This is a genomic window from Acinetobacter sp. S4400-12 (genome assembly GCF_024129495.1).
GTDB classification, from domain to species: Bacteria; Pseudomonadota; Gammaproteobacteria; order Pseudomonadales; family Moraxellaceae; genus Acinetobacter; species Acinetobacter lwoffii_C.
The window spans coordinates 114379-172049 of sequence record NZ_JAMXYB010000002.1; the positions used below are offsets into that span (position 1 = coordinate 114379).

Genomic DNA, 57671 nt, shown 5'->3' on the forward strand with positions numbered 1-57671 from the left:
TTAATAATTTTTTCATAGAGCGCTCACTCGATAAATTGCGACTTCACCAAACAGATTAGGAAGGTGCTTGCTGAGCAAGCTGTCCTGTTGATTCCCATTTACAGCGAGTCGATTAATAATATTAATATTATTTTCCGCACAAAGAGCTTCAAAGTCACGGAAGGTGCATAGGTGAATGTTCGGCGTGTCATACCACATATAAGGTAAAGCCTCCGAAACCGGCATTTTCCCTTTTAAAGCCAGAAAAGAACGGGTTCTCCAGTGGGCAAAGTTCGGGAAAGTAATAATCGCCTGTTTACCTACGCGCACCATGTCACGCAGTAATACGTCTGGTGCATCTACGGCCTGTAAGGCCTGTGCCATTACCACATAGTCAAAAGACTGATCGGCAAAACGGCTTAAACCAAGATTTAAGTCCTGCTGGATGATATTTAACCCGCGACTGATTGCAATTGCAATCTTTTCCTGATCAATTTCCAATCCATACGCACGAATATTGTGTTTTTTGCTCATGTGCGCGAGCAATTCACCATCGCCACAGCCCAGATCCAGAACACGTGAGCCTGGCTTGATCCAGCGTTCAGCAAGTTGTTGATCAATACGCATTACACAGCCTCCTGCGGGGTTGTTTTCAGATGTTCTTCACCACCCAGGAATGCACGCAGGGATTTAACGTACAGTGGAATTGGAAATAAGAAGGAGTCATGACCCTGTTCAGCATTAATATCTAAATAGCTGACCGGTTTATGATTGGTAATTAAAGCATCCACGATTTCTTGTGAACGCTCAGGCGCAAAACGCCAGTCCGTAGAGAAAGACACCACCAGAAATTGACACTGGGTATGCGCCATCGCCTTGACCAGAGACTGTTCATATTCACGTGAAGGATCAAAGTAATCCAGCGCTTTGGTCATAATCAGATAAGTATTGGCATCGAAGTTGCGGCTGAACTGTTCACCTTGATAACGCAAATAACTTTCTACCTGGAACTCGACATCAAAACCATACATAAATTTGCCTGATTTTAAATCACGGCCAAACTTCTGTTTCATGGCTTCTTCGGACAGATAGGTGATATGACCCACCATCCGTGCCAGAATCAACCCGCGTTTTGGATAGCTGTCATGTTCCAGATAACGGCCATTGTGAAAATCCGGATCAGATAGAATCGACTGGCGCGCTACTTCATTAAACGCAATATTTTGTGCCGAAAGCTTTGGAGCACTGGCAATAATGACACATTTCTTTAAACGGTCTGGATAATCCACCGACCATTGCAGGGCCTGCATGCCACCGAGCGATCCTCCAATGATCGCATACCAGACCTTAATACCAAGACGGTCAGACAGGATGGCTTGAGTCTTGACCCAGTCCCGTACCGTTACCAGTGGAAAGTCTGGACCGTACGGGCGATTGTCATTTTCTGGATTGGGAGAGATAGGACCGGTCGAACCACTACAGCCGCCAATATTGTTGAGCGCCACCACAAAAAACTTGTTGGTATCGATGGCTTTGCCTGGACCAATACAGGCATCCCACCATCCGGGTTTCCTGTCATCTTCATGATGATAGCCCGCTGCATGATGATGGCCTGACAAGGCATGACAAATCAGAATGGCATTGGACTTATCGGCATTGAGTTCGCCGTAAGTTTCAACCATCAGTTCAAAACGTGGGAGGATGCGACCGCATTCAAGCTCTAACGGCTCTTCAAATTGGAACTTTTGTGGGACTACAATGCCCACTGAGTCTGCTGGAAAAGACACGGGAATGATTCGCCTTAAAACTTTAATATGAATAATAAAAGGATACCATTTGCAGGTATCCTTCAAAAGTCATTTTAATGCTATGAATGATAGTTAATTCTTATACTGTAGCTTAGACCGCTGCAGCAATCACCTGATCAGTGCTTAATACTCCCTGTTCGATCAGGCGGTTGGTACAGGCAATAATGGCTTCAATTGAAGAGGTCACAATGTTGTCGTGGACTCCGGCACCGAATGCAGACTTGCCTGTACCTTTGACTTGAAGCTCAATCAAGGCCAAAGCTTTGGCATGGGCACCTGAACTGATGCTGCGCTCTTCATAGCTTACAACATCAATTGGCAGTTGCAGCGCATCCAAGATCGCAGAAATCGGACCATTGCCTTGGCCACGTACATGACGTGACTGACCTTCAATCTCAAGATCAAGTTCAATCACCTGACTGCCATTTTCATCAGACAAACGATAGTTCTTGGCAGAATAATGGGCATCTTTAGCAGCCACATAGGTTTCTTTAAACAATTTCCAGATTTCAGTAGCAGAAATCTCTGTACCGTCTTCATCGGTTTTTTGCTGGACGATTTGCGAGAATTCAATCTGTAAACGACGTGGCAAGGTCACGTTGTAGTTAGATTCTAACAAATAGGCAATCCCGCCTTTCCCTGATTGTGAGTTAACCCGGATCACTGCATCATAGTCACGGCCCAAGTCTTTCGGGTCGATTGGCAAATATGGCATATCCCAGATTTCTTCGTTTTTCTGGAACTCAAAACCTTTTTTGATCGCATCCTGATGCGAACCGGAAAAAGCAGTAAAGACCAAATCACCAGCATAAGGATGGCGTGGGTGTACAGGCAAACCGGTACATTCTTCAACAGTGGCAATAATTTCGTTGATGTTGGAGAAATCCAAGTTCGGTGCAACACCTTGGGTATACATGTTCAAAGCAATCGCAGCCACATCGACGTTACCGGTACGTTCGCCATTTCCAAAGACACAGCCTTCCACACGATCAGCACCGGCCATAATGGCCAATTCAGAAGCTGCAATACCGCAACCACGGTCATTGTGGCAGTGCACAGAAATGATCACACCGTCACGACGCTGGATATTGCGATGCATCCATTCTACCTGGTCGGCATAGACGTTAGGACCTGAAACTTCAACTGTTGCCGGCAAGTTCAAGATCACTTTATTGGTCGGAGAAGCTTCCCAGATTTCAGTCACTGCATCACAAACATCTTTAGCCACTTCCAATTCAGTCGCCGTAAAACATTCAGGGCTGTACTGGAAAACAAACTCGGTTTCAGGCTGTTTAGCGGCGTATTCTTTAACTTTGGTTGCGGCATTAATGGCAAGCTGCTTGGCCCCAGCAACATCAACATTTAAGACTTTTTGACGGAAGGTCGGCGAGTTCGAGTTATAGATATGCACGATCGCACGTTTTGCACCTTGCAAAGATTCAAAAGTACGCTGAATCAAATGATCACGTGCCTGTACCAACACCTCAATGTAGACATCGTCCGGAATATGATTTTCTTCAATTAGCTTGCGGGTAAAATCGAAATCAATTTGCGATGCAGATGGGAAGCCGATTTCAATATGTTTGAAACCGATTTTTACCAGCATCTGGAACATTTTGAACTTCTGCTCGATGTTCATTGGCTCAAAGATCGCCTGGTTACCATCACGCAGGTCGGTACTCATCCAGATTGGGGCCTTGGTGATTTCATTATTCGGCCATTGACGGTCTGGAAGATCGACACGTTGATACATGCGACGATATTTTTTACTTGGATCTGCCAACATCATGAAAGAGCTCCTTTGTAGTCTGGCGTACCGTGCTCTTGGATGAAGCGGTCGCGGGAACTACGGCATAGATTTTGTCTATAATCGTGCTCATGCAGAAGGTCAACGTCAGGAAAAAAGCCCAGAATATTTTTGGAATATCGTCATCTGGATTTGCGGGACTGCTGCATGATTACCCTATACTCCAGAGTTTAATCCAGTTAGGGCGAAAATTTTTTGCTTTTTTTATAGATTTTAGTTGTATCTTAATAAAAATTTTCTTGTAAACCATTCAAGGTGAAAAAATATTTTATTATTGGCTTTTATTATTGTGGGTTTTTCTTTGATTCTATCAGTCTGGCTAATATTTTACTGAATCAGTTTGAAAAATAAAAGACTAGGGTACTTTATAACTCGCTGGACTCGCCTTAGGTGGGCCTAAAGCTCAGCCCATTTGCGTATCAGGTTATGATACAGATTGGTCAGTTTCATGACCTCGGCATGCTGATCACCCAACTCGATTCTTAAATTCTGAATTGTCTGATCCAGATTAAACAGCATATGGCGCTCTGCATCATCCCGAATCATGCTTTGTACCCAAAAGAATGAAGCAACCCGGCAGCCAGAAGTGACCGGCGTCACTTTATGCAAGCTGGTCGACGGATACAGAATCATATCGCCAGCGGGAAGTTTGACTTCATGATAGCCATAGGTGTCTTCGACCACCAGTTCACCACCTTGATATTCTTCCGGCTCACTTAAAAAAACCGTACAGGATAAATCGGTTCTAAGCCGCTCGTTGCTGCCACGAATACGGCGGATCGAATTATCCACATGGAAACCGAAAGCTTCATTATTTTCATAGCGGTTAAACAGAGGAGGAATAATATCCAGCGGGATCGCAGCGGATAGAAATAAAGGATGCTGGCCCAAGGCTTCCAGAATAATCGTACTTAAGTGCTGAGTCAGGGGATGATCTTCAGGCAATTGCTGATTCTGTTTGACGCTAGCAGACAGTGTGCCAGCAGTCACTTTGCCATTGACCCATTCAACTTGAGCCATTTCTTTGCGGAAATACTGTACCTGCTCTTTGCTCAATACATTTTGAATATGATGCAGCACGAAAAATACCTGAATAATTTTGTTTGAGTGAGCATAGCCCCAATGCTAGAGCTATGCGAGTCCGATTTAATTAGTATTTGAAGTTCAGAGAAAGCACGGCACTACGGCCTTCTGCTTCGGTTGCATAATGAGAGGCATAAGCTTTAGTGAAATAACGCTCGTCGGTCAGGTTGTTGACATTCAATTGTAAGTTAACATTCTGGTTCACATGATAACGTGCCATGGCATCGTAACGCACATAACCTGGAACCCACTTGGTATTGGCGGCATTCCCATAGACCTTATCCATCGCAACTGCGCCAGCACCCAAGCTTAGCTGGGGTAATATTTGGTAGGTAGTCCACAAGGTGGCTGAATTTTTTGCCACGTTTTGAACTTGATTCCCCTCATTGGTTGCGGTGCCATCATCGACAATTTCACTGTCTAAATAGGTGTAGCCTGCCGAAACAGCCCATTTGTCAGTAATGTTGCCATTTAAGCCAAGCTCAATACCATCTACCCGGGTATCACCAATGTTGCGTGTGGTGCCATCTTCTACTGGGGCGCGAGTATTGGTTTTCTCGGTACGGAAAATGGCTGCGGTCAAATTAAGCTTGTCATTCAAGACATCCCATTTGCTCCCTAACTCCATGGTGCGGACTTCTTCTGGGTTTAAGTTTTGAATTGCTGATGTAATGCCTTCAGAACCATCACCACCATCGACACCCACCGGGTTGGTAGAAGTTGCATAACTGGCATAAATTGAACCATTTTCTACAGGCTTGAACGTTAAACCAGCCTGATAATTGATAAAGTCTTTATCATTTTTCAGTTTAACTATGGTTCCTTCCGGATTATTGGCATTAAAACGACCCGCAAGCATGGTTTGCTTAGTCGCGTAGTCATCCCAGCGTAAACCCAAATCTAGCAGCCATTGTGGATTCAATTCAATACTGTCCAAGAAGTACACAGAAGTCGACTTGGTTTGCGTATTGTATCGGTCTGCACCATCTGTACTTATTGAGCCGGTCCAAGGACCGCGATCAGGATTTTGAACTGAAGTACACCAGCCTGAACTGAGATCGTCAGGCGTACACGCATTATGTACGCTACCTGTCGTATTTAGACCGTCAATAATATATTGCGTACGGTCAGTTTCCTGATCTGAATATTCGGCACCCAAGTTAAAACTATGTTTAAACATGCCAGTATTAAATTTACCGATTAAAGCCAATTGATCGGTAAAAGTCTCAGTATTGGCGACACGTGAGTTTACACGTGCCCAGACGTCGCCAGTTAATGCGCCTGTTGTTGTGTCATAAATATTACCTTTAGAATCATCTGGATTTGTCCATAGATAATCATTTGTTGACTTATTAAAAACAGTCGTATTGGAAATGGTCAGATTATCCGTTAGATCGTGTTCTAATTTAAGCGTGCCAATCTGATTTTCCTGTTTCTGGAAGTCACGATCTTTCCAACCGTAGTATTGACCTTGTTGAACATCAATAGGCTTACCGTTGCCATTTAATCCTGCATTTGCACTCGTTGCAGCAAATGGATTGTTATAAGGCACACCTGAATCCGGCATGTCATCCGATTTTAAATAGTAATAACTTAAAGTTGCACGGGTAGGGGTGTCCAGACCAAATACAATACTCGGTGCAATACCTGCACGTTTGTATTCAGCACCGTCTTTTTGACCGGCTTTTTCATTCTGATGACCCATCACGGCAACACGTGCCGCAATACCATTACCAAAGTCTTTGTTACCATCTAAAGTAATACGTTGATAATTATCTGTACCGCCAGCAACTGAGCCTTCTAGAAAATCGCCCGCTTTAGCGACTTTAGAAATCATGTTAATGCTGCCGCCAGTGGTGCCTGCACCGCCCATGGCAGAAGCAGAACCTTTGGTCACTTCAACTTGTTCTACCGCAAACATTTCACGGTTTTGAGAAGTCGCATTACGCACGCCGTCTACATACATCGAACTTTCAGAGTTATAACCCCGGATAAACGGACGGTCACCATTCGGATTGCCCCCTTCACCTGCACCCAAGGTAATCCCCGGAACTGTACGCAAGGCATCGCTTAAGGTAGTGACTTGTGTATCTTCGATTAACTGTTTTGAAATGACCGAAACTGACTTAGGGGTATCGAGTAAAGGCGCAACAAATTTGCTATTGGCAGATTGATCTACTTTAAGGCTGGGCGCTTGTTCAGCTTTCACTTCCTGGTGAATCGTCTCAAGCTTGATGATATTTTCATCCGCCATTGCCTGCGCGGCTACAATTGACAAAGAAGAGGCAATCGCGGAGGAAACGATCTTTTTGCGTGTTGTTATGTAAGTCATGGTAAAAGAATTTATCTTGATTTGGGTTTGAAGATGATAGTAATTATTATTATCATTTCTATCTTTGTAAGATTGGTATTAACGATAATAAAAAACAGACCAATAGAAAAGTAAATGAAATAAATAAACAACTTGTTGTTAAGTATATGTTTTTTATAAAAATTGAAAAATATGATAGTTTCTTTTAATTTAATTGATAATAATACTTATTTAGATCTGCGTTGGTTTTAATAAAAATTTTTGAAAATTATAAAAAAACCCTACATTAAGCAGGGTTTTTTTGTAAGAAATATCAATTAAATATCAGAAATCGTATGAAACAGATAACCAGTAGTTACGACCTGCTAAATATGTGCCATCTAATCCTGATAGATATTTATAACTTTGAGTGGTTTGGGTAGCAGTTCCATCAAAATATTCTACATTCTTATGTTCAGTAAAATCTTTATCTAACAAGTTATTTACTGACATATTCAAGCGTAACTGATCATTTACTGTATAACTGGTACCTAAATTAAATAAATTGTAGCCAGCAAGTTTATTTCCAGACGCCTTATAAATTGCTAAATCTTCAGCATCTGTAGGTACAGAAGTTGAGCGAATACGACTTGATTTATATTCATGTTGTAACCAAAGATCAAAATCAGGATTAATATGCCAAGTTGAAGTTAAGTTAAATGCATTACGTGGATTGTTGTTGTAATAATTACCTTCAGTTTCAGGTTTATTACTATCAGTAATCTTGCTCTTTGTATAAGTATAAGCCGCTTTAAGATCCCATTCAGGAATGATGCTGTATTGTAGTGTGCTTTCTACACCATAGACTTCAGCTTCATTAGCATTAATATTCGTTGAACACGTTTTGCCTGTTGTACAAAGAGGATGGTCCTGAGCGCCTACACTGACAATTGCATTTTCAACTTCATTATAGAAACCAGTCGCTGTAAATGTAATTTGATCATTTGGCTGGAAGTTAAAACCTAGCTCATAGTTGGTCGATTCTTCTGGTTTTAAATCAGGATTACCAAAAACAAAACTTTGTCCTTGTTTGCTCAGGTTAATCAAATTGTCCTCTAAAGCTTTGGCTGACGGAACTTTGTAACCTGTACTCACACCACCTTTAATGCTAAGAATGTCATTCGCATTCCAAACTAAATAAGCACGTGGACTGAAGTGCCCGCCAAAACCTGAGTGATCTTCATAGCGGCCACCTAAAGTAAAACCGAGGTTGTCAAGAATACGCCATTCATCCTCAGCATAAAAAGCCCACGATTTGCTGTCAAATTCATTTTTACCCGTAATATGTTGGGCAATATTATCTTCGATGGTTTGTTCTTTGTATTGTGTACCTAAGGTTAACTTGTGATTGCCTAAATTTGAAATAATATGGCTGTCAGCAATAAGATCTGTGTTGTTTAAATCTCGAGGACTGCCGATTAGTGGAGATTGATCGAGAATTTCTTGTTTTGAAAAAGCACCAGTAGGTAAGGATCGTCCTTTTGTTTCGGTTTCAGAATGACTGATATAAGTTTTCCATTGGCCAAAGTCGTAATCGCCATCATGACCCACTGCAAACTGAGTACGATTGAACTCTAATTCATCTTTGTATCCTGGCGCTTCATTTGGTTTTTTTACCCAATCCAGGTCACCTAAACGGCTATCCTCATTATTATAGGTTTGGCTAGAGTGGAAGGCGTCAAACCAAAGCGAATTTCGGTCATTCATGACAAATGATAATTTAGCACCTACATCATAATTGTCGGCTTCATTTGGACGAGGATCACGGCCTGTTGCACCAGCTACAATTCGTTCAGATTTTTGACGATCTAAATATGAACCACGAAGTTGCAATCCCAGTTTTTCATTAATTATAGGGCCATTGAGTAAAAAACTGGTTTTCCAAGAATCCGCTTCGGCTTTGCTTTCCATCACATTGCCACTGACAGTGACATTACCATTCCATTCATCACTAACTTTTTTAGTGATAATGTTAATGACACCGCCCATGGCATCTGAACCATATAGGGTAGACATTGGACCACGAATGACTTCAATACGTTCAATGGCTGAAAGTGGTGGCATAAATCCTGTTGATGTTTCGCCAAAACCATTTGGAGTGACATCAGTCGATGTAGTTTGACGACGGCCATCAATTAAGATAAGTGTGTCATCAGCTCCCATTCCACGCATGCTGACATTTAGGCCGCCGGTTTTACCCACACCATTACGAACATCGATACCAGGAACATCTGCTAATAAATCAGCAATACTGGTCGCATTTTTCTTTTCAATATCTTCTTTTGTCACTACACTAATGGATGCTGGTGCATTCTTAAGCTCTTGTTCAAAACCCGATGCTGAAACCACAATTGTTGACAGCTGATGTGTAGTTGTTGGAGCAGCTTCCTGAGTAGTCTGTGCAACAATCGAAGTTGCGGTGACTCCCAGAATGGCTCCAACAAGAGGACGAAGAGTAAAAGTATGCATAACCAAAATTCCAGTTTGAGAGAGTGTAGAGTTTTGTATCAAATTCGATAGAGAATATTAATAAGAATGTTTATCATTTGCAATAAAAATAAATAATTAACTTTAGGCAGGTTACAAAAGAAGAAAGCGCTTTGAAGAAAAGAGAGGCAAGGAAAGATAAATTAAAAAAATTAGAAAAAGAGCGTATTTTTTGTATATCCTTTAAGGTTGTCATATAATGTGGCACATTTTTTTATAAACCTGTTATTACCAAATATATAGAGGAAGCCATGCAAGTAACTTCTGAAGCGGTTTCGGGCGTTGCCCGTCGTTTAAATGTTTCTGTACCGACGAGCCGTATTAATGAGCAATTTGAAGCTCGTTTAAAACGTACTGCTAAAACTGCGAAGATCAACGGCTTCCGTCCAGGTAAAGTGCCTGTGAACGTGGTTCGTCGTGAATACGGTGCAGGTATCTATCAGGAAGTTGTAAACGACATTATTCGTGATACAGTATTTGAAGCGATCCAGCAAGAAAAAATCAATGCTGTTGGTATGCCAAATATCGAAAAAACTGAGATGAAAGATGATGCTTTAGTATATGAAGCAACTGTTGAAGTTTATCCAGAAGTTGAAGTGAAATTCGAAGGCCTGGAAGTTGAACGTAAAGCGTCTGAAGTCAATGACAAAGACGTTGACACTATGCTGGAAAACCTGCAAAAACAACGTGCTTCTTGGGCTGAAACAAAAGGCATGGCGAAAAAAGACATGCAGGTGACTTTTGATTTCGAAGGTTCAATCGACGGCGAGAAGTTTGAAGGCGGTTCTGCAGAAGACTTTAAACTGGTATTGGGTTCTGGCCGTATGATCCCTGGCTTCGAAGATGGCATCATCGGTATGAAGAAAGGCGAAGAGAAAGTTATTGATGTAACTTTCCCTGAAGACTACCAGGCTGAAAACCTTGCGGGTAAACAGGCTCAGTTTAAAATCACTGTAAAACTTGTTGAAAAGCAAAAACTTCCAGAAGTTGATGCTGAATTCCTGGAAATCTTTGGTGTTTCTGCAGAAGAAGGCGTAGAGAAATTAAAAGCTGACGTTCGTAAAAACATGGAACGTGAAGTGAAAAATGGACTACGCAATCAAGTGAAAGGTGCGACTTTTGATGCGCTGGTAGCTGCAAACGAAGTTGAACTTCCAGCTGCAATGGTTGCTCAGGAAATTGATCGTCAGCGTCAACAGATGATCCAGCAGTTCACGCAGCAGTTTGGTGCACAAGGTGCAAAAGCATTTGATTCAAGCATGCTTCCAGATGACCTGTTCAAAGAACAAGCTGAAAAATCAGTTAAACTTGGCATACTGGTGAGCAAGGTTCTGGCTGATGCGAAAATTGAAGTAGATCAAGCGCGTGTAGATGCGTATATCGAAGATATGGCTTCTTCTTATGAAGATCCAAACGAAGTCATCGAATACTTCAAAAATGACCAGCAGCAACGTGCTCAAATCGAAGCAGTTGTACTTGAGGACCAAGTAGTGGATCACATTCTGGCATCTGCTAAAGTGACTGATACGACTGTAAGCTATGAAGACTTATTGAAAGAGCAGCAAGCTCGTCAACAAGGCTAATCCTAGCTGGTCATAAAAAGGCGCTTTATGCGCCTTTTTTTGATAGCGTAATTTCACCTGATATTCAGTTTTTCACAAAACTAATGCAAAAAATATCTTGGAATTGCAAGCGAATATTTTGCAATTTCAGTCATTATCCCTCATATTGTGAGTATGGATTAAGTCACAAAAATTTAGGAATAAATAAACGTATGTATGTTCCAATGATCGAAAACGCTTTAGTTCCAATGGTGGTAGAACAATCCTCTCGTGGCGAGCGTTCTTTTGATATTTATTCACGTCTTTTACGTGAGCGGGTTATTTTTCTCTCAGGTGAAGTTGAAGACCACATGGCCAATCTTATTGTGGCACAAATGTTGTTTTTAGAAGCTGAGAACCCAGATAAGGATATTCACCTGTATATTAACTCACCAGGTGGTTCAGTCACTGCGGGTATGGCCATTTATGACACCATGCAGTTTATCAAGCCTGATGTGGTGACTTACTGTATGGGACAGGCGGCTTCAATGGGTGCGTTCCTGTTGAATGCCGGAACCAAAGGCAAGCGTTATTGCCTTGAAAATGCGCGTGTCATGATTCACCAGCCTTTAGGTGGTTTCCGTGGACAAGCTTCGGATATTGAAATTCATGCACGTGAAATTCTGTTCATTAAAGAACGTTTAAACCGTTTAATGGCTGAGCATAGTGGTCAGGACTATGAAAAAGTGGCACGTGATACTGACCGTGACAACTTTATGACTGCTCAGCAAGCGAAAGAATACGGTCTTGTGGATGAAGTACTTACTAAACGTCCATAAGTTTTACAGATTGAGATATTGGAGTAAATATGTCCGAACATCCTCAAGGACAAAAGCATTGTTCATTTTGCGGTAAAACGCAGTCTGAAGTCGGAAAGCTGATTGCAGGCGAGGACGCATACATTTGTAATGAATGTGTGGACGTATGCTTAGATTTGGTTCAAACCAGTCAGCAGGTCGAAACCAATGACTGGGCGAACCGTCCTTTACCGAAACCGCATGAAATCCGTGCAGCGCTCGATCAATATGTCATTGGTCAGGATCTGGCGAAAAAGACCTTATCTGTTGCAGTGTATAACCATTACAAACGTCTGAAAGTACAGACCAATGGTAAGAAAGCAGATGACTCTATTGAAATTGCCAAGAGTAATATCCTGTTGGTCGGTCCAACCGGTTCAGGTAAAACCTTATTGGCACAAACCCTTGCCCGTCTTCTAGATGTGCCTTTTGCCATGGCAGATGCAACGACCCTCACAGAAGCAGGTTATGTGGGCGAAGATGTTGAAAACATTGTACAAAAGCTTTTGCAAAAAGCCGATTATGATGTGGAAAAGGCACAAAAGGGGATTATCTATATCGATGAAATCGACAAGATTACCCGTAAATCTGAAAACCCATCCATTACCCGTGATGTATCGGGTGAAGGTGTGCAGCAGGCTTTACTGAAAATGATCGAGGGTACGGTTGCTTCTATTCCACCGCAAGGAGGACGCAAGCATCCACAGCAGGAATTCATTCAGATTGATACTGCAAATATCCTGTTTATTTGTGGTGGTGCATTTTCGGGTCTGGAGAAAATTGTACAGCAGCGTCAGGAAAAAGGTGGTATCGGCTTTACTGCAGAAGTGCGTAATAAAGATGAAACCAAAAAACTGTCGGAGCTGTTCCGTCAGGTAGAAGCCAATGATCTGGTGAAGTTTGGTCTGATCCCAGAATTTATTGGCCGTCTGCCAGTCATTGCAACACTGGATGAGCTGGATGAAGATGCCTTAATGCAGATTCTGACAGAGCCAAAAAATGCCTTAACCCGTCAATATCAACATCTGTTTGAGATGGAAGATGTGGATCTGGTCTTTGAAGAGTCAGCCCTACAGGGGATAGCTAAAAAAGCACTTGAGCGAAATACAGGTGCGCGCGGTTTGCGTTCGATTCTGGAAAACGCACTCCTTGAAACCATGTATGATTTGCCAAGCCGCACTGATGTAGGCACTGTAGTGGTGAATGAGGCGGTAATTAATGGTGAGGCTGCACCGGAATTCAGGGCGGAACGCCAGCCCCAATCTCAGGAAGAGCCGGTCAGCAAGATTGATTTAAAGGTGGTAAATAGTCGGTCTGCCTGATTGCTATTCGTCAGAAACGTGCGAAAACCTCGTGTTTTCGCACGTTTTTTATTTCCAAATTCTAAACCCGAGTGTTAATCTCAACATCTGGGCGTGGACGCCTAAAATAAAAAAGCAGGGCACCTGCATAAGCAAGAAGAAGAAAAACGCAGTGAGGGATAAACATGCGTGGAGTCGCAATAGTACTCATCAGCAGTTTGGTATTGATGGGGTGTCATGGTAAAAAAGCCCTAGTTGAGCCTAGTCAGCCACTCAGCACTTTAAAAAATATTGATCTTGAAAAAAAGCCGGGTTTTATCGAACAGCATCGTATGGGTATGATGAGCATTGGCGGCTGGGTTAACCAGAAACAGGGACAAGCTTTCCAGACCGTTCAACCACAGCATGCTGATGCAGCGATCGTATATTTATATCGTCCAGATTCCAACTGGAACCGCCAGGAAATTGTGGCAACCAGTCTGTTTATTAACCAGCAGCATATTCCAAGTTTATTGCACAACCATTATTACTGGGTAGAGCTTCCGGCGGGTAGTTATCGTCTGAGTAGCAGCCGACCTTTAGGCGCTTTACATTTTCAGAAACCCAAGTATCTGGATTTCAGTGTTGAAGCGGGACAGTCCTATTTTATTAAATATGATGAAGAAAATTTTAATACGCGCCGCAGTATGTCTGGGCCTTTGATGCTCATGCCGCACAATGTAGGGCTCAATGAAATTGCATTTACCCAGCTCAAATCACATAGCTTTAATTTTGTTGCCCAAGACCAGAAAACTGGCAAGGTGCGTAAAAAGGCCCAAAAAATTCAGATGCCTAAATATGATCCTGCAACTGATGTACAGCTGATTGCACCTTTTAAACTTTGGGATCCACGTAGCTGGTAATACCATCAGTTCATAAAAAAAGCACCCAGATGGGTGCTTTTTTTATAGCTTAAATTAGCCCTCAGCAGCATCAACTACTGGAATCTTACCAATTTTCGCCTGCCAGATTTTTGGAGCAGTGGCGTGTACAGAGGTACCGTTTACGTCCACAGCCACAGAAACCGGCATATCTTTCACTACAAATTTGTAGATCGCTTCCATACCCAGGTCTGCAAAAGCAACAACTTCCGCTTCACGGATCGCTTTAGACACCAAGTACGCAGCACCACCAACAGCCATTAAGTAAGTCGCTTTGTTGTCTTTGATGGCTTCAACAGCAGCAGGACCACGGTCCGCTTTACCGATCATGCCAAACATGCCAGTCGCTTCAAGAACTTGACGCGTAAATTTGTCCATACGTGTTGCAGTAGTAGGACCAGCAGGGCCAACGACTTCATCACCGACTGGATCGACTGGGCCTACGTAATAGATGAACTTGCCTTTCAGATCTACAGGAAGCTCTTCACCATTGTTCAGCATGTCTACCATACGTTTATGGGCTGCATCACGGCCAGTATAGATGGTACCGTTAAGAAGCAGGGTATCACCTGGTTTCCAAGAATTCATTTCTTCCTGAGTGATGTTATCGAGGTCAACACGCTTAGAAGAAGACGAATCCCAAGTCACAGATGGATAATCTTCAAGGCTAGGCGCCTGAATATGTGCTACACCTGAACCATCCAGGGTGAAATGTGCGTGACGGGTTGCTGCACAGTTCGGAATCATACCAACCGGTTTACCCGCCGCATGACATGGGTAATCTTTGATTTTAATATCCAGCACTGTGGTTAAACCGCCCAGACCTTGAGCGCCAATACCAAGTGCATTGACTTTCTCGAAGATTTCGATCCGAAGTTCTTCTAGTTTGTTTTGTGGACCACGACGAAGCAATTCGTCCATGTTGATTTCTTCCATCAATGCTTCTTTGGCCAGCATCATGGCTTTTTCCGCAGTACCCCCAATACCGATACCGAGCATACCAGGAGGACACCAGCCGGCACCCATAGTTGGGACGGTTTTCAGTACCCAGTCCACGATTGAATCAGACGGGTTTAACATTGCCAGTTTAGATTTGTTTTCTGAACCGCCACCTTTTGCAGCAACCGTAATATCCACTTTGTTGCCTGGAACAAGTTTGTGATAGATCACAGCAGGTGTATTGTCTTTGGTGTTCTTTCGACCAAATGCAGGGTCTGCCAATACAGAAGCACGCAGTACGTTTGAGTTTTCTAGATAACCTTGGCGTACACCTTCATTAATTGCATCATCCAGGCTCATGGTTAAATCAAATTTAACATCCATGCCCACTTCAACAAATACGTTGACGATACCAGTATCCTGGCAGATCGGGCGATGGCCTTCTGCACACATGCGTGAGTTGATTAGAATTTGCGCGATTGCATCTTTCGCAGCCTTGTTCTCTTCACGGTCGTACGCACGGCTCATCGCTTGGATGAAGTCTTGTGGATGATAGTAAGAAATGAACTGAAGCGCATCTTTTACGGATGTGATCAGGTCATCTTGCTTGATAATAGTTGTCATACAAATATCTCTTGAGCGGGCTGATAGCTAGCGGGCTAAATTATAAGACAAAAGGATCAGGTTGTGGGCATTTTGCGGGGACATTGGCTGAAAGTTTATAGTTTGAGCAACTGCTCGCTGTGAAAGTCTCTCTGAACTGTCATAAATGATGAAAAAAATTGCCTATATTTAAACTTATATTACAGCTTTATTTTTATATAAATAAATTATTTTGTCATAAATTATTGATTTTTATAAATTAATATAATTTATCGAATATTTCATTTTTGTCATATAACTGTCATATATCTGACTCATAATGAGCGCATTAAAAGGAGACCTTGAACATGACTACAAGTATCTTAATGGTTGCAGGCTTTTGTATTTATATCGCAGCAACGTGGATGTATGGCCAAAAAGAAGATCAAGCTTAAGCTTTATCTTCTTTTTGCATTTTATACTCTCAGTATTCTATTCTTCTTCAAATCTTCAAATCTTCAAATCTTCAAATCTTCAAATCTTCAAATCTTCAAATCTTCAAATCTTCAAATCTTCAAATCTTCAAATCTTATTACCCTATTATTTTACGTGATGAAACACAGCTATTTTGTCCTATTACATTCTTAACTGATCAATACTGAAAGCCTGAATACCCTTACACATAGTCGGATTCTCAGCGCTTAGACTAAAGATTCTTTAATTTTACTAATGGGCAACTGGAATGAATAATATGAATGTAAATGACATCAAAGAACATGCCTCGGTAATTGCATCATGCGGCACGCAAGTCGGAAAAGTAGATCATTTAGAAGGGCAGGACTCAATTAAACTCACCAGAAGTGATGATGAAAATAACGAGCATCATCTGATTCCTTTGAGCTGGGTAAGCGAAATTAAAGGGGACAGTATCATGCTAAATAAAACAGCAGAAGATGTGCGTAAGGAATGGCAAACGCTATAAGTTGAATTTATCCACTTGTTAAGTGAATAATTTTCAATGCATGAGAATTAAAAGTAGGAATGCGATTTAATTTTTTAAGTCCAAGTCTGCCAGTCCAATGACTGGCAGACTTTTTTATGCAATTGAAAAAGAAAAATAAAAACCACCCAATTTTTCAATCAAGTGGTTCTATAAAACTTGAAAGTGTGTGGAAAGCTGAGTAGAACTTAATCTAGTTGACGGTTTGCTGATCCGCTTGAATGGCTGTCAAGGCAATCGTGAACACGATGTCATCTACTAATGCACCACGTGACAGGTCGTTGACCGGCTTGTTCAAGCCTTGCAGCATTGGACCTACACTAACCACATTGGCAGCACGCTGTACGGCTTTATAGGTGGTATTGCCGGTATTCAGATCTGGGAAAATGAATACATTGGCGCGGCCAGCCACTTGCGAGTCTGGAGCCTTTTGACGGCCTACACTTTCTACAGAAGCAGCATCGTACTGCAATGGACCATCAATCAGCAGATCTGGACGACGTTCCTGAGCGATACGGGTCGCCTCAGCAACTTTTTCAACTTCTGCACCTGCGCCTGAAGTGCCGGTAGAATAAGAAATCATCGCGATACGCGGATCAATTCCAAATGCTTTGGCAGAGTCGGCAGACTGAATGGCAATTTCAGCCAGTTGTGCCGCATCTGGATCCGGGTTAATTGCGCAGTCACCATAGACATACACTTCATCCGGTAACAGCATAAAGAAAACTGAAGATACCAAGGAGTAATCTGGAGCAGTCTTGATGAGCTGGAAAGCAGGACGAACAGTATTGGCAGTCGTATGCACGGCACCAGATACCAGACCATCGACCTGATCCAGTGCCAGCATCATGGTACCTAGCACCACGCTATCTTGTAACTGCTCACGGGCCTGCAACTCATTGATTTTGCCTTTACGCAGCTCGACCATCTGGGCAACATAATTTTCACGGATCAGGTCAGGGTCAATAATTTCCAGATCATCTGGTAATTCAATACCACGAGCTTTAGCCACTTCAAGCACAGACTCTGGCTTGGCCAGAAGAATACACTGAGCGATATGGCGTGACTGACAAATGGCTGCTGCCTGTATCGTACGTGGTTCATCACCTTCTGGTAATACAATGCGTTTTTTCGCTGCAATAGATTTTTGTACCAGTTCGTGGCGGAAGGCAGACGGAGAAAGACGCGGCTTGTAAGAACCATTAAGGGTGGCGTTCAACCAATCCGGATTAATATGACTGGAAACGAAACGAGTCACCTGTTCAGCACGCTCAATATCATCTACCGGAATTTCATTGCTGAGATTGGTCAGCTTTTGTGCGGTTTCAAATGCACTTAATTCTGTATGCAGGATCGGCAGCCCTTGTTTGAACGCAGTCTGGCAGAACTCCAGTACCAGATCATTCGGCTGGTAGTGTTCGGTCAGAACCAGTCCAGCCAAAGGAATGCCATTGCTGCTGGCCAAACTACTTGCCAGCAGAACATCAACACGGTCTGAGGCACTGATGATGAGCTCACCTGCAACAAATTTATGCAGTTCATGTTCGATATTGGCAGAAATCAGGCTGCTGTGCTGAACGCGGCGCTGTTTAGCTTCACCTTCATTGATCCAGTAAGCAGAAATGTGGGCAGCCAGATCTGAGATACGTGGCACACTCAAGGTTTTGCTAAAAGGCACCAAACCGATGACTGGCAGCTTTTCACACCCAATATGCGGATGAGTCTGCTGAATCGCAGCAACAAATTTTTCTGTATCTTCAATCAGGCGCAGAGCAGGGTTGAGAGTAACCGGAATCTCGGCAGATTCTTCTGACAGGCCTTTAGTGCGCATCAACAGAATTCCGGACAGGCGTGTTGAACTTAAGCCACCGAAATTGCGGATCTGCTGTTCTAACTTGTCGGCGGTTTGTAAAGGCTGCTGAATATCCGCATTGCTTACGATCACGACTTTGGCATCCAAAGCCTGCGCAAGTGCGGTATTCAGGTCATCGGCAAAACCGTCAGTGGTATTTGGCAATAAACCTTGCACGATGATCAGGTCATGCTGCTTGGCAATCTGGCGGTGCAGACGGACTGCATCTTCAAGCAGTTCATCCTGTTCACCCTGACTCAAGCGTTGCAGAACCGTGTTATAGCTAATCGGTTCAACCGTCTCACTCTGAGAAATATGATGATAGAGCGCCGTGGTACGGTCTACGGTATCTGCTCCTTCCTGAGTGAAAGGTCTGAGAAATCCAGCCTTAACACCCTGACATTCCAGTGCATATACCAAACCCAGACATGCAGATGTTAGGCCTACACCTTCCCCAGTCGGAACCAGTAAAATCGTTTTCATACGTATATCAACAATTATAAATATCAGATAAAAGGGGGTTACGCCTGCTTAAGCAAGCGCTGGTTCAGCTTCATACTTTTTTATAGAAGCACTTTCTACTTCAAGCTCAACCACATTTTCGGTTTCTTTTGCGATGCGAGCTTCTTCATCCGTTGGCACCACCCAGATTTGTGGACCTGTTCCGTTGTCGATGCGACCTTCAGTGCCACGCTTTAAGTTATTGTTGCTGTCTTTATCTAGGTTAAAGCCAAAGTGTGGTAGGTAAGCCATAGTTTTTTCACGGATATAGGCAGAGTTTTCGCCAATACCACCGGTGAAGAACAAGCCATCCAGACGAGGTAGGCCACAGCTTAGGGCGGCCAGAGATTTTGCTAAACGGTAGCAGAATACTTCAATCGCCAAAGTTGCATCTTCATTACCATTTTCAGATGCTTCGATCAGGGTGCGCATATCATTGGACAGATTGTCAGATAGGCCGAGCAAGCCGCTTTCTTTATTGAGCATTTTGTCAATTTTATAGATATCCCAGCCCAGGTTGGCAGCCAAGTAGCTATGCAGACTTGGATCGACATCACCACTACGCGTGCCCATCACCAGACCTTCAAGCGGAGTTAAGCCCATTGAAGTATCAATACTTTGACCATTCCATACTGCACAGGTCGAGCTACCATTGCCCAGATGTGCAGTCAGCCAGCCACCTTGTTTAAAACTGCCTGCCAGTTCAGAACCGCGATCTGAAACATAGGCATGGCTCGTGCCATGGAAACCATAGCGGCGTACACCGTGCTCAGTATAAAGGAATTTTGGTACCGCATAACGGTAAGCATGTGCTGGCATGGTTTGATGGAAAGCCGTATCAAAAACTGCAACTTGCGGCAAATCCGGGAACAGGCGTTGAGTCGCTTCAATTCCGATTAAGTGTGCCGGGTTGTGGAGCGGGGCGAGTGGAGTCGCTTCACGAATTTTTTCAATAATCTCATCAGTAAGCAGCTCGGCTTTAGTCAGGCTGCCCCCATGAACAACACGGTGTCCAATCGCATCCGGCTTGTAGTTGGCCAAACGCTCGAGACCGACTTCCAGTGCTTTTTTATGATCTGCAAATGGAATATGAATATCGACTGGCTCATTACCAACAGTCACGCCTTTAATGCGGGCATTTTCTGTGCCTAAATTCTCAGCTAAACCATGAATACGGAAATCTTGCTCCTCAAGCAATAAGGCAAACTTGATTGAAGAAGAACCACAATTAATAACTAATACTGATTTAGACACGACTGATTACCCGATTTCTAATTAAAATTCTCATCCATTTGGTTGATCTGTTTGCTGACAAATGCGAGGCAATATAGATCTGTGAACATGTTTTAACATTAGTTTTTTTACTGTCCTAGATAGACTTTAGCAGATTAGACTTAAGCATTATCGACCCAAGGAACAATAATAATTAAAATTTATCGGCTCATAGTTTTCATTTATAAATAAAATGATGTTGAAAATATGAACGATTTAAACACTTTAACCTATTTATTACCGTATTTTGGCTGAATGGTTTTCCAGTGTAACGCTTAAAATGCGCTCTAAGATGACAAAATACAATTTTATAAAAAATTCCTGTCTATTGTGACCTGCGGGTTTTCTTTTAATATTTGAGTTGCAGATCATATAGATTCAGCCTTAGGAACAAGGCTGAATCCATCCTTCCTTATTATTGGCGAATCTGACCATCACCAAAGACAATCCATTTTTGTGAAGTTAGGCCTTCCAGACCGACCGGGCCACGGGCATGGATTTTATCGGTTGAGATTCCGATTTCTGCGCCCAAACCATATTCAAACCCATCGGCAAAGCGGGTAGAGGCATTCACCATGACAGAACTTGAATCTACACCTGCTAGGAATTCACGTGCCAGACTATAGTTTTCAGTAATAATTGAATCGGTATGATGCGAACCATACTGGTTGATGTGCGCGATTGCTTCTTCAATGCCAGACACGACTTTAATTGCCAGAATCGGTCCCAGATATTCGGCATACCAGTCTTCTTCAGTGGCGGTATGCACCTGTTGTCCCAGAATGCGCTGGGTTTCACGGCAGCCCCGCAGTTCAACCTGTTTCTCCTGATAAAGCTCAGCAATTCTTGGCAGGAATTCTTCTGCGACTTTCTCATCGACTAGTAAAGTTTCCATGGCATTGCAGACGCCATAGCGATGAGTTTTGGCATTCAGCGCAATAGGGAGGGCTTTCTGTAGGTCGGCTTGTGCTTCAACATATACATGGCAGTTGCCATCCAGATGTTTGATGACCGGAACACGCGCTTCATCAGTAATGCGTTCAATCAGGCCTTTGCCTCCACGTGGCACAATCACATCCACATATTCAGTTAGGGTAATCAGATGGCCCACGGCAGCACGGTCTGTGGTATTGATCACTTGTACCGCAGTTTCAGGCAGACCGGCGACATTCAAGCCATGTTGAATTGCAGCTGCTATTGCCTGGTTGGATTCCAGTGCTTCCGAACCGCCGCGTAAAATAATGGCATTTCCTGATTTTAGCGCCAAGGATGCTGCTTCTAGGGTGACATTCGGGCGAGATTCATAAATCATGCCGACTACGCCCAGAGGAACACGCATCTTGCCCAGCTGGATACCGGATGGGCGATAAGCCATATCGGTAATTTCACCGATCGGGTCGACCAGACTGATCACATCTTTAAGGCCTTGTAACATATCTTTAAAGCGTGCGGGGTTGAGTTCCAAGCGATCCAGCAGGGCACTATCCAGATTGTTCTTATGTGCTTTGGCCATATCCAGCTGATTGGCTGTCAAAATAGCTGGCTGGTTATTTTCTAAAGCAGTATATATTGCTGATAATGCGTTGTTTTTCGTTTGGGTAGACGCGCGAGCCAAAATGCGAGAAGCCTGGCGTGCCTGCTGTCCTACCGTTTGCATATATTGTTCAATAGACTCTTGCATAGCGGTTGATCACTCAGAAATTTCACTTCGATATTAACAGCCTGTTGCAGCACAATGAAGCCCGTCACTTAAAATTCATAAGCTTTTCACTGTTTCTAAACATTTTGAAATTGTTTTGGCTTTAAAAGCAGATAAGTGGTGATTGAATCAGTTGCTTGTGAAAAGCACCTCTGTATAGAATGCTGAAGAACGACATTGAAGTCCTAAACTAAAGAGCAGGATGCGTGTTCAGGCTCAGCGGAATGAACCTGACATAAGAACTGTAAATAATGACTTGCACAATAAAAATAAGGCAAGGATGAAGGAGAGGAATATGAATTCCATTATCCAGATGGATGCCCAAGCATTAGACCAGCATAACCATTACGGTTTTTTTGATCTTTATGATAAGCACTGTTTTAAACAGCCCGCCCGTACTACATGGATTGAGGGCTGGAAAATCGAATATATGGCCATTGCCCGGCCTGACACCCTACATATGCGGCCCATGGTGATTATTGGCGGCGCTTTTCAGAACTTTAATTCCTATAAATATTGTGTGGAACAACTATTTGATGCAGGTCCAATTATTCTGATCGACCTGCCTTCTATGGGGGCTAACCAGCAGATTAATAATGTCGATACCGGTGTATCGGCTGGAACGCTGGAGCTGGAAACTCTGGCAGGAATGCTGGGGCAATGGCTGGAACAGATGCAGTTACCGAAAGTTGCAGTTCTCGGCATGTCATTGGGGTCGGTGGTTGCTTCATGTCTGGCAGATCAGCGTCCTGAACTGGTAGACCGCATGATCTTGATGGGCGTTATGCAAAAGACCCGAAAAAGTTGGCGTATGCTACTGGAAGAGTCTTTGCAACTGATGAAAGAAGAGCGCATGGAAGAGTTTGGTCAAGCCGTCATTTTATATCTGGTCAATCATGCCCGTTTAAATGAAACCCGAATGTCGCCTACAGCGAAGCGCCTGTTCTTTAAGCAAATGTCTGAATTCACGGCCACCGAGCAGGAACGCTATGATATTAACTGCAACCGCTTGTTAAGACTGACCAATGTACCTATTCCACAGTGCAAGGTATTGGTGGCTTGCGGACAGTATGACAGTTTTACCTTGCCGTATGAGAATGCCAATTTTGCCTTGCAATGTCCAAATATGCAGTATGTACAGATTAGGGGTGCAGATCATGTGCCTCAGTTACAGCGCCGTAAGGAAACCATGAATCTATTTGCAACCTTCTTACGCGATGAACCTGTGGATCAGCTGGAAGGAATTATTCCGTTCAGCCGTGAACAGATGCAACAACTGGAACGCCGTGGGGAAGAGCGGATTTGTGTGCAAGCATCTCAGCGCTATCTTAGCCATCGTCATTCTGAGCTGACCTTTAAGGCAGAGATTGTGGATATGAGTTTCTTTGGGATATTGCTACAGCTCGAATCAGGGCAGAGCGCACAGGCAGCAGCTTATCCACGAGATTTGGCTTTGCATTTAGAAGATGAAGAGGGTGAATTCAAGATTGAATGTCTGGTCTTTGAACATGATGACACCCAGTTGCGTGCCTTATTTAAGCATGGCAGTTTTGAAATCGCAGAACGTTTATTACATTTTGTCCAGACGCAAAAAATGCTGTCACAAGCTGAAGTATTTGAAACTGCCATTTAAAAGCTAAAATGAAAATATAAAAAACAGCGTGGTCAAACGCTGTTTTTTTTCACCGCATGCACCATCCAGACCAGATCGCCTAGATGTTCATCCTGCTGAATGTCCTGATTTTCAGGATGAGGCTCGACAAAATAACGTTGTGGTTGTTGTACTGTGACCTGAGTAAATCCGGCCTGCTGGAAAAACTGTTGCAACTCCTGTGGAGATTTAAAGTGAAAGCTAAATGCACTGCGTGACATGAATTTCAGTAGACGACTCGAAGCCCAGATAAAGTTGGCCAGTCGGTTTTTGATGGGTTCCGGGTAAATATCACTTAAGTAATGCACTTCACTAAAGTTTTGGCCGTAGTCAGTTATGCCTTTAAGCAGAGTAAATAACATGTTCTGGTCAAAATAATTGATCAGGCCTTCGCTAATGACTACCAAGGGCTGTGCAGGGTTAAACACCTGAAAAACCTCAGCCAGTTCTTCTGAAAAAATATCGGCGCTGAGTACTTCTGGAGCAGTTTGATCAATCTGGCGCAAGGCAGCAGTTTTGGTTTTGGCCATCTCTGGTAAATCCAGCTCGCGATAATTGAGCTGGGGGAATTTCTGTCTAAAGTTCCAGCTGCGTGGCGACAGGCCTGAGGCAATTTCCAGAACCTGTATAGCAGGATGTTGCTGAATTAATTGACATAGATGTTCATCAATCATCTGGTGGCGTTGCTTGAGCGTAGTACGCATACTGCCCCCCACATAATGTTCCGCCCAGGACTCCAGCGGATGCACCATTTTTGCCAGAAATTTGCCTTTAGAGGTGGCAAAGACCGGATGGGAGATGCCCATTTTGTACCAGATATAGCCGGTATAATGTGCGGTAAAAGAAATATGGCGATGTTGTAAAAGTGCATCTGTCATGGGGTTCTGACCTTATTGTTTTTTTAATTGAGGCTCAATTGAGCGGGTTTTCTTGCATCATAATCAAAAAGGAACACTTTGTCGTGTTCCTTTATCGTATTGGAGAGTTTAAAACAGCAGCAAAAGTCTTAGCGCATCTGTTGCTTAAAAACTAAAATTTCATCCCGGATCATGCGCCAGTCATCGCCTAAATCCAGTTCTGCTCCAATCTGAACAGCCGGAATTTTGCCGCGCATACGTTCTAAACGCTGCTGATCTGGCAGAGGTAAATCCTGAATAGCTTCAAGAGCAATACACTGTGCAGCACGGTCATTACAGACCAGACCCATATCACAGCCAGCTTTTAATGCGGCCTGAATACGTGCATCGGCACCTCCGGCGACACAGGCAGCCTGCATGCTTAAATCATCGGAGAACAAGACCCCGTCAAAGCCAAGTTCCTGACGTAAGACCTGTTGAATCCAGAACTCGGAGAAGCCTGCCGGATTTGGGTCAACTTGACTGTAGATGACATGAGCCGGCATGAGAGCATCCAGTTGCGACTGCAACTGGATAAAAGTCTGCATATCTTTTTGGCGAATATCTTCATAGCTACGCATATCGATGGCAGCAGCAATATGTGAATCTGCCTTGACTGAACCATGTCCCGGAAAATGCTTGCCAGTTGAGGCCATGCCGGCACGTTTTATGCCTTTGAGAAAAGCGCTGGCAAGCGGAACAATATCCTCAATCTTTTTGGCAAAACTGCGATCACCAATCACATCGCTGATGTCATTTAAATCCAGGACCGGGGCGAAGCTGAAATCAATCCCGACCGCCAGCACTTCGGTTGCCATCAGCCAGCCACATTTTTCTGCCAGTTCCAAGGCCCGGGCGCTGTCTGACTGATAAAGCTCACCAAATTTTCCCATAGCGGGTAGCAGGGTAAAGCCCTGTTTCAAGCGTTGGACCCGCCCGCCTTCCTGATCCACGGCAATCAAAATATCCGGGCGAACTTGGCGCATATGATCAGTCAGGGCACGGACTTGAGCGGGTGACTTGATATTTCGACCAAACAAAATGACGCCGCCGACTTGCGGTGCAGTCAATAGTTGAATATCTTCTGAAGTGAGGGTAGTCCCTGCGATGTCGAGCATCAACGCGCCAATCATATAAGAATCCGTTTGATAATTTTTAGAGAAAAACAATACCTGAATTTTGCAATGATTTGCTACACTTTGTCAGCACAGAATATGATAAAACTACACGACATAAACATATTAAGTTGTTTAAGATGCTGAATACTTTAGATTCTGCTCAAAAAGCAACACGGTCAAATTGGTCCTTAGGCCAAGGAAGTACGAATTATTTATGAAATTTCAAACATTAGCTTGTGCAGTTGCGATTGCAACAGGCGGATTATTTTTCACCCATGTCGTAAATGATGCGATTGCTGCCAATAATACCGAAGTGGTCAGCAAGGTACTCCAGCCGACTCAAGAGCAGGCTTTGGTATCTCGTCAGCTGGCAAGTCTGGTAGACCGTCAACACTATTTGAATATGCGGCTGGATACACAGACCTCTCAACGTATCTTGGACTTTTATATTGATAGTCTCGATGCAGATCACAGCCTGTTTCTGGCCTCTGAAGTTGAAGACTATAAAAAACGCTTCGGAGCGAATTTTGGAGCCAGTCTGAAAGCGGGTAATCTGGCTGGTCCTTATGAAATTCATGAGAAATACCGTGAGCGTTTGGGACAGTTCTACACGTTCATGCTGGAAGAGCTGAAAAAGCCGCAAAACCTGCATCAATCCAATGTTTATATTGAAACTGACCGCGAGAAGTCACCGTTCTTTAAAACAGAGGCTGAACAGCGCGCACACTGGTCGAATATGCTGGTTTCTCAGCTGATCAATCTGACGATTAGTAAAGAAGAAGAACAGGCGAAGCAAAAGGCATTAAAGGAAAATCCTGAACTGGCCAATGGTCAGGATCTGACTGGACCGGAAGATTTGACCCCAGCACAGACGCTGACCAAACGTTATACCCGTCAGTTAGAGCGTTTGAGCCGGATCAAGAGTGATGATGTACTCGACAAAACGCTTAATGCCATGATGTTGACGTATGATCCGCACAGTAACTATTTCCCGCCAGTCGATGCGATGGAGCTGAATCGTCAGACCACCCTGCAACTGGAAGGGATTGGGGTGTCGATTCGCCCTGAACGTGGCAATGAAGATTACACTAAGATTGAAACCATTGTCGAAGGTGGTCCTGCTAGCAAGTCAGGTCAGGTTAAATCAGGTGACCGTATTATTGGTGTGGCGCAAAATGGCGAACAGATGGTGGATGTCATTGGCTGGCCAAGCAATGAGATCGTGGGACTGATTCGTGGTAAGCGCGGCACCAAAGTCAGCTTGCGTCTTTTGGGGGCTGGTGCAACCATGGGACAGGCGCGTAATGTGACGCTGGTACGTGATGTCATTCAGGAAGAAGATGCCGGGGTGCGAACCCGTACGGTAGACATTCAACGGGATGGTAAACGCTATCAATATGGCGTGATTGAAATCCCGTCTTTCTATCTGAATTATCGTGCCCGTCGTGCAGGAACGGACTATCGTTCTGTCTCGGAAGACACCAACAAAGCCTTAAAAGAGCTGGCTGCAAAAAATGTAGCCGGGATCATTGTTGACCTGCGTAACAATCCGGGCGGTTCGCTGGAAGAAGTGGCACGTATGTTAGGTCAGGTGATCAAGTCTGGTCCGGTCGTCCAGATTCGTGATGGCAACGGCAATGTTAGCATCTTTGAAGATGATGACGGCGGCGCACAGACCTATGCTGGTCCGTTGGCGGTCATGGTAAATCTGGCCTCTGCATCTGCCAGCGAAATCTACTCGGCGGCGATTCAGGATTATGAGCGTGGGATTGTGATTGGCAGTACCACTACAGGCAAGGGAACTGCACAGGTGCAACTGGATTCCCTGGCTCATGGTCAGGCGACCTTGACCCAGCGTAAATTCTACCGGGTGACCGGGGGAAGTACCCAGAACAAGGGGGTGATTCCGGATATTAAACTGGTGGATATTTATAATGAAGAGTTTGGTGAGCGTAAAGCGAAGAATGCCCTGAAATGGGATACCATTCCAACAGCTCCGTTCAAACGTGAAGGTGTGGTGCAAAAATATGTACCGGAACTGGCTAAGCTTTCACAGCAACGTGTATACCAGAATCCGCAGTTCAAATATCTGGAACAGCGTAAACAGATTATGAAAAAAGCGGATGAGCAAAAGCGTGTAGTGCTGGATCTGAAACAGCGTAAGGCAGAGCTTCTGGCCATAGAGCAGCAAACCTTGGATGCTGAAAATGTACGCCGTAGCGCTACTGGTCTGAAGCCTTATCCAAACTGGGAAAGTTATCAGGCTTCTATGGATGCCTTAATTGAGACACGTGCCAAAATGAAGGCCAAAGACCGTCCGGCCTTGCCTGAGGAGGAAGCGTTTGTGATCGAAGCTGCCAATGTCTTGCATGATCATGCAAAATTGCAGGGTAAATCCTAAGTTAAAATTTCTAAAAACAGCCTGTGGATACAGGCTGTTTTTATAGTAGAAACTATATAAAAATTAGAAGGATAAATGCTATTTATATAAGCAAAAAGAAAAAAACTGTGACTCTAGTCGAATAATTCAAGTGAATTTTTTAGTTTTAAGCATTTGCTAAAGTCCAAAAGCCTCCTAATATATTCAGGATATTTTCTTCCTTGCAAAAGTATGGATATTTAGAATGGCAAGGCTTATTTAAAATGAAAAAAATAGGGTAGTGATTGCCTTCTAGATGGGAGGAAAATTCTATTTAAATAGAGCAGATTGAGCTGGATGGATGTGGCAAGACAGGTGTAGAGCAAAATAAAAATGACAGGTCAAATGGAACACTGTAAATGATGGATATGCATTATGATGTGAACTTGGCCTTGGGATCAGCATTGATGGCTCTGGTGATGTGCTATTTTGCTGTTTCATTTGAGCAGAAATTGCTGGGCAGCCAACCGCTTGAATCTAAAAAAATGCTCATACTCGGGGCAGGTGCCTTGTTTACTCTGGCGATCTGGTCAGTTCACTTTATTGGTCTTGTTGCAGGCCAGTGGCCAGTTCAGCTGAATATGAATTTTAAACTGAATATTATTTCGTGTCTGATTGCCTTTACCAGCTCAAGCCTTGCTGTCTGGTTGATCAGTTGCCAGATTTTACCTTTGGCCCGTCTACTCCTCAGTGCCATCGTGATGGGACTCGGTATTGCCGGTTTGCATTATATTAGCATGAGAGGTTTAAGCATCGACCATTACAATAGTGCTTATGATCCGCTCGTCATGCTTTGTTCGGTGCTGGTGGCTATCGCGGGATCGGGGCTGAGTTTCTGGATCGTCTATAAATACAGATATTCCAACTCTCCCATTCTGATCCGGTTTATGGCTGCCAGTTTTTTTACCCTTAGCCTAATTGGACTGCATTATGGGGGCATGGCCGGCGCCAGTCTTTCTAGCGGGGCTGAGCAGCTTAAGCCGATTAATTCTTTCAGCGTCGAGGTTTTGCTGGCCCTCGCTTTGATCAGCAGTCTGATACTGTTAGGCGCCCTAAGCGTGGCAATATGGGAATCTCGCCTTAACTATCGCAACCTGCAACTGGCCTGGGCCAATAAAGAAATTGAGAATCGGGGTATTCAGGATACTTTGACCCAATTACCCAACCGTTTATATCTGACTGAATATGTGCAGCAACTATTTTCTGCGCAGCAGCCTCAGCAGAAGTTTGCCTTTTTATATATTGATCTGGACCGCTTTAAAGCGGTGAATGATGTCTTTGGCCACCTGTCTGGAGATCAGTTATTGATCCAGTTCAGTCACCGTATTGATTCTTTGCTCGATGAACATACGCAGTTACTGCGCATAGGCGGTGATGAGTTCCTGCTGGTCATGGAAAATACCGCTGTTGAACAGGCTTCAAACATGGCGGAACAAATACTAGAGCAGATTCAGGATGGTTTTCTGATCAATGGCAAAACGATTAATATTTCAGCCAGTATCGGTATAGCCTTATATCCACAACATGGCACCAATCTACAAGATCTTCTGGTCAATGCAGATACCGCTATGCTGAATTCCAAATATCAGGGCCGTAACACCTATTCGCTATTCAATTGTTCTTCTGAACAGCATGAAAATAAAAGCCAGTCCAAACTGATTAATGATTTATATAAAGCGGTAGAAGAGCAGCAATTTATTCTATTTTATCAGCCAAAATTTAATTGCGATGATCAGATTTGTGGGGTAGAGGCCCTGATTCGTTGGCAGCATCCCTTACATGGCCTGCTGGAGCCGAGTATGTTTATTGGCGGTGCTGAAAAAACTGGCCTGGTGATTCAGATAGGATATTGGGTCTTGGAACAGGCCTGCAAGCAGATTCAGCTCTGGGAAAAAAGTAAAACTGATTTTTTCCCGCTGGCGGTGAATTTATCCGCAGTCCAGTTTGAGCATAAGCACCTGTGCAGTACACTGGAGCAACTCTTAAAAAAATACGCTATTCAACCTGGCCATCTGATGATCGAAATTACTGAAACCACTGCGATGCATTATATTGATGCCAGTATCCGTACCCTGGAGCAATTGCGCAATATGGGGATTCAGTTGGCAATTGATGATTTTGGTACCGGACATTCCAGTTTTTTATATCTGAAAAATTTGTCCGTTGATGAGCTGAAAATTGATAAGGAGTTTATTCAGGGGCTGACTGAAGGTTCAAAAGAAGAAATGATTCTGGAAAGTATTATCCAGTTGGCCAACAAGTTAGGTTTAAAGGTGACAGCAGAAGGGGTAGAAACGAAACAGCAGGCTAATATCCTGATCCGCCTTGGTTGTCAGCAGATGCAGGGCTATCTGCTGGGTAAGCCGATGACTGTTGAGCAGCTTGAAGCATGTAATTTTCTCGGCTTGGATTAGAGTTTGCAAGGCCGTCCTATGCTGGGCTTTTCTGTCTTCAACTGTTCAGCCCTCCCTTCAATTATCATTAAATACGGTATAGAGCATTGGGTAGACAGAATCAGTTCAATCTATAACTGAAAATTTAGCCCAAAATTGGATTGAATAACGACCGGATAGCGCCGTAAATCAGCCTGATTCCAGACTAAACGGTGTAACTTCAGATTAACCTTCATCTTTTGATGCAACTCGAAGGGGGCAACAACCAGGAGGAGTAAAAATAAACTAGCAGTCACGTATTAACAGTATATTTTTATATTTTTAAGGCTAAGATAAAGAAAACGAGACAAATAAGGAGAATAATGGTGTTATTACTGGAGGAAATTTATAAAATCAAAAAACCTCAGTATTCCCAACATTTTAATTTGCGAGTTCAGCGAGGATTAAGCTGGTTAAAGAAGTCGATCGAGCTGGATCAGGAGCTGGAATTTAAGTTTATCAGCCTATGGATCAGCTTTAATTCTATTCATGCCCATGAAGGTGCGGCCAATCCGGAGCAGCATTGCCTGTATCAATTTCTGGAACAGCTTTGCCAAAAAGATGTGGACCAGAAGCTGAGCCATATTGTCTGGGAAAAATACAGTCAGCCAATTTTATCCCTTTTGGACAGCCCCTATACTGATCAGGGTTTCTGGGATTATCGCCATCATAAAATCAGCCTGCAAAGTTGTCAGGAAGCATTGGCCCAGCAAAAAAGCCAGCTGCAACAAACGCTGCAAGAGCGTAATTTAAGCAAAATTTTATTTGCAATTTTTAATCGTCTATCCACCTTACATCAACAAATGTTGCAGGGAGGCACCACCTGTCATAGTGCGCTGAATCGAAAACAGTTACAGGATGGCTGCCGGGTTCTAGCCGCCTTAATGCCGGTCTTTATCCATATCCTGCTAGAAAATTCGGCTGCGCTGGATTCGGGCAAGCCATTTTATCCGGCTGTACAAATGAGTTAATGTTGAGTCCGTATGCGAGATTGTTGCCATTGATCAAGCATTATAAACAGGATAGCGCCGAGGGCCAGGCCAAGACCGAATAGACAGGTCATCTTCCAGCCACCGTGATGCCAGGCATATACACCAAGTGCAGAACCACAGGCGCCACCAACAAAATACAAGGTCATATAAATAGAGTTAAGGCGTGATTTGGCATCTGGGCGTAACTGGAAAATCACGTTCTGATTGCAGCTATGGATAATCGCTAGACCAAGGTTAATCAGGGCATAGCCGAGTATATAACTGATTAAGAACATGCCACCAAAATATAAAAATAACCAGCTTCCGGCCAGAAGCGAACCGCCCATCCAACTCAGCTGCTTGATATACCCCCGATCAGCCCATCTGCCAATAAACCGTGTCGACAGTGCACCAAAGACACCCACTATAGTCACCAGACCGACTGTTACATCCGAGAGGAAGAACGGTTGCTGGGTTAACAGTAAGGCAATTGTAGAAAACAGCATACTCATCGCGGCAAAGGCGCAGGCCCCGATTAGCGAGCGAAGTAGCAAGCGTGGTTCCTCACGCAGTAAAAGTCCCATGGACTTAAAAATAACACCATAAGTCAGGCGCATACGCGGCATATTCGGTAGTTGACCTTTCAGATAAACACCTAGAACCAGCAATGACATGCTGCTCAGGGCATAAATTGTTTTCCAGTGAAACAGTTCAGAAAGCAGTCCCGAAATACTGGTAGAAAGTAAAATACCCACCAGTAGGCCACTCATCAGAAAACCCACCACTTCTCCAGTTTTTTCCGGTTTTACCGCCATTGTGGCCAAAGGAATTAAAATCTGCGCAGCCACCGAAAACAATCCGGCAAGCATCGTTCCGATCCAGAGCATAGGCAGGTTGGTGGCCATGGCACAGATCAACAAGCCCAGGGCTGCACCAAACATTAACCAGGGGATTAATCTGGTTTTATTCAGCATATCGCCCAAAGGTACAATAAACAGCAGACCTAGGGCATAGGACACCTGGGCAATGGTCACGGTAAGAGCCACCTGAGATTCAGGTACCTGATAGTATTCCTGAATGGAAGAAATTAAAGGTTGAGCATAATAGTTGGCCCCGGCACATAAACCGCATGCAATCGCCATCAGCCATAAGAGGGATTTATTTTGACTGATATCGAGAGAGGGTTGCATAACAGGTACCTTATATGAGGGGGAAAGCAGCCGCAATTGCAGCAAGAAATACAGAAATTGCAGATACTATAGACCAGAAATTTGAATGCTAAAGGTAGCAAATATAGCCGGAACTGTAACGCAAATGGAGATTATCAAACTGCTTAAACGAGGCTGTACGCGGGATTTCGACAGATCAGAGTTAATTAAGCGGATATATTTCCAGCAGGAACAGGAGAGATAGCCCCCATGCTACTGAATTTATAGAAAGCTGCTGGGCTGGTTGTGGAGTAAAGAGCAAAGACTGATCACTCTTCGCCCAACTTTGGTGCAAAAGAGCAGGAGTAGAGATTTAACCTAGGTATTGAGTATTAATTCAGGAAATAGTTCAGAATATTTTTTTCAATTGTCCAGCCTTCAGTTTTAGACTTACATCGCCTATATACACGTCATAAAAATAAGCCGGACTTATCACAATTAATTCATATTTTTTATAAGTAAACACCTAAAAAGTTATAGGAAAACAGAAGGTTTTTATGCAAAAGTCTTTGCTGGAAAAATCAGTCCAAAGTTGTCAAAAAAGTCAAAAACTCAACCCCACATGCCGGAAAAAGTACCCTATTAGGGGCTTTAGCAGAGCTTTGGGAAAAATATCTGGCCGAGCTGGAAACATCAATTTTTTTGTCAGAATAATCAATGTAACAAAATAAATCAGAATACTGGCGGTGCTTAAAAGACAAGAACGCCGGTTTATTCTTCAAAAAAATAAATATCTTTTATAAATTCGGCAAATCAAAACATAAGGCCGAACTGAAAAATATTATATGAAACCATCATTTTTATGAATCATCAGTTCAAAATATGGGTATTTATTAAATAAATAATAGGTAGTATTTTCTAGAAGTTTATTTAGAATCCAAAAATTCAACAAAAACACATCCTGAGGGGAAACATCGTCAATCACGATGTTTACTTAAGAAAAATTAGCTTGAGGAACGCTCATGCAGATTGGAATTCCAGCCGAAACTGTCATCGGTGAAAATCGCGTCGCTGCGACGCCTGAGACAGTAAAGAAATTGATCAGCGCTGGTCATAGTGTGGTGATCGAACGTGGTGCAGGGCTAAAAGCTGCCTATATCGACAGTGCCTATGAGCAAGTTGGCGCCAAAATTACGGATGATGCCTACACCGGTAGCCAGATGATTTTGAAAGTTCGTGCACCGAAAGGTGAGGAAATTCAGAAGCTGTCCGCCAATACCACGGTGGTGGCAATGTTTGATCCATACCGCAATACCGAGCTTGACCAGTTCGCGGCACAGAATGTGTCTGCATTTGCACTTGAGCTTTTGCCGCGGACTTTGTCCCGTGCGCAAAACATGGACGTATTGTCATCGCAAGCCAACCTGGCAGGCTATAAGTCTGTGCTTTTGGCGGCTGCTGAATACCAGCGCATGTTTCCAATGCTGATGACTGCTGCGGGTACGGTGAAACCGGCCCGTGTGGTGATCATGGGGGTCGGGGTGGCTGGTCTGCAAGCGATTGCGACCGCGAAGCGTTTGGGTGCCATCGTTGAAGCCACAGACCTGCGTCCAACTGCCAAAGATCAGGTTGAATCGTTAGGTGGTAAATGGTTAGACGTACCGATGTCTGCTGAAGAGCAACAAAAAGCGGCAGATGCTGCCAAAAATGGTTATGGGTGGATGCCGGGTGAACAGTACATCCAGGATCAGGCCATTATTGTCGATAAAGCGGTATCGAATGCAGATATCGTGATTACCACTGCGCTATTGCCAGGCCGTGATGCACCGCGTTTAATCCGAGCTGAAACTGTAGCCAAGATGAAACCGGGTTCCGTGATTCTGGATATGGCGGTGGAATCCGGCGGTAACGTTGAAGGTTCAAAGTGCGGCGAAACTGTTGTCACTGAAAACGGTGTGAAGATTCTGGGTGTACCCAATATTCCATCGACGGTATCGACTGAAGCATCAGCGCTCTATGCACGTAACGTCTATAACTTTGTAGAAACCCTTTTTGATGCTGAGAAGAACTTTGTTCTGAATCAGGAAGATGAAATTCAAAAAGCCCTACTTGTCACTCACGGCGGCCAAGTGCTGTTAAAACGTGGTTAAGGAGCAGACTCATGGTTGAAACAATTACGATTTTTGTCCTGGCCATCTTCGTGGGTTACTACGTGGTTTGGGGCGTAACTCCTGCACTGCATACCCCCTTGATGGCGGTGACCAATGCCTTGTCTTCGATCATCATCGTAGGAGCGATGATTCAAACTGTTGGCTTGCCAATGGTGGGCGTAGAAGGCAGCGTACATTTCCAGACCATCAATGTGGTCAGTGTACTGGGTGCGATTGCGGTATTTCTGGCCAGCATCAATATTTTTGGTGGCTTTGCCGTGACTGCACGGATGCTGGAAATGTTCAAACCGAAGCAAAAGAAGAAAGAGGGCTAATCCATGGAATTTATTAAAGACTATGCGGATTGGTTTTACCTGGTAGGTGCCGTACTTTTCATCTTAACGCTACGAGGTTTATCGGGTCCTAAAACCGCGATTGCAGGTAACCGCTACGGCATGATTGCCATGGCAATTGCAGTGATCACCACTTTCTTTGTGGCTGATAATCCTGTGATCTGGATGATTGTTGGAGCTATGCTGCTGGGTGGGGTTGTAGGAATTGCGCGTGCACGTACTGTGCCCATGACCCAAATGCCGGAAACAGTAGCTTTAATGCACTCTTTGGTGGGTCTGGCAGCGGTACTGATTGCTGTCGCCGCGATTATCCATAACAACAAGCTGGCTGAACTGGGTCCAGACCTGTTGGCAGCCAATGGTGTGACTTTCCATGAAATGAGCAAGGTTCATTTATTTGAACTGTTTGTAGGCTGTTTCGTCGGAGCGATTACCTTTACTGCATCTGTATTTGCCTACGGTAAACTGGCGGCAAAAAAATGGGCCAAGACCATTTCAGGTGGCTGGGTCAAACCGGTTCAGGCACTAATCTTTATTGCCATGCTGGCAGCAGGGGTTTACTTCTTCCTGACCGGTAATATGAACGCTTTCTGGATCATGACAGCTCTTGCGCTAGCCTTTGGCTGGGTATGGATTGCCCCAGTGGGTGGGGGTGATATGCCGGTTGTGGTTTCTCTGTTGAACTCATTCTCAGGCTGGGCAGCGGCAGGCATTGGTTTCACGCTAGAAAACAACATGCTGATTGTTGCAGGTTCATTGGTCGGTTCCTCTGGTGCGATTCTGTCTTACATCATGTGTAAAGCCATGAACCGTTCCATTATCAACGTACTGTTTGGTGGAGCGATGGGTGGCGGTGCTGCACTGGCAGCAGCAGCGGGCGAACAAGTACAGCGTAACCACCGTTCAGGTTCAGCAGATGATGCCGGCTTCCTGATGTCAAATGCGGACAGCGTAGTCATTGTACCGGGTTATGGTATGGCACAAGGCCGTGCGCAAAATGCGGTCAAAGAGCTGGCAAACTTGCTGAAAGAGCAGGGCGTAACAGTTCGTTTCGCGATTCATCCGGTTGCAGGTCGTATGCCAGGTCATATGAACGTACTGCTTGCTGAGGCAGATGTGCCTTATGAGGATATTCTGGAAATGGATGAGATTAACTCGGATTTCCCGGCAACTGATGTTGTACTGGTGATTGGTGCAAACGACGTTGTGAACCCGGCAGCAAAAGATGATCCAAGTTCTCCAATTTACGGTATGCCAATTCTGGAAGCGCATAAGGCACGTACCATCATGGTGATCAAGCGCTCTATGGCCACCGGTTATGCCGGTCTGGACAATGACCTGTTCTATAATGATAAAACCATGATGATCTTCGGGGATGCGAAGAAAGTGGTTGAAGACATGACCAAAGCTATTAATGGGACAGGTCACTAATCTTGCCATAACCCTCTCCCTTCTTTTTAAAGGAAGGCTGAGTAAGACTAAGAACCACCTTCGGGTGGTTTTTATCTTTAATTGTCTCTATGGCTGGCTGAACGAGAAGAAGAGCAAGGCCAAATATAAAAATATTTTTATAGTGCGGCGGGTGGTGCCGATTTTTTATTCCGGTTTTCGCACAGGTCTTTCAGTTGGAAGATGCGATAGATTGGTATCCTGTCAGCATGCAGATCAATTGTGAGTAGCAGCTGTGTTTAGCAAGATATCAGACTTCTTTATCAAAAAATCCAATTTATCTTTTTTCAAAACAATAGCTCTGATGATCTATTTTTTTGAGTGACCGGACACTATAAAACCCGACATGGATATAGTGCAGCTGTATAGTGCGTACAGTCCTGGATTTGAGAGAAATGGGTTTGGTCTAAGATGATTTAGCCCGGTTAAGTTTGCTTTGTAATAGCGGGCTACAGAGTAAGACTGCGCAGAAAATCAGACTCAAGCCCAGCAGGCTGGAAAAATCCGGTACTTCATGCCAGAACACGTAGCCCCAGAGGCCCGCAAAGACAATCGCAATATAATTGACCGGTCCAATCTGTCCTGCAGGGGCCAGTTTATAGGCTGTGGACATAAAGAGCTGGCTGATATTGGCCAGAAGTCCGGCGGCAATCAAATAGCCCAATTCAGTCAGGCTGTAAGGACGCCAGAGCCAAAACATGGGAATGACCGAAATTAAGCTGCCGATCAGACAGAAATAAAACACAATGCGTTCCGGAGGCTCGGTCTGAGTTAGAGCACGTACCGTTACAAATGCCATGGCGGCCAGAAAACTTGCTCCCAAGCCAATGACAGCCATCAGGTTAAACAGCCCGGTATCAGGTTTGGCCACACAGATGACACCTACCAGACCAATACTGGCAGCGACGATCATACTGGCTGTGACTTTCTCCTTTAAAAATAGCCAGGCAATTAAAGGAATAAAAATAGGAGAAGAATAGGTAAAAACCATGGCATTTGAGAGTTTCAAATGGGCAATGGCATAAAAGAAGCCATACATGGCCATTAATCCGACCACAGAGCGCCAGATATGCATCCAGATTTTTTCTGTCCGGAAAAAATCAACTCCCTTATTTAAAATCAGTGGGAGAAAAATAAACAATCCAACCACATTGCGGAAAAAGACCACAGTGGCATTGTCTACAGTTTGTGAGGCATAGCGGATACATACACCCATCATCGAAAACAGGAAAGCAGAGCAGGTCAGCAACAAAATCGCTTTAAGCAGATGCGAAGTGGGAGGAGTGGGCATGAAACTCAGAGGGCTAGAAGATTGAAACTATTCTAGCCGAAATGGAGTATGAAAGGCTTATTGGCTATGTGCCAGTTGGGCTTCAAGTAGCTTGATCTGTTCTTCCTTTAACTGAATCAGCTGGTCAGCATCATCATGCTGAGCTTCTAAGGTCGCTTTCTGGTCGTTGAGCTGGGCTTGCAGATCTTCCAGTTTGGCTACTTCTTCTTTGGCCAGTGCAGGCGTGGTCGGAACGGCTGTGTTCATCATATCTTCCGTCACCAGAACCTGTGGCGCTGCGGATTCGTTCTGGCGGCCAGCAGATTCCTGAAGTGGCTCAGCCACAGGTGGAGCTGCTGGACGAGTGATCACAGTCTGTTCCTGTTCGGTGGTGGCTGCGGGCACATGATTTAGCCATTGATAAACCACGACCAATACTGCCACAGCACTTAAAGCCCCAATGATTCCTATCAAAAGTTTAGGATTATTCCTTTGTTCTACTGACATCGCTTGAACCCGATTTTATTTTGCTGAACGAGGTTTAAACTGAACCACACCGACTTCATCCGGAGCAGCTGGTGTTTCAGGTTGATCGATATGCGTCGGGCGGTTTTCTTCATAACCACACTCGATACATTCAATCCACTCATTTTCACCAGAGGTCAGCATGACAACCCGGTCCAATGCCTGGCATTTTGGACATTTTGCGCCTGCAATGAAACGACGTTTAATGGTCATCATACTCACCTTGTGATCAACTTAAAAAACCTAGTTTAAGCGTTTTTAGACGCGTTCGTCCAACCTTGATGACGTAGTAATGCATCTATTTTTGGCTCGCGTCCGCGGAAATTGATAAATGCATCAAGTGCCTGATCTTTTCCGCCAACTGCTAGAATATTCTGTCTAAACTGCTTTCCGGTTTCAGTGTTAAAAATGCCTTCATGTTCGAAGCGTTCAAAGGCATCACTGGCCAAAACCTCTGCCCATTTGTATGAATAATAGCCAGCTGCATAGCCGCCTGCGAAAATATGACTGAAGCTGTGCTGAAAACGGTTATAGGCGGTGGTAGGCAAGACCGCATATTTTTGACGGATCTCATTCAGGCAGTTCTGAATCTGCTCGGCATTGAGGGCCGGATGGGCACGGTGGATGCTTAAATCAAATAAGGCAAATTCAAGCTGACGCAATGTCTGCATACCTGACTGGAAAAAACGGGCATCCAGCAAGGATTTCAGCAGCTCTGCTGGTAAGGATGCCTGGGTTTCAATGTGTGCACTGAGCAAGTCCAGACTTTTCTGATCCCAGGCCCAAAATTCCATAAACTGGCTTGGCAATTCGACAGCATCCCAAGCTACGCCGTGAGTCCCTGCCACCGCAATATTGTCGACTTCGGTCAGCATGTGGTGCAGGCCATGACCAAACTCATGGAACAGGGTGATGACTTCATCATGGGTTAATAAGGCAGGGCGATTGCCTACCGGTGGGGTAAAGTTACCGACCATATAGCAAATCGGTTTTTGTAGGCCATTTGCGGTTTGCATCCGTGAACGGAAGCCGCTCATCCAGGCACCACCGCGTTTACCCTGACGGGCATACAGGTCGAAATAGAAACCGCCAATCACCTCACCTTGATCTTCTAGTTCAAAATAACGCGCATCTGGATGCCAGACGGGTGCTTCACGTTCAATGACCTGAATGCCGTATAAACGGTTCACAATACTGAACAGACCTTGCAGGATTTTCGGTGCAGGGAAATACGGCTTTAGTGCTTCCTGAGACAGGTTAAACTGCTGCATTTTCAGTTTTTCTGAATAATAACCACTGTCCCAAGGCTGTAAGTCAGTAATGCCATCTTCCGCTGCAATCGCTTTCAGTTCAGCAATTTCTTTTTCAGCCGGGGCACGCGCATGCTCTGCCAGATCATGCAAAAAATCATCTACAGCATCGACACTGGGCGCCATTTTACTGGCCAGAGAATATTCAGCATAATTGTTAAAGCCGAGGAGCGCAGCCATTTCCTGACGCAGACTTAAGATTTCTTCCATCACAGGGGTATTGTCAAACTCAGACTTATCGGACTGATCTGAAGCACGTGTGGTATAGGCTTTATAGATTTCCTCGCGCAGACTGCGGTTTTCAGCATGGGTCATGATGGCCAGATAAGACGGAAAATCTAAGGTCGCCACTGGCTGATCCAGTTCATGCTGTTTGCCATATTGTTTAAGCAGTTCAATATGGCTTGCCGATAAACCTGCCAGCTCATCTTCATTTAATGGCCGGAAGTAGGCTTGAGTCGCATCCAGCACATGATTGGAAAAGTCCGAAGAAAGCTGGGATAAACGTGCGGAGATTTCTGCATAACGTTTTTTGGCCTCACCTTCCAGAGCGACACCGGACAACTTAAAGTCACGAAGAGCCAGCTTGACTGCACTTTGCTGTGCGGCAGACAGCTTTGCGAACTCAGCTGCATCATGCACATGCTGATAGGTCTGATAAAGGGCCGTATGTTGGCCGAGCTGAGTATAGTATTCACTTAAACCCGGTAATAAGGCTTGGTAGACTTCACGGGTTTCGGAATTATTCATCACCGCATTGAGATGCGACAACACCCCCCAAGATTCACTCATATTATTTTCAAGTGTGTCGACATGTTGCAAAATCGCAAGCTGTGCCTGAGCTGACTCCGGTGTTTCAGTGAGTTCATTCAGGAATTTTTGACCTTCAGCAATACAGCTTTCAATCTTTTGTTGGAGTTCTTCTAGGGTAATCTGATCAAATTGTGGAACAGGCAAAGTTGCCTTTTCTAAAGTCATGTTGGTCTGCCAAATTAATTTTCTGTATTGAATCTAGATGTAGGGCCTTTGATTGGGGAAATCAAGGTGGTTAAAGTTTTTTCTCTAGCTTTGTATTTAATATTTTCAATTCTTTATTAATATGTTGAAGTTGTTCAATCAACTCACCCTCAGATGAGGGTAAGGCTGCTAGCTCATTTATATCGATGATGGAAATATTAGTGATTTTAGTTTTCCATACGTTTAGAGGATGTTGATACCAATAACGTAGCTTTTATAAGGATAGGATTATTGTCTAAAGCATCTCTAAGGCTACCGTATTGTCCCCAATCGTATATAGCTCTGATTGGGTGGAAATACTTTGACTCCATTTTTAAAAATACCAGCTTTAAAATCTTGTTTTTCAGAATTTAATTTTTTAATTCCAAATGCCGCGCGCGGGATCGGTCGATCACTAGATATTTTTACATGATGAGCAATAGATTTTCCAATATTTTTAACATGAAGTTGGATTACGGATTCTTTCCCATAATGAAGGGTAGCCAGAATAATAATTTGTGGTTGCTGATTGGACTTAAATACTGCGTAAGTTACGAGTAGAGCCATTAAAGAAGTGATCAAAGTAAAAATAGTTAGGGTATCCATTTTTTATAATTTCTCCTATTTTAATATTTTGATTATAGATATAAAAAAGAGCGCCAAGGCGCTCTTTTTTATATTACCCTCGGTGAAGATTATTCACCCTGGGATTTTGCATTGGACTTTTTCTTTTTGGCCTTGGCTTTTTTCTTTACTTTATCTTTAGCCTTTGCTTCAGACTTTGCTGCAGATTTTTTAGCAGGTTTTTGACTGTAAGAGCTGGGTTTTCCTTTAGCTTTTTTGCGTCGTATGGGCTGTTCCCCATCTGCGTTCAGACTGGAGCGCGACTCACGCTCACTTTTGCCAAAGACTTCTTCGGTCGCTGCAGGGCGCGATAGCGGTTTCTTGTCGGCCACACGTGGTGCACGGACACGAATCGCCCGACCTGCATGGGTCAGTTGCTGGACTAATTCAAAATCAATCTTACGTTCTGTCAAATTGACACCGGCTACTTTGATTTTGACCTCATCACCCAGACCAAAGATCTGTCCCCGGTTTTGTCCGATCAGATTCTGACTGGCCTGATCGAAGACAAAGAAGTCATCACCGAGCTGGCTAACATGGATCATCCCATCAACATACAGGTCTTTGAGCGTGACAAACAGGCCGAATTCAGCAGTGGCGCTGATCACCCCGATAAACTCATCACCCAGATGCTGCTGCATATAGTGACATTTCAGCCAGGTCGTCACAGAACGGGAAGCTTCGTCGGCACGGCGTTCTGCGGCCGAGAAATGCTCACCTGCATCATCTAAAGCGGCACCCGACACCGGATACGGTTTTTGTGCCAGATGGGTCTTGATCGCACGATGCAGAAGCAGGTCAGGGTAGCGGCGAATTGGCGAAGTAAAATGCGTATATGCTTCATAAGCCAGACCATAATGCCCCACATTCTTGGCACCATAATAAGCCTGCATCATTGAGCGCAATAACACGGCATGAATACTAGGTGCATCAATCCGGTCCTTGGTGGCTTCAATCACCGCCTGATAATCGGCTTGGGTGGGTTGTTCTGGGAATTGCAGGCCCAGAAGTTTGACAAACTCACGTACTTTCTGGATGCGTGAAAACTCAGGCGCTTCATGGACGCGATACAGCATCGGTACTTCATGCTTGATGGCATATTCAGCCGCCGCGACATTGGCGAGCAGCATACATTCTTCAATCAGCTTGTGAGCATCATTACGGGTGCGTGGCAAAATTTCCTTGATTCCGCCCAGCTCATCAAAAGTCATATAGGTTTCGACAGTTTCAAACTCCATCGCATGCCGTTCGGCACGTAAGCCTTTAAGCACTTGATAAAGCTGAAACAGCGTGTTGAGCGATTTGCGTACATTACGGTCTTCGGTAATAGCTGTGCTGTCGCCTTCAAAGTATGTAGCCACCTGATCATAGGTCAGACGTGCTTTGGAGTGCATCACTGAAGGATAGAACTCATATCCAGTTACCCGGCCAGCACGTGACAGCTTTAAGTCACAGACCATGCAGAGACGGTCAACATCCGGATTTAAAGAACATAGTCCATTGGATAATGCCTCTGGCAGCATCGGCAAGACAAAATGCGGGAAATACACAGATGTACCACGCTCTTTGGCTTCATCATCCAATGGCTTGCCTGGACGGACATAATGGCTAACATCGGCAATGGCCACGACCACCCGATAACCACCGCCCGGGCGTTTTTCTGCATATACCGCATCATCAAAGTCACGAGCATCTTCACCATCAATGGTCACCAGCGCCAGATCACGTAAATCGACCCGGCCTTCGCGGTCTTTGGCTGTCGGCTCTTTAAAGCTTTCAGCCTCATGAATGACTTCTTCCGGAAACTCATAGGGCAGGCCATATTCCAGAATGGTTTGCGGAATAATGATTTCAGTATCGGCCCGATCCGCCATCGACTGGACAATATGTCCGGTAGCAAATTCTTCCTTGGTCGGATAACGGTCAATCGCCACCCGAATCGAATCACCGACTTTGACCTGAGCATGCTCGATCAGCTCTTTTTCCAGAGTAATCGGTTGATGGGCATTCGGGGGCGCAGGTTGTACAAAATATTCACCTTCATACTCTGCCACTTTACCGATGACCTGTTTTACGCGGTGCTGCACAATGTCGGTAATAAAGCCCCAGGCCTTGCCTTTACGGTCAATCGAAGTCTGACGCACCTTGATGCGGTCACCATGAAAAACCTGACGCAGTTCACGCTCAGGTAGAAGCAGGTCATCCTGACCTATGATATTCGCGGTTCCCATCCCTTTAGAGTTGATATATACCGTAGCTTCGTATTCGGGCTGTTCTGTGGCGATCTGGAATTTATAACCGTCTTTCATCAGTTGCCCATCACGCACCATGGCGATCATTCGATGACTGAGGGCCTCAATACTTTTTTGATCAGCAATTTCAAAATATTCCACCAGGTCTGCATGGGACTGGGCGTTATTTTTTTCTATAGTTTCGAGAATGAGCGTACGGCTCGGAATCGGGTTCTCATAACGTTCGGCTTCAGCTTTTGCTTCAGGATCGACCCAGTTTTTCATCATGTCTTTAAATTTGTCCTAAGAGGTAGGTTTAGCATAAGTCATGTACGCGCAGACTGCACGTAAATGATTGCAATAATCTATTTAAGCTTTCGGTTGGTGCTGCATTACAGATAATGGGAAATATCCAAGGATTTTCTAGCAAAAAATTGATGAAAACCAGTGAAATTGTTTAAAAAGTATGTAAACGATCAAAAAACTGCATTTTTTTTTCAAGCTGTGCTTGCAGTGCCATGCTGAAATTTGTATTATGGCCGCACGTTACGGTGAGATGGGTGAGTGGCTGAAACCACGTCCCTGCTAAGGACGCATACGGGCAACTGTATCGAGGGTTCGAATCCCTCTCTCACCGCCACGCTTACTTATGTCGCGCTCATAGCTCAGCTGGATAGAGCACTTGGCTACGAACTAAGGGGTCGGGAGTTCGAATCTCTCTGAGCGCACCAATAAGTACAGCAAGAATAACGTATCGCCAATCAGGCAAACAAGTTACGCGCTCATAGCTCAGCTGGATAGAGCACTTGGCTACGAACTAAGGGGTCGGGAGTTCGAATCTCTCTGAGCGCACCAACTTGAACAATCAACCGCTTGCAAAGCGGTTTTTTTGTGCCCAAAATTCACCGTATCCCAAAAAATTCATGCTAAAAATAATGCTCAGGCGTTTCCAAGCCTAGATGGCGTGATACAGGCAGCCGGCGATCTTCTGGTTGGTAAACATACCGTTCAAAGTTTTAAAGCTTGCTGTCCCCAAACATGTCGAGTACTGGTCAGGAAGTAAGAAAATCAATAAATATATTGTCTATGAATCTGGAGCATTCGGTCTGACAAAATGTCCTGATCGTGGAATCGATCAATTATGTATTCAGCATCTGAGTAAAAATAGATTTTAATTGAATTAAATATTAACTTGGTCAATTCTTGGATTTTGCCAGATGTGAGTTATTGCTTTTAGCTCTAAATTTGCAGAAATATTCTTTAAAAAACTTAAATAGGCTCGTATCGTTTAATTACTGTACGTTCAGTTGTAATTTCATTAAAAACACTTAACAACTGATAAAAACTCTATATAATGCACCCCATCAAGACGTCGCGCTCATAGCTCAGCTGGATAGAGCACTTGGCTACGAACTAAGGGGTCGGGAGTTCGAATCTCTCTGAGCGCACCAATCTTGATAAGAATTTTGAAAAAACCGCACATTGATGCGGTTTTTTTTGGTCTAGGTTTTTTTTAATATTTATACAAAAAATCAATAATAACAACAAACATCAAGATTTTAATTTTTATTGAGCAGCACACCTTGCGGCTGATGCCAATCACCCTGCTACTTCACGTTCACCAGTATCTTATTTGGACTGAGAGCCAACCTTCTAGTTTGTTAGCGCCATAAGAAATCGGCGCATCCAGCATCAGGATGCTGATACGAAGCTCTCCTAAATGATGTTGCATTAGCCCATTTACTTTAAAATTTAATACCGGAATTGGGAGGTAGCTGATATTTCTGCTGAATAGTTGTCTGCTGGTCAATGACTTTAGTTGAGATTCATACCGGAAGCAGGTCGTTATCTTCTGGATAATGCTGCAATTGTTTTTTTACCTGCGCTTTGGAAACAGACAGGATGATGGCTGCACTATAAAGCTGAGCCTTAGACTGGCGCTGGTCTTAACGGTCGGTAAAAGAATTCCGGTGGCTATGCATAAATCAGGCGAACTGCGCCAGTCAATTCAGCCAGTTACTGGGCATTGCCCTGAAATATATCAAGCTTACTGGGCAGACTGGCTGTACATAAGATAATGTTTGCAAAAGCAGATAGGGGCGTTGGGAATACGCTACTGATCACTAAATAGGGTGTTAATCTTTTCATTCCATCGCCTAGGCAAGTGTTTTTGATTTAATGAGGATTTGTCTAAACTAAAATCCTGTTATTTCCAAAGCAAAGTTATGTAATTAAGCGCATAAGCCATGAGTTTTAAGCATATTTTGTTATAGTATGGAACAGGATTATATTTTTTGATGTGACGCTATGACTGAGTCAGCACCAACCTTATCGACCCGCTATTTTCTGACTCTGGAGGAGTCTCAAGATGGATTTGCCTTGGCCACTTTTGGCAAAAAGCAGATCAGCCGTTTTCTGACTCCTTTGGTTAGTATCGGGATTATTATCTGGGGTTTTTCCATGGGTTTTGATGGGGTCGGGCGCTATTATGTGGCACTTGGGGCCTTTTTCCTGATATTGCAGGCAATTATGCGTTACTGGTTTTTACCGATGATGTTCAAACGCCAGTTTATTAAATATCAGTTTGGCAAAAGTGAGCAGGGGATTGACCTGTTTCAGGACTATGCGGCAATCTTTAATAATGGGCGCAGCAAGATCGTGCATTATAATGAAGTACAAACTTTTGCGATGGGTAAACTGACCTATATGCTGGAACTGAAAAACCGTACAGTTATCATTATCCCTAAGCGTGCTTTTAAAGATACAACTGAACAAAGCCTTTTCGAAAATACTTTCAAGCAATAAGACCGATCAAGATAAGGAACCAGATCATGAGTACCCGTCCATCAAAAATTGTCTGTGTGGGTCGCAGCTATGCAGATCATGCCAAAGAATTGGGGAATGCAGTACCTGATCGTCCTGTCCTGTTTATCAAGCCACCGAGTGCCTTAAGGTCACTGGATGCGGGAATTACATGGAATCCGGCTTGGGGCAACTGCCACTATGAGTGTGAGTTGAGTTTGCGTATTGATCGCACTTTAACTCAGGAAAGCGATCCTGCCAAAGTATTAGAGGCGATTGGCGCTGTGACGCTTGGCCTGGATTTGACCCTGCGTGACCTTCAGGATGAGCTAAAGAAAAAAGGCCAGCCTTGGGAACGTGCCAAAGCCTTTGATGGTTCCTGTATGCTGGCGGACTGGGTACCTGTAGCGGATGTGATCACGGATTGGAAAGACGTGCAGTATACGCTTGATATCAATAACGAGCGACGTCAAACAGGCGATACGGCTTTATTGATTTTCGATCTTGCTACCTTACTGGTTGAGATCAGTCAGGTATTTACGCTGGAAGCCGGAGATGTGGTGATGACCGGTACGCCAGCCGGTGTGGCCGCCCTGCAATTTGGTGACCGACTGAACATGACCCTGAAAGGCAAAGAAAAAGACTATCTATGGTCAACTTTTGTGAAATAAGGCCTGATGTTTAGATCAAGGAGCTAAAAGGCTCCTTTTTTTATGATCATCATGGAATGAGGAGAAGCCGACCGTTGCCAAAGCTATATGCTTTGGGTCAGCGCTTCAATATTTTTTAAGGTCTATATTGGATTGTTGCTGCTTTGATCGTGTTTTCCTTCAAGTGAAAAGCAGGTTGTCAATCAACGATTGTCAGGCCTTAGAGGTTAAAGCATCTGCTCTCATGTTTATATTATGTGGCTTCTAGGGATTACAGCAGGTGATCTTAAATCGGCGGCCAGCGATATTACTGCCCTCTGATAGATCGCCTTAGGTTCTGTGCCGATTCTTTCCCTTCTCACAGCCTTAACTTTATGGGGTACATATCTGCTTCTGCATAAGCCATTTCTGCCCACTGGCGCTGTAATTGGCTGAAAATCTCTAAAGAGTTAACCTCATAGATCGCAAAACCCCTCTCCAGAGAGAGGGGTTTTCTTGTTTATTTATTCCGGAACAGGTCAGATAATGGAAAACTCAACTTATCTTCCAGATATTGATCGGTGGCCAAAATATTAGAAGAAAGTTTCTGCATCCATACTTCTTCTGCGGCAGGATCATTTAGATGCTGCTTGTGCGGCAGAGGATAAGGCAACTGTAAATAAAAATTCCAGAAACTCACCTGATCCAGGTCACGTACCAGCACATATTGATTATCCTCGGTGCATTTGATCAGATTCTGTTTTTCAAACATATCCACATAGCTAGGCCAGCGGCCAATTTCGTCCTGTCCCAAAACCTCGAGTGCTTCGGCTTCACTGACACATTCACCCGTTTTTTGTTTTTTATAAAATAGTGCCAGTAAATCCAGCAATATAATCATCGGATGGCGTTTGCAGTCACGGCCAGATTCAAAAGCGGTCAGGGCATAACTAATCTCTACGCCCAGCAGGATAATATTCCATGACAGATAAATCCACAGCAGAAAAATCGGTATGGCTGCAAAAGCACCATAGATAATTTCGTAGCTGGTAAAGTTGGTCATCACAAAACCAAACAGGTTCTTGAGCAGCTCAAATACGCTTGCACTAAACAGGCCCGCAATCAGGGCAGATTTGATCGGTACACTTCGGTTGGGAATGGTCCAGTTTAAAATAAAAAAACCCAGGACCGTTAAAGAAAAAGAAATGATCCAGAGTAGAAAAGTTCCATTCAATTCATATCCGGTAAAATTATTGCTCAGAACATTGAGTGAAGCCAAAGTTGAGGAAATGACAAAGGCACTGCCCAGTAAAATGGGACCAAGCGAGATAATGGTCCAGTAACGCATAAAGCCTATGAGTCCACCACGAGTTTTATTGACCCGCCAGATCCGGTTAAAAGCAGTTTCAATGCTGCTGAGCATCAGGATGGTGGTCACAAATAAAAACAGCACACCAATCACGGTTAAATTGCTGGATTTATCAGTAAATGCACTGAGCGCCTTGTCAAAAGCAATCGTGGTTTTGGGTAAAAAGTTACTATAAATTAGCTGTTGTAACTGTTGTCGGGCTGGCTCCAGGGCTTTAATGGAGGAGATGATGACCAGAAAGACTGTCAGCATAGGCACCACCGCAAATAGGGTGGTATAGGTTAATGAACCCGCCTGTTCCCGGCAACGATCATGTTCAAAGCGGCCAAGGACAAACAGAATAAATTGAAACCAGTGTTTCTCATAAAAAGGTAACTTCTTTATATAATCCAAAATCATCTGTACTCAATCTCGATTTTTCTAGTCATCATGTATTTTCCCTGACCAGCTTAACCAAAAAAGATGCAAAATACCGTATAGTTTTATTTTTTAGTAATGAATAAGAGTCAGCATGCAACCTTATATCCTTGTTTTATATTACAGCAAATATGGCTCGACCAAAGAAATGGCACATTTGATTGCAAATGGTGTAGAAGCCGCAGGCATGGCAGTAAAAATCCGGACTGTTCCAAATCTTGCCACCGTGGTCACTCAGGCGGAACCCAGTATTCCGGCAGAAGGGGATATTTACTGTACGATTGAGGAACTGGCGCAATGTTCAGGTCTGGCCTTAGGTTCGCCGACACGTTTTGGCAATATGGCCTCTGAAATGAAATATTTTTGGGATCAGACCACCAGTCTATGGTTGAATGGAGCCTTGCATGGCAAGCCGGCCTGTGTGTTTACCGCATCAGGCTCAATGCATGGCGGACAGGAAAGCACGTTGCTGACCATGCTGCCGCCTTTGTTTCATCATGGCATGTTGATTATAGGATTGAGTAATGCGGTGCCCGCCTTATCGAATACCAAAACGGGTGGCACGCCTTATGGTGCCAGTCATGTCAGTGGGCCACGCCATGATCAAGGCTTAAGTCAGGATGAAAAGATTCTTTGTGAGGTACAAGGTAGACGACTGGCCGAAGTTGCCTTAAAACTGCATCAGGGTTAAGCGTTTAAATTCAAGAGGAAATGAGGAAATCATTTCCTCAACTGGCTTAGTCTGTGTTTTGAGCTTTTAGGCTAAATCTATGTTTGCAGCTTAGGCACTGGTAGTCTAAAAAGAGGTTACGGTCTACCGATACACCGGCTTTTTTACCAAGGAAATTGCCTACCACTCCACCAGTAATGCCTACGCTAATGGCTCCAACAAAGGTGCCTACCGTACCGCCTACAATCACGCCCAAAGGCCCGGCAACTGTCCCGATGGCGGCTCCAATCGAAGCTCCGGATGCCGCACCTCCTACGGTTCCCGCCGTCGCTCCTGCTGAAGCTAATAATACACCACCGGTTTTTTTTAATAATTGCTCATGGTCTCGTTTTTCGATGTCGGCCGAACTACATTTAGGACATTGCATAGGTTTTTCCATCAACAATTGGTATTGGTTTATCTAGAGTAGATGACTGTTATGAAGCACATGAATCAATTATTCATTATAGCTAATGGTATAGCGAAGCATGATAAATGCTCTATCGGAAAGCTGCTATATTGATTTGATTCTAGATGAATTCAGGCTAAGGCACTGTATATTAGCTGTAAATAAACTCATATTTCAATCAAGTAACCCCCCTGCATATCAAAAATAAAGGGTGACACGGTATCAAACCACAACACTGATTTTGATGAAGCATCCGACTGAAAGCTGAGAGTGCTTAAATGATTGCTGCTGATCCTTATGTCGGACTTAAAGGATTGACTCAAGATGGAAGATATTGATCTAAGTCTAAACCTGCAAAGCCTGAGGTGTATATTGCGTTAATCTGGCTGTAAATAAGCTGGATAGTGACTGATTAACTATATTTTCAATAGAATGTGATATTTATACTTATTAAGTAGATGTTTAAATAGAAACATAATTTATCTTATCTTTAAAAATAAAAAGAATAATAGCGCCTGTTTTTTAGAGTTTTTTTATTATGTGATTTAATTCCTGTTAGATGTATTGGGTATAAGTTGGATAAAACGAAATAAGCATCTTAGAACAGAGGATATTAAGACTATAAAAATGTTTAAAAAAAGCGCCAGATCTGGCGCTTTTAAATGAAATGCTAGGACTTAGTCACGTACGAAATTAACCGTACCATTGGTCAGCGACTTTACACGTGCCAATGATTCAACACGATAGCCTTTTTCAAGTAACAGTTCACGGCCTGGCTGGAAGGATTTTTCAATCACAATACCAATACCGACAACTTCAGCCTTCGCTTGATGAATCAGGTCAGCCAGACCTAGCGCAGCCTGACCATTTGCCAGAAAGTCATCAATGACCAGAACTTTATCGGTTGAGCTGATGTGTTTGTTAGAAATGGCAATCGTACTTTCAGTCTGCTTGGTAAACGAGAATACCTTAGAACGGTATAAATCCTCTTTTAGTGTTAAAGACTGATATTTACGTGCAAAAATCACGGGAACACCCAGTTCCAAACCTGCCATTACAGCAGGGGCAATACCCGAGGCTTCAATAGTAATAATTTTGGTAATACCGCTATCTTTAAACAGACGCGCAAATTCTTGACCAATTTGCTGCATCATTACAGGATCGATTTGGTGATTTAAGAAAGAATCAACTTTCAGAACTTCTTCAGACAGAACGATACCTTCAGCCAAGATTTTCTGTTCTAGTGCATGCACGGGGAGAATCCTCAAAAGCAGGTGCTTTTTCAAGCAAAAGCGTATTGTAAAAAGCACCCGGAAAAAATCAAGCTAAATTCAACAAAAACCTTAGTTGCTTGCCCCTTTATAGTCGGTGAGGAGTAAACCATAGGAGGTTTTCTTGTCAACATGCGTCACTTTGACTGGAAGATAGTCAAGTTTAGGGGCAAGCCAGAAAATAGTTTCACGACCTGCCTTGCTGTGTTTCATCACCACCTTGACAGTATTAAAAGTGCCGTATTTAGTCGTAATATTTTCTGTACCCTGTTTGACAAATTTGCGAGGCTCGATTTCTTTAGCATCCGCAATATAATAGTTGGATTTTAAACCTGATCCTTTCAAATCCTCACGAATCTGCAACTCGGCATTCAGTTCATCCAGTACATCTGCTTTCCAGGCAAAAGAGCGCTTTTCCTCGTCTTTCTGAGTCTGAACTGTTTTACTGGAAGGGTTGAAATTTATCGTCAAGGTGTTGTTATGTACCAGAATTTTACTGTTACGCTTGAAACTGCTTGAACCAATCTTGCCATTATTAAAGGAAAAACGGCTGGTTTCTGTAGCAGACGCAATTCCTCCGGCTTTGGCGGCAAAGACATAAGTCCAGTTGTTGCCAGATTTGCTGAGGGTACGAGTCGCAGAACCCAGATTTTTGCCATTATAATTAAATTGATAACTGGCCTGAAAGGGCGCAATAGCAAAAGCCTGGCTCATTCCAGTGAATAACAGTACAGTGCTTAAACCGGCAGTTATTCCTAAAGTCTTGAATACCGTTTTTGCCATACCTAAGTTTCCTGTGTTATTTAAACAGCGCATCTATTGTTAAGTTTACGCTTTATTATTTGGGTGAAATATGGAAATTGAAGGGAGACGCGCCTCAAAACTGTATATTTCATGTAGTCTTTTTCGATTTTGGATAAAAAAATAACATGCTTTTTATTTTAAGCAGGATCTTTTTGTCTGATGGGCGTCACTTTATCGTCATCCACCTCGTCATTATCCATATCATTACTTCTTGCTTGGGAAAGCTTGCTGAACAGAGCTGTGAGGTTGACGTTGCCGATGACCACCAGCTCCGCTTCACGTAATACGGCGTGATTGACATGAACTTTGGCCAGGGTGTCGATTACAGAGCGGTTCTTGCCTAGCCAGCGATTCAGATCTAAATACAATAAGTCATCGATTACTTTAATTACGCCTAGTTTTTCCAGAATCATGCCGAGCGGATCTTTGTTTAAAACACGCTGATAGAAAAACAGCGCAAAGCGAACCCCCAATTTATAGAAAATATTTGGATATTTGGCATCAATCAGTTGGGTATCACTGATCTGCTCAAATACAATCAGTTGGGTTGCCTTATTTAGCTCCATCTGCACCAGTTTCAGGTCTACTGATAAAGTCACTACTAGTCCTTTGTAGTCCAGTGTGGCATACAGGCGTAACCAGTCATCATGCAGATCGGCATGCAGATCTTTAAGAGCAGCAACGTTGTCAGTGACAAAGCGCTGGAAGGTGGCATTCAGGAAAACTTGTGATAATGGAAATTCACGCTCATCCTCAATAAATCCCTCGGCCTTTTGATAGGCTTGACGGAGTCGTTGAGAAATATTGGAAATAAGCGTTTGCATACTGAAGCATCCTGGCGGTTATATTTTTTGATTCGGAAGTTATCTTGTCGAATTATATAAAAAATACAAGAGTTCACGCTTGAAGTTTAGCAAAATAAATTGCACCATTTTTAGGGTTTTGGTTATGTAGCGTTAATGGTTTGATGCAATTGGCATTTTTAAAAATAAAATGTGATGTCATTTTGCTTAAATGGCGCTGTGAATATTTTTTTTGGGGAATGAACTCGGCCTGAGTTCGGCAAATGTGATGAATCATGATATTAATGCCTCTGGTTAAAGTCTGGTGGAAAGATCCAGTTTTTAGCAGTGCCGTGCTGGCAGCAGTGGTCTTGCATCTGGTGGTGCTGACTCTGGAATTTGCAATGCCGCAGGATGAGAAAACCTCGACCAAAGAAATTGCCGTGAGCCTGCGTCAAAGTGAAAATAAAGTTGAGCAGGCAGATTTTCTGGGGCAGACAGATCAGCAGGGTTCAGGCAAGTTTCGCGAAGTACATCGTATGTCGAGCGATCAGCCATCGCCTTTTGCGGAACAAAAGGCCGGGGAAGAACAGCAGGACAGCCCGGATATGCTGCAACAGCAGCGTGAGCTGAGTTTTGAAGAAAAAGTCCTGATGACGACTTTAAGCTGGCAAAAACAGGCGGAAGAAAATCAGCGGAAGAAAATGCAGGAACAGCTCAATAGCCAGTTCCAAGCCAAAGCCGCCATGGTCGCAAGTCTGGAAGCGCAATATTTACAGCGACAGCAAAACTTTAGTCGTCAGCAAAAGATTAAAACGGTGGATGGTATTCAGGCCAAGCAGGATGTGTCAGCGGCTTATCTGGAAAAATTCCGTCAGAAAGTAGAGTTTTATGGTAACCGCTATTATCCGGATGCCGCCCGACAGCAAAATCTGGCTGGTGAAGTGCGCCTGATGGTCATTTTAAACCAGAACGGTGGAATTCGGGCAATTCGCCTGATTGACAGTTCGGGACATCATTTGCTGGATGAAGCAGCCAAAGCATCAGTGCGTAAGGCTGCACCTTTTGGGGCTTTTGACAGCAAGATGAAAGATATTTCTGAACTGCGTATTATCCGAACCTGGCGCTTTGATCCGGCAGAGGCAGAATTTGAAGTACGTTAATCCGGCGCTGTTTCATAATGGCGTAGTGCCTTGCAGACATCCATGCTGAAATAGCGGTGCCGGTTATCTTTACCAAATTGTTGCGCGGCCTGGTGTTCAGCGTCCTGATGCCAGGCATGAATATCCTGCAGGCTGTTCCAGTAGGAAAGTGCGATCTCAGTTATTCCTTCAGTTAAACGTTCATAATGCTGAAATTATTCTTCCACACGATGATAATAACCGTGTTCTCCAGAACTGTTCCAAATCACATTTAAAAAATTTGCCTTCAATTTTCAGATGCTTTGGAAAAATCCTCAGATGCTTTTTATATTTACGCTCAGGTTTTAAACCGATGCAGTTGCCATTTTTCCACCATCTACCTTCAGCATATTGCTCTAGGGCTCCATAAGCCAGATACCATTTAAATTTCAGGCAATAACAGCATTTCAGAGCCTGTTTCCATGACGCCATTTAAATAATAATGACCTGTCCAGACTTCATCTGTTTTTTGAAATTGGGTTTCTTTACATACCGTCTTTGAGCTTGCATAAAGCATTGAAGATAGAAGGGAAGTACCCACGAGTAGCAATACCAGAAGAATCTTTTTTCACTTTTATCCTGAACTTTAGCTAAGCAGCTTTATTGTTATGAGCTGTATTTTATAGCTTTGGTTGAATTAAGTAGCATTGATTTGATTGCTATTTACAGGCATAAAAAAGCGAGCCTAAGCCCGCTATTCTTAATAGTGAAATCTTAATTTTGTTCCAGATAAGGATTGTCAATACCAAGTTTAGCCAGAATGTCGATTTCAATACCTTCCATTTCTTCGGCATCTTCATCTGAAGTTTCGTGATCATAACCCATTAAATGTAATATGCCATGCACCAGCATATGGGTGAAATGCGTCAGAGGAGTTTTGTCTTGCTCAGTGGCTTCCTGTAAGACCACTGGAATACAAATCACCAGATCGCCAATCGGAAAGGCATCCAGAAATTGTGCCATTTCATCTGGAATATCACTGGGAAAGGACAAGACATTGGTCGGTTTATCTTTGCCACGATATTCCAGGTTGAGCTTATGACTTTCATCATGATCGACACAGGCAATCCCCATTTCGCAATCACTTTGGGTGCCGATATGGCGTAACACAGTTTCTGCGACTTTTTTAATATAGGCACGTTTCAGCACCAGCTCAGGTGACTGAAAGTTTTGCTGCAAGGAAAGATTGAGTTTCAAAATGAATCCTTAAATGATTTAGTCTTGATGCTGCTCATCCGCTTTTGCATCATTGTCCGCAACTAAGGCTTCTTGACGGGCTTTGCGTTCCGCACGCTGTTCTGCCGTTAGACGTTGCTGTTCGCTATCCCAGCCTTCATAGGCTTCAACAATTTTCTGTACCAATTGATGACGTACCACGTCGCGTGAGTGGAAGCGAGTAATATGAATTTCTTTGATCTTGTCAATGACACGTAAGGCATGCGCCAACCCAGATTGTTGACCACGCGGTAAATCCACCTGCGTGATGTCACCGGTGATAACCGCACGCGAACCAAAACCTAAACGGGTCAGGAACATCTTCATCTGTTCTGGTGTGGTGTTTTGTGCTTCATCTAAAATGACAAAGGAGTGGTTTAAAGTCCGACCACGCATATAAGCCAGCGGTGCCACTTCGATAATTTGACGTTCAATCAGCTTGGCCACTTTTTCAAAGCCCAGCATTTCATACAGGGCATCGTAAAGAGGACGCAGGTAGGGATCAATTTTTTGGCTCAAGTCACCTGGCAAAAAGCCGAGTTTTTCACCGGCTTCAACCGCGGGACGCACCAGTAAAATACGCTGGATTTCATTACGTTCCAGCATGTCGACAGCAGCTGCTACTGCAAGATAGGTTTTACCCGTACCGGCAGGGCCAATACCAAACGAAATATCACTTTGCAAAATGCGCTGAACATAGCGCTTCTGGTTGGCACCACGCGGATTAATGCGTCCTTTACGGGTTTGTAACCAAACGGCATCCAGACCAGTATGTTCCTGATCTTCAATATCTTCCTGAAGCTCACGGTCAGTCTGACTGCCTTGAATCATCATATGCAGGGTGTCGGCACTGATTTGCTGGCTATGTTCAGATTCTTCGTGCAGGCGCTGTAAGAGCGTTTCCGCTCTTTCCACAGCATCGATTCCACCATCGATAAAGAAACTTTCACCTCGATGGGAAATTTTGACATCTAAACGTTGTTCAATTTGCTTCAAATGACCGTTATAAGTGCCCAAAACGGCTTGTAAACGGTCAATTGAAATTCCAGGGAAAGCTACTGTACGTCGAATCGTTGCAGTCAAGAGTGTTCCTTATACAAGTGTCGGTATATCCCCTACATTACGCCACGTCAGGCTCAAGATTCAAGAGTTCACCGTAAACAAAATTTAAAGTTTTAATTTCGGTAATTTCAATTTCGGCAAAACGTCCAACCCAAGCTGGATCGCCAATAAATGAGACCAAACGGGTATTATCAGCCGTGCCTATAAGTAGGTTTGGATCTTTATCGGATACTTTCTCAATCAGCACACGCTGAATGCTGCCGAGCATGGCATCAGTTTTCTCAATACTTGAATGTTTAATCCATTGCTGAACTTTAGCCAGACGTTCTTTTTTCACGGCTTCAGGTGTGGTGTCTTCAAGCTCTGCCGCCGGTGTGCCAGGGCGTTTTGAATAGATAAAGCTATAAGAGTGATCAAAGTCCAGGTCTTGGATAAACTGATAGGTTTCTGCAAAGTTTTCATCAGTTTCACCCGGGAAGCCAATGATAAAGTCTGACGACAGGTGCATATCGGGACGGACTTTACGCAGCTTGGCAATCTTTTCGATATAGACATCAATGGTGTGGTTGCGCTTCATCGCTTGCAGAACATCATTGGAGCCGCTTTGGACCGGCAAATGCAGGTGTGACACCATCTGTGGTAGATCGCGATAGCACTGGATCAGATCATCATTGAATTCCAATGGATGCGAAGTGGTATAACGGATGCGGCCAATACCCGGAATTTCTGCAACTAAACGTAACAAGTCGGCAAAGGTACAGATGTTGCCGTCAAAAGTTTCCCCACGGTAGCCATTGACGTTTTGACCGAGCAGAGAAATCTCACGTACACCTTTTTCAGCCAGACCTGCAATTTCTGCCAGCACATCATCCAGCGGGCGAGAAACTTCTTCACCACGCGTATAAGGTACGACACAGAATGAGCAATATTTTGAACAGCCTTCCATAATCGACACAAAGGCCTTATAGCCTTCCACACGCGGTTCAGGCAGGAAGTCGAATTTTTCAATATCGGGAAAGGAAATGTCCACCAGTTTGATTTTTTCTTTTTTAGGTTTTTCGACCTGTTCAAAATGCTGATCGAGCATTTGCGGTAAACGGTGCAGGGTTTGCGGACCAAAAATCATATCCACATAATTGGCACGTTTTTGAATATTGTCGCCTTCCTGAGAGGCCACGCAACCACCGACCCCGATAATCAGATCAGGGTTCTGTTCTTTGAGCTTGCGCCAGCGGCCCAGTTCAGAAAAGACTTTTTCCTGTGCCTTTTCACGGATTGAGCAGGTGTTCATAAGCAGTACATCGGCTTCTTTGGGATTGCTGGTCAGGACATAACCATGTGAGTCGCCCAACAGGTCTGCCATACGATGACTGTCATACTCATTCATCTGACACCCTTGCGTTTCGATATACAGCTTTTTGACTGAAGGATCGCTGGCTAGGGTGTGCGCTGGCTGGGTAACAGTGTTTTCTGAGGCAGCTGGGGCACCATTCGGAATGA

At 44.0% G+C, this 57671-nt stretch carries 44 protein-coding genes, 4 tRNA genes and 1 pseudogene (2 of these 49 only partly in view); 20 read left to right on the forward strand and 29 right to left on the reverse strand.

Annotated features, from left to right (window positions below):
* The 7 genes from NI461_RS02080 to NI461_RS02110 form a co-directional block, all read right to left on the reverse strand.
* Positions 1–16, reverse strand: the 5' end (the start) of a protein-coding gene (locus tag NI461_RS02080) for a tetratricopeptide repeat protein (protein ID WP_253156378.1). Its footprint begins 575 nt before the window's first position; the window shows 16 of its 591 coding nt (coding positions 1–16); the start codon lies at positions 14–16; its stop codon lies beyond the left edge, outside the window.
* Entirely contained in the window at positions 13–606 is a 594-nt protein-coding gene (metW, locus tag NI461_RS02085) for a methionine biosynthesis protein MetW (protein WP_151203356.1), read from the reverse strand. Before metW ends, NI461_RS02080 begins: the two co-directional genes overlap by 4 nt.
* Positions 606–1766, reverse strand: coding sequence for a homoserine O-acetyltransferase (locus NI461_RS02090; RefSeq protein ID WP_151207002.1), 1161 nt, complete (start codon positions 1764–1766; stop codon positions 606–608). Before NI461_RS02090 ends, metW begins: the two co-directional genes overlap by 1 nt.
* Before the next feature lie 112 nt (positions 1767–1878).
* Positions 1879–3576, reverse strand: coding sequence for a 2-isopropylmalate synthase (gene leuA, locus NI461_RS02095; RefSeq protein WP_253156380.1), 1698 nt, complete (start codon positions 3574–3576; stop codon positions 1879–1881).
* A gap of 414 nt (positions 3577–3990) precedes the next feature.
* Positions 3991–4674 (reverse strand): Fe2+-dependent dioxygenase, encoded by a 684-nt coding sequence (locus tag NI461_RS02100; RefSeq protein ID WP_253156382.1) that lies wholly within the window; start codon positions 4672–4674, stop codon positions 3991–3993.
* A 70-nt stretch (positions 4675–4744) separates the two neighbouring features.
* Positions 4745–7009, reverse strand: coding sequence for a TonB-dependent siderophore receptor (locus tag NI461_RS02105; protein ID WP_253156384.1), 2265 nt, complete (start codon positions 7007–7009; stop codon positions 4745–4747).
* Positions 7010–7312: 303 nt separating this feature from the next.
* A complete protein-coding gene (locus NI461_RS02110; protein WP_253156386.1) occupies positions 7313–9496 on the reverse strand; it encodes a TonB-dependent receptor in 2184 nt (727 codons plus the stop codon).
* A gap of 269 nt (positions 9497–9765) precedes the next feature.
* Here NI461_RS02110 and tig point away from each other — a divergent pair, with 269 nt between their 5' ends.
* The 4 genes from tig to NI461_RS02130 all read left to right on the forward strand — a co-directional run bounded on the left by tig (position 9766) and on the right by NI461_RS02130 (position 14115).
* Positions 9766–11097: a trigger factor gene (gene tig, locus NI461_RS02115; RefSeq protein ID WP_151203362.1), complete on the forward strand. Its 1332-nt coding sequence runs from the start codon at positions 9766–9768 to the stop codon at positions 11095–11097.
* Between the two features lie 191 nt (positions 11098–11288).
* The gene (gene clpP / locus NI461_RS02120; protein ID WP_151203363.1) at positions 11289–11894 is read left to right on the forward strand and encodes an ATP-dependent Clp endopeptidase proteolytic subunit ClpP; all 606 of its coding nucleotides are present in this window, start codon (positions 11289–11291) and stop codon (positions 11892–11894) included.
* Positions 11895–11923: 29 nt separating this feature from the next.
* On the forward strand, positions 11924–13234 hold the full coding sequence (gene clpX / locus NI461_RS02125; RefSeq protein ID WP_151203364.1) for an ATP-dependent protease ATP-binding subunit ClpX: 1311 nt from the start codon (positions 11924–11926) through the stop codon (positions 13232–13234).
* Between the two features lie 164 nt (positions 13235–13398).
* Positions 13399–14115, forward strand: coding sequence for a DUF2846 domain-containing protein (locus tag NI461_RS02130; RefSeq protein ID WP_253151752.1), 717 nt, complete (start codon positions 13399–13401; stop codon positions 14113–14115).
* A 54-nt stretch (positions 14116–14169) separates the two neighbouring features.
* Here NI461_RS02130 and NI461_RS02135 read toward each other — a convergent pair whose 3' ends face one another.
* On the reverse strand, positions 14170–15696 hold the full coding sequence (locus NI461_RS02135) for a fumarate hydratase (protein ID WP_151203366.1): 1527 nt from the start codon (positions 15694–15696) through the stop codon (positions 14170–14172).
* 700 nt (positions 15697–16396) lie between these two features.
* Between NI461_RS02135 and NI461_RS02140 the strand changes: the two genes are divergently transcribed.
* Positions 16397–16636, forward strand: coding sequence for a DUF2171 domain-containing protein (locus NI461_RS02140; protein ID WP_151203367.1), 240 nt, complete (start codon positions 16397–16399; stop codon positions 16634–16636).
* Positions 16637–16847: 211 nt separating this feature from the next.
* Here NI461_RS02140 and pta read toward each other — a convergent pair whose 3' ends face one another.
* The 3 genes from pta to NI461_RS02155 form a co-directional block, all read right to left on the reverse strand.
* Positions 16848–18989, reverse strand: coding sequence for a phosphate acetyltransferase (pta, locus tag NI461_RS02145; RefSeq protein ID WP_253156388.1), 2142 nt, complete (start codon positions 18987–18989; stop codon positions 16848–16850).
* A 48-nt stretch (positions 18990–19037) separates the two neighbouring features.
* Positions 19038–20261: an acetate/propionate family kinase gene (locus tag NI461_RS02150; RefSeq protein WP_151203369.1), complete on the reverse strand. Its 1224-nt coding sequence runs from the start codon at positions 20259–20261 to the stop codon at positions 19038–19040.
* 433 nt (positions 20262–20694) lie between these two features.
* Entirely contained in the window at positions 20695–21960 is a 1266-nt protein-coding gene (locus tag NI461_RS02155; protein ID WP_151206995.1) for a glutamate-5-semialdehyde dehydrogenase, read from the reverse strand.
* Between the two features lie 313 nt (positions 21961–22273).
* On the opposite strand from NI461_RS02155, the gene NI461_RS02160 reads away from it, so the two are divergent.
* Entirely contained in the window at positions 22274–23611 is a 1338-nt protein-coding gene (locus tag NI461_RS02160) for an alpha/beta hydrolase (protein ID WP_253156390.1), read from the forward strand.
* 32 nt (positions 23612–23643) lie between these two features.
* Here NI461_RS02160 and NI461_RS02165 read toward each other — a convergent pair whose 3' ends face one another.
* Together NI461_RS02165 and nagZ are read right to left on the reverse strand one after the other, a co-directional pair.
* Entirely contained in the window at positions 23644–24507 is an 864-nt protein-coding gene (locus NI461_RS02165; RefSeq protein ID WP_253156392.1) for a class I SAM-dependent methyltransferase, read from the reverse strand.
* A gap of 128 nt (positions 24508–24635) precedes the next feature.
* Positions 24636–25658 carry a beta-N-acetylhexosaminidase gene (gene nagZ / locus NI461_RS02170; RefSeq protein ID WP_253156394.1) on the reverse strand — a complete coding sequence of 341 codons (1023 nt, stop codon included), beginning with the start codon at positions 25656–25658 and terminating at the stop codon, positions 24636–24638.
* 199 nt (positions 25659–25857) lie between these two features.
* Between nagZ and NI461_RS02175 the strand changes: the two genes are divergently transcribed.
* From NI461_RS02175 to NI461_RS02185, 3 genes are all read left to right on the forward strand, one after another.
* Positions 25858–28044, forward strand: coding sequence for a carboxy terminal-processing peptidase (locus tag NI461_RS02175; protein ID WP_174659277.1), 2187 nt, complete (start codon positions 25858–25860; stop codon positions 28042–28044).
* Between the two features lie 377 nt (positions 28045–28421).
* Positions 28422–30476 carry an EAL domain-containing protein gene (locus NI461_RS02180; protein WP_253156396.1) on the forward strand — a complete coding sequence of 685 codons (2055 nt, stop codon included), beginning with the start codon at positions 28422–28424 and terminating at the stop codon, positions 30474–30476.
* A 344-nt stretch (positions 30477–30820) separates the two neighbouring features.
* On the forward strand, positions 30821–31465 hold the full coding sequence (locus tag NI461_RS02185) for a hypothetical protein (protein WP_253156420.1): 645 nt from the start codon (positions 30821–30823) through the stop codon (positions 31463–31465).
* Here NI461_RS02185 and NI461_RS02190 read toward each other — a convergent pair.
* Entirely contained in the window at positions 31462–32655 is a 1194-nt protein-coding gene (locus NI461_RS02190; RefSeq protein ID WP_253156398.1) for an MFS transporter, read from the reverse strand. The two genes, NI461_RS02185 and NI461_RS02190, sit on opposite strands and share 4 nt — an antisense overlap.
* A gap of 980 nt (positions 32656–33635) precedes the next feature.
* Between NI461_RS02190 and NI461_RS02195 the strand changes: the two genes are divergently transcribed.
* The 3 genes from NI461_RS02195 to NI461_RS02205 are packed head-to-tail and all read left to right on the forward strand — an operon-like array spanning position 33636 to position 36547.
* Positions 33636–34763, forward strand: coding sequence for a Re/Si-specific NAD(P)(+) transhydrogenase subunit alpha (locus NI461_RS02195; protein WP_174659279.1), 1128 nt, complete (start codon positions 33636–33638; stop codon positions 34761–34763).
* Between the two features lie 11 nt (positions 34764–34774).
* Positions 34775–35098: a proton-translocating transhydrogenase family protein gene (locus NI461_RS02200; RefSeq protein WP_151205399.1), complete on the forward strand. Its 324-nt coding sequence runs from the start codon at positions 34775–34777 to the stop codon at positions 35096–35098.
* 3 nt (positions 35099–35101) lie between these two features.
* Complete coding sequence (locus NI461_RS02205) at positions 35102–36547, forward strand: NAD(P)(+) transhydrogenase (Re/Si-specific) subunit beta (protein WP_151206987.1); 1446 nt, start codon at positions 35102–35104, stop codon at positions 36545–36547.
* Positions 36548–36971: 424 nt separating this feature from the next.
* On the opposite strand, the gene NI461_RS02210 is transcribed toward NI461_RS02205, so the two are convergent.
* The 6 genes from NI461_RS02210 to rnr form a co-directional block, all read right to left on the reverse strand.
* Complete coding sequence (locus NI461_RS02210) at positions 36972–37856, reverse strand: DMT family transporter (protein ID WP_253156400.1); 885 nt, start codon at positions 37854–37856, stop codon at positions 36972–36974.
* A 57-nt stretch (positions 37857–37913) separates the two neighbouring features.
* Positions 37914–38342: a hypothetical protein gene (locus NI461_RS02215; protein ID WP_253156402.1), complete on the reverse strand. Its 429-nt coding sequence runs from the start codon at positions 38340–38342 to the stop codon at positions 37914–37916.
* A gap of 15 nt (positions 38343–38357) precedes the next feature.
* Complete coding sequence (locus NI461_RS02220) at positions 38358–38567, reverse strand: YheV family putative zinc ribbon protein (RefSeq protein ID WP_171478860.1); 210 nt, start codon at positions 38565–38567, stop codon at positions 38358–38360.
* Positions 38568–38608: 41 nt separating this feature from the next.
* Positions 38609–40663 (reverse strand): M3 family metallopeptidase, encoded by a 2055-nt coding sequence (locus tag NI461_RS02225; protein ID WP_253156421.1) that lies wholly within the window; start codon positions 40661–40663, stop codon positions 38609–38611.
* A 276-nt stretch (positions 40664–40939) separates the two neighbouring features.
* The gene (locus tag NI461_RS02230; RefSeq protein WP_253156404.1) at positions 40940–41272 is read right to left on the reverse strand and encodes a hypothetical protein; all 333 of its coding nucleotides are present in this window, start codon (positions 41270–41272) and stop codon (positions 40940–40942) included.
* 89 nt (positions 41273–41361) lie between these two features.
* Complete coding sequence (gene rnr, locus NI461_RS02235) at positions 41362–43809, reverse strand: ribonuclease R (RefSeq protein ID WP_253156406.1); 2448 nt, start codon at positions 43807–43809, stop codon at positions 41362–41364.
* A gap of 262 nt (positions 43810–44071) precedes the next feature.
* Here rnr and NI461_RS02240 point away from each other — a divergent pair.
* From NI461_RS02240 to NI461_RS02265, 6 genes are all read left to right on the forward strand, one after another.
* Positions 44072–44161 (forward strand) — tRNA-Ser (locus NI461_RS02240).
* Positions 44162–44175: 14 nt separating this feature from the next.
* Positions 44176–44252 (forward strand) — tRNA-Arg (locus tag NI461_RS02245).
* Positions 44253–44299: 47 nt separating this feature from the next.
* Positions 44300–44376: transfer RNA gene (locus NI461_RS02250), tRNA-Arg, on the forward strand.
* Positions 44377–44895: 519 nt separating this feature from the next.
* Positions 44896–44972, forward strand: a tRNA-Arg gene (locus tag NI461_RS02255).
* Positions 44973–45828: 856 nt separating this feature from the next.
* A complete protein-coding gene (locus tag NI461_RS02260) occupies positions 45829–46326 on the forward strand; it encodes a YcxB family protein (protein WP_174659285.1) in 498 nt (165 codons plus the stop codon).
* 26 nt (positions 46327–46352) lie between these two features.
* Positions 46353–46994 carry a fumarylacetoacetate hydrolase family protein gene (locus NI461_RS02265; RefSeq protein ID WP_174659286.1) on the forward strand — a complete coding sequence of 214 codons (642 nt, stop codon included), beginning with the start codon at positions 46353–46355 and terminating at the stop codon, positions 46992–46994.
* Between the two features lie 478 nt (positions 46995–47472).
* On the opposite strand, the gene NI461_RS02270 is transcribed toward NI461_RS02265, so the two are convergent.
* The gene (locus NI461_RS02270) at positions 47473–48720 is read right to left on the reverse strand and encodes a YihY family inner membrane protein (protein ID WP_253156408.1); all 1248 of its coding nucleotides are present in this window, start codon (positions 48718–48720) and stop codon (positions 47473–47475) included.
* 112 nt (positions 48721–48832) lie between these two features.
* Here NI461_RS02270 and wrbA point away from each other — a divergent pair, with 112 nt between their 5' ends.
* A complete protein-coding gene (gene wrbA / locus NI461_RS02275) occupies positions 48833–49429 on the forward strand; it encodes an NAD(P)H:quinone oxidoreductase (protein WP_151204922.1) in 597 nt (198 codons plus the stop codon).
* 46 nt (positions 49430–49475) lie between these two features.
* Here wrbA and NI461_RS02280 read toward each other — a convergent pair whose 3' ends face one another.
* From NI461_RS02280 to NI461_RS02295, 4 genes are all read right to left on the reverse strand, one after another.
* Positions 49476–49847, reverse strand: coding sequence for a hypothetical protein (locus NI461_RS02280; RefSeq protein WP_174659288.1), 372 nt, complete (start codon positions 49845–49847; stop codon positions 49476–49478).
* Positions 49848–50533: 686 nt separating this feature from the next.
* On the reverse strand, positions 50534–51109 hold the full coding sequence (locus tag NI461_RS02285; RefSeq protein WP_151204924.1) for a xanthine phosphoribosyltransferase: 576 nt from the start codon (positions 51107–51109) through the stop codon (positions 50534–50536).
* A gap of 90 nt (positions 51110–51199) precedes the next feature.
* Positions 51200–51910, reverse strand: a complete 711-nt coding sequence (locus tag NI461_RS02290; RefSeq protein ID WP_253156409.1) for a DUF3108 domain-containing protein — start codon at positions 51908–51910, stop codon at positions 51200–51202.
* Positions 51911–52068: 158 nt separating this feature from the next.
* Positions 52069–52755 carry a hypothetical protein gene (locus tag NI461_RS02295; RefSeq protein WP_253152686.1) on the reverse strand — a complete coding sequence of 229 codons (687 nt, stop codon included), beginning with the start codon at positions 52753–52755 and terminating at the stop codon, positions 52069–52071.
* 263 nt (positions 52756–53018) lie between these two features.
* On the opposite strand from NI461_RS02295, the gene NI461_RS02300 reads away from it, so the two are divergent.
* Positions 53019–53876, forward strand: coding sequence for an energy transducer TonB (locus NI461_RS02300; protein WP_171478839.1), 858 nt, complete (start codon positions 53019–53021; stop codon positions 53874–53876).
* A gap of 194 nt (positions 53877–54070) precedes the next feature.
* Here the strand turns inward: NI461_RS02300 and NI461_RS02305 are convergent.
* From NI461_RS02305 to miaB, 4 genes and pseudogenes are all read right to left on the reverse strand, one after another.
* Positions 54071–54411: pseudogene (locus tag NI461_RS02305) on the reverse strand (hypothetical protein).
* A 197-nt stretch (positions 54412–54608) separates the two neighbouring features.
* Entirely contained in the window at positions 54609–55091 is a 483-nt protein-coding gene (gene ybeY, locus NI461_RS02310; protein WP_151204929.1) for an rRNA maturation RNase YbeY, read from the reverse strand.
* Between the two features lie 18 nt (positions 55092–55109).
* Positions 55110–56192: a PhoH family protein gene (locus NI461_RS02315; protein ID WP_151204930.1), complete on the reverse strand. Its 1083-nt coding sequence runs from the start codon at positions 56190–56192 to the stop codon at positions 55110–55112.
* A gap of 37 nt (positions 56193–56229) precedes the next feature.
* Positions 56230–57671, reverse strand: the 3' portion of a protein-coding gene (gene miaB, locus NI461_RS02320; RefSeq protein ID WP_253156410.1) for a tRNA (N6-isopentenyl adenosine(37)-C2)-methylthiotransferase MiaB. 16 nt of this gene lie beyond the right edge of the window; only the last 1442 of its 1458 coding nucleotides appear in the window; its start codon lies beyond the right edge, outside the window — the gene reads right to left on this strand; its stop codon occupies positions 56230–56232.

Coding starts and splice junctions, on each gene's coding strand:
- metW (WP_151203356.1), bottom strand. CDS start 606: ATGCGTATTGATCAACAACTTGCTGAACGCTGGATCAAGCCAGGCTCA.
- leuA (WP_253156380.1), bottom strand. CDS start 3,576: ATGATGTTGGCAGATCCAAGTAAAAAATATCGTCGCATGTATCAACGT.
- NI461_RS02105 (WP_253156384.1), bottom strand. CDS start 7,009: ATGACTTACATAACAACACGCAAAAAGATCGTTTCCTCCGCGATTGCC.
- NI461_RS02110 (WP_253156386.1), bottom strand. CDS start 9,496: ATGCATACTTTTACTCTTCGTCCTCTTGTTGGAGCCATTCTGGGAGTC.
- tig (WP_151203362.1), top strand. CDS start 9,766: ATGCAAGTAACTTCTGAAGCGGTTTCGGGCGTTGCCCGTCGTTTAAAT.
- clpP (WP_151203363.1), top strand. CDS start 11,289: ATGTATGTTCCAATGATCGAAAACGCTTTAGTTCCAATGGTGGTAGAA.
- clpX (WP_151203364.1), top strand. CDS start 11,924: ATGTCCGAACATCCTCAAGGACAAAAGCATTGTTCATTTTGCGGTAAA.
- NI461_RS02130 (WP_253151752.1), top strand. CDS start 13,399: ATGCGTGGAGTCGCAATAGTACTCATCAGCAGTTTGGTATTGATGGGG.
- NI461_RS02135 (WP_151203366.1), bottom strand. CDS start 15,696: ATGACAACTATTATCAAGCAAGATGACCTGATCACATCCGTAAAAGAT.
- NI461_RS02140 (WP_151203367.1), top strand. CDS start 16,397: ATGAATAATATGAATGTAAATGACATCAAAGAACATGCCTCGGTAATT.
- pta (WP_253156388.1), bottom strand. CDS start 18,989: ATGAAAACGATTTTACTGGTTCCGACTGGGGAAGGTGTAGGCCTAACA.
- NI461_RS02155 (WP_151206995.1), bottom strand. CDS start 21,960: ATGCAAGAGTCTATTGAACAATATATGCAAACGGTAGGACAGCAGGCA.
- NI461_RS02160 (WP_253156390.1), top strand. CDS start 22,274: ATGAATTCCATTATCCAGATGGATGCCCAAGCATTAGACCAGCATAAC.
- NI461_RS02165 (WP_253156392.1), bottom strand. CDS start 24,507: ATGACAGATGCACTTTTACAACATCGCCATATTTCTTTTACCGCACAT.
- nagZ (WP_253156394.1), bottom strand. CDS start 25,658: ATGATTGGCGCGTTGATGCTCGACATCGCAGGGACTACCCTCACTTCA.
- NI461_RS02175 (WP_174659277.1), top strand. CDS start 25,858: ATGAAATTTCAAACATTAGCTTGTGCAGTTGCGATTGCAACAGGCGGA.
- NI461_RS02180 (WP_253156396.1), top strand. CDS start 28,422: ATGATGGATATGCATTATGATGTGAACTTGGCCTTGGGATCAGCATTG.
- NI461_RS02190 (WP_253156398.1), bottom strand. CDS start 32,655: ATGCAACCCTCTCTCGATATCAGTCAAAATAAATCCCTCTTATGGCTG.
- NI461_RS02195 (WP_174659279.1), top strand. CDS start 33,636: ATGCAGATTGGAATTCCAGCCGAAACTGTCATCGGTGAAAATCGCGTC.
- NI461_RS02200 (WP_151205399.1), top strand. CDS start 34,775: ATGGTTGAAACAATTACGATTTTTGTCCTGGCCATCTTCGTGGGTTAC.
- NI461_RS02205 (WP_151206987.1), top strand. CDS start 35,102: ATGGAATTTATTAAAGACTATGCGGATTGGTTTTACCTGGTAGGTGCC.
- NI461_RS02210 (WP_253156400.1), bottom strand. CDS start 37,856: ATGCCCACTCCTCCCACTTCGCATCTGCTTAAAGCGATTTTGTTGCTG.
- NI461_RS02215 (WP_253156402.1), bottom strand. CDS start 38,342: ATGTCAGTAGAACAAAGGAATAATCCTAAACTTTTGATAGGAATCATT.
- NI461_RS02230 (WP_253156404.1), bottom strand. CDS start 41,272: ATGGATACCCTAACTATTTTTACTTTGATCACTTCTTTAATGGCTCTA.
- rnr (WP_253156406.1), bottom strand. CDS start 43,809: ATGATGAAAAACTGGGTCGATCCTGAAGCAAAAGCTGAAGCCGAACGT.
- NI461_RS02260 (WP_174659285.1), top strand. CDS start 45,829: ATGACTGAGTCAGCACCAACCTTATCGACCCGCTATTTTCTGACTCTG.
- NI461_RS02265 (WP_174659286.1), top strand. CDS start 46,353: ATGAGTACCCGTCCATCAAAAATTGTCTGTGTGGGTCGCAGCTATGCA.
- NI461_RS02270 (WP_253156408.1), bottom strand. CDS start 48,720: ATGATTTTGGATTATATAAAGAAGTTACCTTTTTATGAGAAACACTGG.
- wrbA (WP_151204922.1), top strand. CDS start 48,833: ATGCAACCTTATATCCTTGTTTTATATTACAGCAAATATGGCTCGACC.
- NI461_RS02280 (WP_174659288.1), bottom strand. CDS start 49,847: ATGGAAAAACCTATGCAATGTCCTAAATGTAGTTCGGCCGACATCGAA.
- NI461_RS02290 (WP_253156409.1), bottom strand. CDS start 51,910: ATGGCAAAAACGGTATTCAAGACTTTAGGAATAACTGCCGGTTTAAGC.
- NI461_RS02295 (WP_253152686.1), bottom strand. CDS start 52,755: ATGCAAACGCTTATTTCCAATATTTCTCAACGACTCCGTCAAGCCTAT.
- NI461_RS02300 (WP_171478839.1), top strand. CDS start 53,019: ATGCCTCTGGTTAAAGTCTGGTGGAAAGATCCAGTTTTTAGCAGTGCC.